Origin of the sequence: Actinomadura sp. CNU-125 (genome assembly GCF_001942465.1) — a bacterium.
In the GTDB taxonomy this organism is placed as follows: domain Bacteria; phylum Actinomycetota; class Actinomycetes; order Streptosporangiales; family Streptosporangiaceae; genus Spirillospora.
Window position 1 is genome coordinate 1 of sequence record NZ_MKJY01000499.1, and the last position, 44450, is coordinate 44450.

50 protein-coding genes and 4 pseudogenes are annotated in these 44450 nt (G+C 71.7%); 32 read left to right on the forward strand and 22 right to left on the reverse strand.

What is annotated here, in order from left to right; genetic code table 11:
* A partial coding sequence (locus BJF79_RS38695; protein ID WP_075904834.1) for an RDD family protein occupies positions 1–604 on the forward strand: 604 nt, incomplete at its 5' end.
* 99 nt (positions 605–703) lie between these two features.
* Here the strand turns inward: BJF79_RS38695 and BJF79_RS38700 are convergent.
* Entirely contained in the window at positions 704–1459 is a 756-nt protein-coding gene (locus tag BJF79_RS38700; protein ID WP_075904836.1) for a hypothetical protein, read from the reverse strand.
* 278 nt (positions 1460–1737) lie between these two features.
* Between BJF79_RS38700 and BJF79_RS38705 the strand changes: the two genes are divergently transcribed.
* From BJF79_RS38705 to BJF79_RS63685, 4 genes are all read left to right on the forward strand, one after another.
* Positions 1738–2241: a hypothetical protein gene (locus BJF79_RS38705; RefSeq protein ID WP_075904838.1), complete on the forward strand. Its 504-nt coding sequence runs from the start codon at positions 1738–1740 to the stop codon at positions 2239–2241.
* Positions 2242–2379: 138 nt separating this feature from the next.
* The gene (locus BJF79_RS38710; RefSeq protein ID WP_075904840.1) at positions 2380–3168 is read left to right on the forward strand and encodes an ABC transporter ATP-binding protein; all 789 of its coding nucleotides are present in this window, start codon (positions 2380–2382) and stop codon (positions 3166–3168) included.
* A 157-nt stretch (positions 3169–3325) separates the two neighbouring features.
* Positions 3326–4105, forward strand: a complete 780-nt coding sequence (locus BJF79_RS38715; RefSeq protein ID WP_075904842.1) for a sulfite exporter TauE/SafE family protein — start codon at positions 3326–3328, stop codon at positions 4103–4105.
* Between the two features lie 103 nt (positions 4106–4208).
* Positions 4209–4343 (forward strand): hypothetical protein, encoded by a 135-nt coding sequence (locus BJF79_RS63685; protein ID WP_262403211.1) that lies wholly within the window; start codon positions 4209–4211, stop codon positions 4341–4343.
* A gap of 185 nt (positions 4344–4528) precedes the next feature.
* Here the strand turns inward: BJF79_RS63685 and BJF79_RS54500 are convergent, their stop codons facing one another.
* Together BJF79_RS54500 and BJF79_RS38730 are read right to left on the reverse strand one after the other, a co-directional pair.
* On the reverse strand, positions 4529–6583 hold the full coding sequence (locus BJF79_RS54500; protein WP_143220781.1) for an ABC transporter substrate-binding protein: 2055 nt from the start codon (positions 6581–6583) through the stop codon (positions 4529–4531).
* 719 nt (positions 6584–7302) lie between these two features.
* Positions 7303–8223, reverse strand: a complete 921-nt coding sequence (locus tag BJF79_RS38730; protein ID WP_075904846.1) for a Rieske 2Fe-2S domain-containing protein — start codon at positions 8221–8223, stop codon at positions 7303–7305.
* Positions 8224–8392: 169 nt separating this feature from the next.
* Here BJF79_RS38730 and BJF79_RS38735 point away from each other — a divergent pair, with 169 nt between their 5' ends.
* Positions 8393–9487, forward strand: coding sequence for an NAD(P)/FAD-dependent oxidoreductase (locus BJF79_RS38735; RefSeq protein ID WP_143220782.1), 1095 nt, complete (start codon positions 8393–8395; stop codon positions 9485–9487).
* A 69-nt stretch (positions 9488–9556) separates the two neighbouring features.
* Here the strand turns inward: BJF79_RS38735 and BJF79_RS38740 are convergent, their stop codons facing one another.
* From BJF79_RS38740 to BJF79_RS38750, 3 genes are all read right to left on the reverse strand, one after another.
* Positions 9557–10015, reverse strand: coding sequence for a MarR family winged helix-turn-helix transcriptional regulator (locus tag BJF79_RS38740; RefSeq protein WP_262403212.1), 459 nt, complete (start codon positions 10013–10015; stop codon positions 9557–9559).
* A gap of 38 nt (positions 10016–10053) precedes the next feature.
* On the reverse strand, positions 10054–12270 hold the full coding sequence (locus BJF79_RS38745) for a molybdopterin oxidoreductase family protein (RefSeq protein ID WP_075904919.1): 2217 nt from the start codon (positions 12268–12270) through the stop codon (positions 10054–10056).
* Between the two features lie 212 nt (positions 12271–12482).
* Complete coding sequence (locus BJF79_RS38750; protein WP_075904849.1) at positions 12483–13928, reverse strand: catalase; 1446 nt, start codon at positions 13926–13928, stop codon at positions 12483–12485.
* A gap of 274 nt (positions 13929–14202) precedes the next feature.
* On the opposite strand from BJF79_RS38750, the gene BJF79_RS38755 reads away from it, so the two are divergent.
* On the forward strand, positions 14203–15342 hold the full coding sequence (locus BJF79_RS38755) for a CapA family protein (RefSeq protein WP_262403213.1): 1140 nt from the start codon (positions 14203–14205) through the stop codon (positions 15340–15342).
* Between the two features lie 159 nt (positions 15343–15501).
* Here the strand turns inward: BJF79_RS38755 and BJF79_RS38765 are convergent, their stop codons facing one another.
* Complete coding sequence (locus BJF79_RS38765; RefSeq protein WP_143220783.1) at positions 15502–16065, reverse strand: PadR family transcriptional regulator; 564 nt, start codon at positions 16063–16065, stop codon at positions 15502–15504.
* A 96-nt stretch (positions 16066–16161) separates the two neighbouring features.
* Between BJF79_RS38765 and BJF79_RS38770 the strand changes: the two genes are divergently transcribed.
* The gene (locus BJF79_RS38770) at positions 16162–16554 is read left to right on the forward strand and encodes a nuclear transport factor 2 family protein (RefSeq protein WP_075904851.1); all 393 of its coding nucleotides are present in this window, start codon (positions 16162–16164) and stop codon (positions 16552–16554) included.
* A gap of 123 nt (positions 16555–16677) precedes the next feature.
* On the forward strand, positions 16678–17238 hold the full coding sequence (locus BJF79_RS38775) for a hypothetical protein (protein WP_075904853.1): 561 nt from the start codon (positions 16678–16680) through the stop codon (positions 17236–17238).
* Here BJF79_RS38775 and BJF79_RS38780 read toward each other — a convergent pair.
* On the reverse strand, positions 17192–17458 hold the full coding sequence (locus BJF79_RS38780; protein ID WP_075904855.1) for a hypothetical protein: 267 nt from the start codon (positions 17456–17458) through the stop codon (positions 17192–17194). The genes BJF79_RS38775 and BJF79_RS38780 overlap by 47 nt on opposite strands.
* 410 nt (positions 17459–17868) lie before the next feature.
* Between BJF79_RS38780 and BJF79_RS54505 the strand changes: the two genes are divergently transcribed.
* From BJF79_RS54505 to hypE, 13 genes and pseudogenes are all read left to right on the forward strand, one after another.
* A complete protein-coding gene (locus tag BJF79_RS54505; RefSeq protein WP_075904857.1) occupies positions 17869–19260 on the forward strand; it encodes a hypothetical protein in 1392 nt (463 codons plus the stop codon).
* The gene (locus BJF79_RS54510; RefSeq protein ID WP_075904859.1) at positions 19257–19853 is read left to right on the forward strand and encodes a hydrogenase maturation protease; all 597 of its coding nucleotides are present in this window, start codon (positions 19257–19259) and stop codon (positions 19851–19853) included. The genes BJF79_RS54505 and BJF79_RS54510 overlap by 4 nt, the downstream gene beginning before the upstream one ends.
* A 1-nt stretch (position 19854) precedes the next feature.
* Positions 19855–20247: a hydrogenase maturation nickel metallochaperone HypA gene (locus BJF79_RS38795; RefSeq protein WP_262403217.1), complete on the forward strand. Its 393-nt coding sequence runs from the start codon at positions 19855–19857 to the stop codon at positions 20245–20247.
* Positions 20244–20819 carry a hemerythrin domain-containing protein gene (locus BJF79_RS38800; protein ID WP_262403214.1) on the forward strand — a complete coding sequence of 192 codons (576 nt, stop codon included), beginning with the start codon at positions 20244–20246 and terminating at the stop codon, positions 20817–20819. The genes BJF79_RS38795 and BJF79_RS38800 overlap by 4 nt, the downstream gene beginning before the upstream one ends.
* Positions 20816–21880 carry a hydrogenase expression protein HypE gene (locus BJF79_RS38805; protein WP_075904863.1) on the forward strand — a complete coding sequence of 355 codons (1065 nt, stop codon included), beginning with the start codon at positions 20816–20818 and terminating at the stop codon, positions 21878–21880. Before BJF79_RS38800 ends, BJF79_RS38805 begins: the two co-directional genes overlap by 4 nt.
* A 47-nt stretch (positions 21881–21927) precedes the next feature.
* On the forward strand, positions 21928–23733 hold the full coding sequence (locus tag BJF79_RS38810) for a nickel-dependent hydrogenase large subunit (protein WP_075904865.1): 1806 nt from the start codon (positions 21928–21930) through the stop codon (positions 23731–23733).
* Positions 23726–24355: a NifU family protein gene (locus BJF79_RS38815; RefSeq protein ID WP_075904867.1), complete on the forward strand. Its 630-nt coding sequence runs from the start codon at positions 23726–23728 to the stop codon at positions 24353–24355. The genes BJF79_RS38810 and BJF79_RS38815 overlap by 8 nt, the downstream gene beginning before the upstream one ends.
* A complete protein-coding gene (locus BJF79_RS38820) occupies positions 24352–25017 on the forward strand; it encodes a DUF5947 family protein (RefSeq protein WP_075904869.1) in 666 nt (221 codons plus the stop codon). Before BJF79_RS38815 ends, BJF79_RS38820 begins: the two co-directional genes overlap by 4 nt.
* 7 nt (positions 25018–25024) lie before the next feature.
* Positions 25025–25234, forward strand: a complete 210-nt coding sequence (locus BJF79_RS38825; protein WP_075904871.1) for a hypothetical protein — start codon at positions 25025–25027, stop codon at positions 25232–25234.
* A 40-nt stretch (positions 25235–25274) separates the two neighbouring features.
* Complete coding sequence (locus BJF79_RS67815) at positions 25275–25382, forward strand: DUF6893 family small protein (protein ID WP_410050200.1); 108 nt, start codon at positions 25275–25277, stop codon at positions 25380–25382.
* A 31-nt stretch (positions 25383–25413) separates the two neighbouring features.
* The gene (locus BJF79_RS38830) at positions 25414–25698 is read left to right on the forward strand and encodes a HypC/HybG/HupF family hydrogenase formation chaperone (RefSeq protein ID WP_075904873.1); all 285 of its coding nucleotides are present in this window, start codon (positions 25414–25416) and stop codon (positions 25696–25698) included.
* Positions 25699–25853: 155 nt separating this feature from the next.
* Positions 25854–26887: pseudogene (gene hypD, locus BJF79_RS38835) on the forward strand (hydrogenase formation protein HypD).
* 26 nt (positions 26888–26913) lie between these two features.
* A complete protein-coding gene (gene hypE / locus BJF79_RS38840) occupies positions 26914–28011 on the forward strand; it encodes a hydrogenase expression/formation protein HypE (RefSeq protein WP_075904931.1) in 1098 nt (365 codons plus the stop codon).
* A gap of 41 nt (positions 28012–28052) precedes the next feature.
* Here the strand turns inward: hypE and hypF are convergent.
* The 8 genes and pseudogenes from hypF to BJF79_RS38875 all read right to left on the reverse strand — a co-directional run bounded on the left by hypF (position 28053) and on the right by BJF79_RS38875 (position 33428).
* A pseudogene (hypF, locus tag BJF79_RS38845) lies at positions 28053–30393 on the reverse strand (carbamoyltransferase HypF).
* A 190-nt stretch (positions 30394–30583) separates the two neighbouring features.
* Positions 30584–30865, reverse strand: a complete 282-nt coding sequence (locus BJF79_RS63690; protein WP_262403218.1) for an SIS domain-containing protein — start codon at positions 30863–30865, stop codon at positions 30584–30586.
* Positions 30760–31065: a hypothetical protein gene (locus tag BJF79_RS63695; RefSeq protein WP_262403219.1), complete on the reverse strand. Its 306-nt coding sequence runs from the start codon at positions 31063–31065 to the stop codon at positions 30760–30762. Before BJF79_RS63695 ends, BJF79_RS63690 begins: the two co-directional genes overlap by 106 nt.
* On the reverse strand, positions 31062–31319 hold the full coding sequence (locus tag BJF79_RS38855) for a HypC/HybG/HupF family hydrogenase formation chaperone (RefSeq protein WP_075904936.1): 258 nt from the start codon (positions 31317–31319) through the stop codon (positions 31062–31064). Before BJF79_RS38855 ends, BJF79_RS63695 begins: the two co-directional genes overlap by 4 nt.
* A complete protein-coding gene (locus BJF79_RS38860; protein ID WP_143220784.1) occupies positions 31316–31921 on the reverse strand; it encodes an SIS domain-containing protein in 606 nt (201 codons plus the stop codon). Before BJF79_RS38860 ends, BJF79_RS38855 begins: the two co-directional genes overlap by 4 nt.
* 136 nt (positions 31922–32057) lie before the next feature.
* Positions 32058–32300 (reverse strand): annotated as a pseudogene (locus BJF79_RS52140) (helix-turn-helix transcriptional regulator); the annotation flags it as partial.
* Between the two features lie 94 nt (positions 32301–32394).
* Positions 32395–33126, reverse strand: a complete 732-nt coding sequence (locus BJF79_RS56495; protein ID WP_075904875.1) for a hypothetical protein — start codon at positions 33124–33126, stop codon at positions 32395–32397.
* Positions 33123–33428 carry a putative quinol monooxygenase gene (locus BJF79_RS38875; protein ID WP_075904877.1) on the reverse strand — a complete coding sequence of 102 codons (306 nt, stop codon included), beginning with the start codon at positions 33426–33428 and terminating at the stop codon, positions 33123–33125. Before BJF79_RS38875 ends, BJF79_RS56495 begins: the two co-directional genes overlap by 4 nt.
* Before the next feature lie 63 nt (positions 33429–33491).
* Here BJF79_RS38875 and BJF79_RS38880 point away from each other — a divergent pair, with 63 nt between their 5' ends.
* Positions 33492–33842 (forward strand): MerR family transcriptional regulator, encoded by a 351-nt coding sequence (locus tag BJF79_RS38880; protein WP_075904879.1) that lies wholly within the window; start codon positions 33492–33494, stop codon positions 33840–33842.
* On the opposite strand, the gene BJF79_RS38885 is transcribed toward BJF79_RS38880, so the two are convergent.
* Both BJF79_RS38885 and BJF79_RS38890 read right to left on the reverse strand, forming a co-directional pair.
* A complete protein-coding gene (locus BJF79_RS38885) occupies positions 33839–34129 on the reverse strand; it encodes a chorismate mutase (RefSeq protein ID WP_075904881.1) in 291 nt (96 codons plus the stop codon). The two genes, BJF79_RS38880 and BJF79_RS38885, sit on opposite strands and share 4 nt — an antisense overlap.
* Positions 34130–34148: 19 nt before the next feature.
* Entirely contained in the window at positions 34149–34862 is a 714-nt protein-coding gene (locus BJF79_RS38890) for an SDR family oxidoreductase (RefSeq protein WP_075904883.1), read from the reverse strand.
* Positions 34863–34943: 81 nt separating this feature from the next.
* Here BJF79_RS38890 and BJF79_RS38895 point away from each other — a divergent pair, with 81 nt between their 5' ends.
* The 6 genes from BJF79_RS38895 to BJF79_RS38920 all read left to right on the forward strand — a co-directional run bounded on the left by BJF79_RS38895 (position 34944) and on the right by BJF79_RS38920 (position 39619).
* Positions 34944–35378: a winged helix-turn-helix transcriptional regulator gene (locus tag BJF79_RS38895; RefSeq protein WP_075904886.1), complete on the forward strand. Its 435-nt coding sequence runs from the start codon at positions 34944–34946 to the stop codon at positions 35376–35378.
* Entirely contained in the window at positions 35375–35935 is a 561-nt protein-coding gene (locus tag BJF79_RS38900) for a TetR/AcrR family transcriptional regulator (protein WP_316043526.1), read from the forward strand. The genes BJF79_RS38895 and BJF79_RS38900 overlap by 4 nt, the downstream gene beginning before the upstream one ends.
* Before the next feature lie 115 nt (positions 35936–36050).
* Complete coding sequence (locus BJF79_RS38905) at positions 36051–36659, forward strand: hypothetical protein (RefSeq protein ID WP_262403215.1); 609 nt, start codon at positions 36051–36053, stop codon at positions 36657–36659.
* Between the two features lie 143 nt (positions 36660–36802).
* On the forward strand, positions 36803–37909 hold the full coding sequence (locus BJF79_RS38910; protein WP_075904889.1) for a ferritin-like domain-containing protein: 1107 nt from the start codon (positions 36803–36805) through the stop codon (positions 37907–37909).
* Between the two features lie 219 nt (positions 37910–38128).
* Positions 38129–38401: a hypothetical protein gene (locus BJF79_RS38915; protein ID WP_075904892.1), complete on the forward strand. Its 273-nt coding sequence runs from the start codon at positions 38129–38131 to the stop codon at positions 38399–38401.
* A 555-nt stretch (positions 38402–38956) separates the two neighbouring features.
* A complete protein-coding gene (locus BJF79_RS38920) occupies positions 38957–39619 on the forward strand; it encodes a septal ring lytic transglycosylase RlpA family protein (RefSeq protein ID WP_262403216.1) in 663 nt (220 codons plus the stop codon).
* 19 nt (positions 39620–39638) lie between these two features.
* Here BJF79_RS38920 and BJF79_RS57575 read toward each other — a convergent pair whose 3' ends face one another.
* Both BJF79_RS57575 and BJF79_RS38930 read right to left on the reverse strand, forming a co-directional pair.
* The gene (locus tag BJF79_RS57575) at positions 39639–39839 is read right to left on the reverse strand and encodes a hypothetical protein (protein ID WP_075904898.1); all 201 of its coding nucleotides are present in this window, start codon (positions 39837–39839) and stop codon (positions 39639–39641) included.
* A 59-nt stretch (positions 39840–39898) separates the two neighbouring features.
* Positions 39899–40549, reverse strand: a complete 651-nt coding sequence (locus BJF79_RS38930; protein WP_075904900.1) for a hypothetical protein — start codon at positions 40547–40549, stop codon at positions 39899–39901.
* 287 nt (positions 40550–40836) lie between these two features.
* Between BJF79_RS38930 and BJF79_RS38935 the strand changes: the two genes are divergently transcribed.
* Positions 40837–41199, forward strand: coding sequence for a YkvA family protein (locus tag BJF79_RS38935; RefSeq protein WP_075904903.1), 363 nt, complete (start codon positions 40837–40839; stop codon positions 41197–41199).
* 297 nt (positions 41200–41496) lie between these two features.
* Positions 41497–41898, forward strand: a complete 402-nt coding sequence (locus tag BJF79_RS38940; protein WP_143220787.1) for a hypothetical protein — start codon at positions 41497–41499, stop codon at positions 41896–41898.
* 61 nt (positions 41899–41959) lie between these two features.
* Here the strand turns inward: BJF79_RS38940 and BJF79_RS38945 are convergent, their stop codons facing one another.
* Together BJF79_RS38945 and BJF79_RS38950 are read right to left on the reverse strand one after the other, a co-directional pair.
* On the reverse strand, positions 41960–42154 hold the full coding sequence (locus BJF79_RS38945; RefSeq protein WP_075904908.1) for a hypothetical protein: 195 nt from the start codon (positions 42152–42154) through the stop codon (positions 41960–41962).
* Positions 42155–42193: 39 nt separating this feature from the next.
* Positions 42194–42940 (reverse strand): IclR family transcriptional regulator, encoded by a 747-nt coding sequence (locus BJF79_RS38950; protein ID WP_316043527.1) that lies wholly within the window; start codon positions 42938–42940, stop codon positions 42194–42196.
* A 170-nt stretch (positions 42941–43110) separates the two neighbouring features.
* Here BJF79_RS38950 and BJF79_RS54520 point away from each other — a divergent pair.
* Positions 43111–44450: pseudogene (locus tag BJF79_RS54520) on the forward strand (hypothetical protein); the annotation flags it as partial.

Below are 44450 nucleotides of genomic sequence, written 5' to 3' on the forward strand. Positions count from 1 at the left end.
GGGGTACGGCCAGCCGGCCCAACCCGCCGCTCAGCCCGCCGCCCAGCCCGGCTACGGCCAGCCCGCCGCCCAGCCGGGGTACGGCCAGCCGCAGCCCGGGTACGGCCAGCAGCCCGCCGCCCAGCCCGGCTACGGCCAGCCCGCCGGGGAAGTGCACCACCACCACTACGGCACCCCGGGCGGCGGCCAGCTCGCCGAGTGGGGTTCGCGTGCCGGCGCCACGATCATCGACGGCCTGGTCATCGCCGGTCCGCTGCTGGTGCTGTACCTGCTCGCCCTCGCGCTCGGCGCGACCGGTGAAGCCGGTGCGGTGATCGGCCTGATGCTGCTCGGTCTCGGCTACCTCGCCGCGTTCGGGGCGGGCCTGTGGCTCATCTACCAGGAGGGCACCACCGGGCAGACGATCGGCAAGCGGCAGATGAACATCCGGCTCGTCGGCGCGCAGACCGGGCAGCCGATCGGTTTCGGCGCGGCGTTCCTGCGCCGGATCTGCCACGCGGCCGACAGCTTCGCGTGCTACGTCGGCTACCTCTGGCCGCTGTGGGACGACCGCAAGCAGACCTTCGCGGACAAGATCTGCAACACCCTCGTCGTCCGGCACTGAGACGGCGGGGCCGAGGCTTCACGAACGGGACGTCCCCGCGGGGCGTCCCGTTTTCGTGTCCGGACGGTTCTGGGACGCTCCCGGGACCGTTCCGGGTCGCTAGGGCACGGGGTCGAACGCGCTGTTGCAGGCGGCGACCAGCGCCCGCCGGACGGCCCGGTCGAGCAGCCGGAGCGCGTCGCCGCGGCGGTGCATCTGGTCGGCGGTGAGGCCGCGCTCGTCCATCCGGCGGGCCAGGTCGACGACGAGGGACAGCCGGTCGGCGAGGGCGGCGACCCGGTGCGCGCGCTGCGGGTAGCCGGGGGCGAGCAGGTGGTCGCCGCCGACCGGGTCGAGCAGGTCGACGAGCGCGTCGGAGATCTCCGGCGGGACGCCCGCGAAGTCGTCCACGCTCAGCAGCGCCTCGGTCGCGTCGCGCATCGCGAGGGTGAGCCGGTGGTCGGCCTCGGCGAGGGACGGGACGTCGGGCAGGTTCGCCGACGCGTCCAGCGTCGTCCAGCGCACCCCGACGTAGGAGGAGCCGCGCCGGTCCTCGGCGGGGACGAGCCCGATCGCGCGGTCGCCGAGCACGGCGACGACCGCCGCCGCCGCGTCGATCGCGGCGCGGTTGAAGTCGGGCGGGCCGGTGAGGCCGAGCGGGTCGCCGGCTTCGGGGAGCGCCAGCCGGAACGCGGTCAGGCCGCCGATGCGCAGGTCGCCGAGGCCGCGGCGGAGCGTCACCTCGGCCGGTTCGCCGCCGAGGATCTGCGGCCCCGCGGTCTTCTCCACCGCGTCCACCGCCTCGTCGAGGCCGACGTTGCCGGTCAGCCAGGCGTTGCCCCACGCCACCAGTGCGGTCGATACGTCCTTGATCATTGCCGTTCCCAACACGTCCCAATGGGCATGCGATCCACCATAAGCGTTCGCCCGGCCGGTGCCACCGGACGTAAGGCAGGTCTCCCGTCGCGGCTGCCGTGGTTTCGGCCGTGCCCGGACGCGACCGGCCCGCGCGACCCGCCCGCGCCGCCGTCCGCGGCCGTCGGGTCAAGCCCATGGATGAAAACGGGCATTAATCCGTCTTGACGGCATTGTCGTGCACATCCGTCGGGGGGCCGCCGGGCAGACCCACCGCACATGATCGAAGGAGGTCGCCCATGCGGGCCCTGCTGAACTCGCTGAACGAGGACGAACTGGCGCTCGTCCGGGAGACCGACGGCGGTGAACTCGCGACACTGGACGAGGACGGGCTCGTCGACCTGCACGAGCGGATCCGGCGCGCGCGGAACAAGTACGCGAAGATGTACCGGCGCACGGCGAGCGCCCGGGTCGAGGAGTACGGCGGCCGCGGCGTCGCCCGGCCGAAGAACCAGCGCAACGCGCAGCGGGCGGAGGTCTTCGAGGACGCGCTCGCCCGGGTGAGCTGGCATCTGGCGCGGGCCGCGCGGCGCAGCGCCGGTGAGCTGAAGGCGCGGCGGATCGCGGACGCCAACCCCGACCGCGCGGCGGCCCCCGGGACCGCGCCCCCGGACGTGCGGCGGATGAGCGCGCAGACGACGCCGCGGCGCCGTCCGTCCGGTATGGACGCGGCGGGACGTCAGCAGGCCGCGGCGTCCCGGGGCAAGGGGGCCCGGCGGCAGGGCAGACGCGACAGCAGGTGATCGCGCGCGCGATGCCCAGAGGTGTTCCCAGAGGCGTTTCCAGAGGTTCCGTGCAAACCCGGGGCCACGCGGGGCCGGTGTATCGCATAGGTTCTTGTGCGGGAAACGGGATCACCGGATTGGGGACGAAGGCGCGCGATGACCGGCGAGGTACTTCAACTCCGAGGAGTCGGGGTCAAGCGCGAAGGGGCGACCCTCCTTCGCGATGTCACGTGGGATGTGGGCGAGGGCGAACGATGGGTGATCCTCGGCCCGAACGGTGCGGGCAAGACGACGTTGCTGCAGATCGCGGCCGCGCTGCTGCATCCGAGCGAGGGCGCGGTCGACATTCTCGAGGAGCGGCTCGGCCGCACCGACGTGTTCGAACTGCGCACCCGGATCGGGTTCGCGAGCACGGCGCTGGCGCAGAAGGTCCCGTCCGGTGAGACGGTAATCGACCTGGTGCTGACCGCGTCGTACGCGATCCTCGGGCGCTGGCAGGAGGAGTACGACTCCACCGACGTCAGCCGGGCCGTGGCGCTGCTGGAGGCGCTCGGCTGCGCCGGGCTGCTGCGGCGGCGGTTCGACACGCTGTCGGAGGGCGAGCGCAAGCGCGTGCAGATCGCCCGCGCGCTGATGCCCGACCCGGAGCTGCTGCTGCTGGACGAGCCCGCCGCGGGCCTCGACCTCGGCGGCCGCGAGGACCTCGTCGCGCGGCTCGGCGGCCTCGCCGACGACCCGGCGGCGCCCACGATGGCGATGGTGACGCACCACCTCGAAGAGGTCCCCGACGGGTTCACGCACGCGCTGCTGCTGCGGCGGGGCGAGATCGTCGCGCGCGGCAAGGTGGACGAGGTGTTCACGGCCGAGCACCTGTCGGACTGCTTCGGGTTGCCGCTCGCCGTGGAACGCCGTGACGCCCGGTGGTACGCGCGGGCCGCACGCTGACCGCGTCCCGTCCGACCGGGTCGCGTCCCGCCGGGTCGCGTCGCGTCTGTTTTGTGCGGGTCTGTCCCAGGACGGGGGACCCGGTGCGCGGCGCCGGGCAGGCGTGTCCCTACGATCGGGGCCTCGTGGTGTCGCCGAGCGCTGGGATGGGACGGACTTGAACCTGCTGGAGGCGGCCGCGGTGTTCGCGGCCGGAGTCGCCGCCGGAGGCATCAACACGGTCGTCGGGTCCGGCTCGCTGATCACCTTCCCGACGCTGGTGACGCTCGGGTTCCCGCCGGTGGTGGCGAACGTCTCCAACAACATCGGGCTCGTGCCGGGCTCGACGACGGGCGCCTACGGGTACCGCGCGGAACTGAAGGGCCAGCGCGGACGGCTGCTGCGGCTGGGCAGCGCGTCCCTGCTCGGCGCGCTGATCGGCGGGCTGCTGCTGCTCGGCCTGCCCGCCGAGGCGTTCCAGGTGATCGTGGTCGCGCTGATCGCGATCGCGCTGGTCCTGGTGGTGGTGCAGCCCCGGCTGCAGGCGTGGGTGAAGCGCCGCCGCGAGGCGGACGAGGGCGAGCAGAGCCCGCACGGCGGGCCGCTGCTGTGGGTCCTGGTGCTGTTCGCGGGCATGTACGGCGGCTACTTCGGCGCGGCGCAGGGCATCATCCTGATCGCGATCCTCGGTATCGCGCTGGCCGACGACCTGCAGCGCGTCAACGCGGCGAAGAACGTCCTGTCGGCGGTCGTGAACGGGTCGGCGGCGGTGCTGTTCATCACGCTGTCGATCGTCTCCGACACCGTCATCGACTGGTGGGCGGTGTTGATGATCGCGCTGGGGTCGACCGTCGGCGGGCTGCTGGGCGCGAAGGTCGGACGCCGCATCCCGCCGCCGGTGCTGCGCGGCGTCATCGTCGTCGTGGGACTCGTCGCGATCGTGAATCTCGTACGCTGACCTGCGCTTTTCTGTGCTTTCGGTGGCCTTGTGGAGGGTTCGCGGACGCCCGTCGCGGGTATAAGTCGAATATACGTTCGACGGTCGCGGAGGTGGGGCGCCGATGAAGGGCGACAGGGTGGAGATCGTGATCGACGCCGGGGGCGAGGGGACACGGACGTACGAGGTCGCGGCGACCCGCGCCGGGCGCGCGTCGAGATCGCGACGCGGCGCGGCGTCGTGGAGGTCAGCGAGGTGACGCGCACGGGCACGGCCGTCCGTACGGCCCGGTTCATGTCCAGCCGCGTGCTGGCCCTCGTCGAGTACCCGATCGCCGACGAGTCCCCGGCCGACGGCGAAGGCCCGACCTGAGCGGCCCCCGCCGGTTCCCGGCGGTCCCCGGCGCGGCCCGTCCAAGCGTCCGTCGGGGAACGGGCGGAGCCGTTAGGGAGCGCATGGTCCCTGAACTTCGGCTGGCTTACTTCCGTCGTACTTACCGCATACCAGGACGACCTTTCGGGTTTGCCCGACCTGGCGGAGCAGAACGAGGGTCTTGTCGGTGGGGGCGGCGTTGCCGCTCTCGTAGGAGACGTGGCCGGTGGCGCCGTTGAAGGCGACCTTGTCGAGTGCCCCCAGGACGTACTCGCGCTCCACGCCGCCGTGCGTGGTAGCGGACTCGTCCACGGCCCGCGACAGGACCTGGAAGGCGTCGTAGGAGACGGCGGCGTGACTGTCCTGTGCCCAGGGGGCGGTCCGCCAGGTGCTCTTGTACTCATCGACAAAATCTATGGTCTGGTTGCTGGCTAGGCCGTTACCTGGCAGTCGATGGGCCGAGTAGTACAGGCGAATCCGGTCCTTGTCTCTGAGACGACCAGTCTGGGCCACATTGGTGAGCTCGTTGCCACCGAGGATGGTGATGTCGTTTTCGATTTTGTTGCACTTGGGGGAGGTGTCCAACTCGTTGATGACGGAGACGAAGTCACTCGTCCGCGCGGACCAGTATACGACGGACTTTGGCTCTTTCTTGAGTTCAGTACACAATTTCTCCGCCATCTTTTTTGGAGTGGAGATTGGAGTGGCGTCTGAATTTCTCTTAAAGTTGGATTCTTTATTTTTCAAGGCGAACGATCGTTTGGTGCCATGGAATTCGTTTCTAAACTTCGCCGCGATGCTCTCGCTGTAGAGATCTCCGGAGCTTTCGACGATGATGGCTTGGCGGGCAGGGGTGCATCTGTCGCCAGCGTCAGAAATGGCCACGATATTACGCTTCTCTGCGAAATGCGCCATGATTCTTGCCTCGGTTCTATTTGTCGGGACGGAAAACCGATAACTGGAGCTCATGGTTTCGGGTACCATCTCGTCGGCGGTCGCCGTCGTACCGATCGTCGGAATCTTTGCATCGCTGAGCACCTTCAGTGCGGCGCGGGTTTCCTCACGGCTCTGTGCGAATCCGAGGACGCCGACGACCTTGCGGTAATCTTCCTGCGGGGGGTTTTCGATTTCTCGCTTCAGCCGCCTCACAAGATCCTTCGCTTTACCTTCGGCATTCATGAACCTTGGCCCGGTCTCCTGGACCTCGACTCGCAGAAGTATTCGCGATTTATCTACGGCGTTGTCGAGCAACTCCTTCTGCCACATCGCGATGCCCTGTAGTTCGGGGATTGCGCCGTCGTAGCGGATGTCGTTTTCGGCGCTCGGGTTGGACACGAATGCCACGACTGTTCGTACTTCGCTGCCATTATTGGCGATGGCTTTATTGGCCTCCTTATTCTGTTCTTCGATCTTATCCTTGGCCTTCTTGAACCAGGAATCTGGGGAAAACGAGGTGGGCTTGGTTTGTGTGCCATCCGCGACGGATCCCGTGCCGCCGACACAACTGTTGAAAAGTATGGTGTGGACGGTCAGGCCCGCAGCGACCATGACCAGAGTGGTCAGTCCGGCTGTGATTCCTATGGGGAGCGCCCGGCTGAACCGGTACTTCTTCGGCGAGACTTTGCGCAGGGTGAGACCCGGTTCGGCCATGGCCTGCTCGGTGAAGGGCACAAGGACGGGAGGGGTATTGTCCCGGCGGAGGTGCTGGCCAGCCTGCGAGAAGGTTATTTCTTCGGGATTGCCCAAGTCCGCCAGCAGGGACTGGGACGGCTGTCCGACCGCGATGATGAGCGGCCCTGGCGACCCGCTGGCGGTGCGTGCCTCGTGCACCGAGCGTAGGAAGCGCTCGGCTGCGCGGTTGCCCGGTGTGCCCGGCGGCGGCAGCTCCACGAGCACGACGGGACGGCCGGTTCGGCGCCGTCGGCCGGGCAGGAACCCGCCGGGTGGCGGGGTGTACAGGTCCTCCAGGAGGGCGCGCCACAGGAGCCGGTCGAGCCGCTGGAGAGCCTCCTCGTGGTTCGGGTCGCGCTCTAGTTGCGAGCGCCATACAGCGCCCGCGTTGTCCATCGCGCGGAAGAGCTTCCGGTCGCCGCCGGAGATGTCCTCGGCGCCCAGCCATCCCCGCATCACCTTGCGGGACGTCCAGTTCTCCCACAACCATCTGGGGAACCGGCCCAACGAGCGGACGCCAGACGAGACCCACCACGAAGGCCCAGAGCGAAGAACGGTCGGGCCCCCGCGTTTTGGTGAATCCCAGCACGCCGCCGCGCTGAGCGTTTTGTTCGCTGGCATGAAGTCGCAGAGCTCTGGTTTGCGGCCCCGCGTCCCATCCGTCCGGATTGTCCCGAATGTATCCGATTAGGTCGCGGATAACGTAAAAGTTCGGATACCGGTCGGGCGTCATGTGTTCCGGAGCGCCGGTCGTCAGTTCGACCCCGGCGACGCCGGAGAGCAGCGTGGAGTCGTCCTCGGCGGCCAGGCGGGCGTACGGCACGAGCTTGCCGTTGTCGTCGATCGATGCGCGCAGCGCCTCGATGACACGGTCGATGTCGGCGGCTTCCGCGCTGTCCGGGACACGCAGCACGAACAGTGGCGGGCTGGACGCCAGGCTCGATCGGTTCCGGTGTTCGGGGGCCACCGCCGTGGGGAAGTCGAAAACGAAGCTCATGGCCCGATCGTCGGGGAACCCCATAAAGACTCCTTTGTGGGAGGCGAACCGCGATAGACGCTAGCTCAGAGCCACCGGTGGCGATGGTCAATTCCCACTGAAGTCGATATTTTTTCGTGTATTGACCGTTTCGGTCAGGACAAAATATATTATCTGTTGCTTCGGAATTATTCCGAGGTCAGCCGATCGGGCGGACCTGCAGCGTCCCGTTGTCGGTGACGCGGGACTCGAACGCGGGCTGGCGGCCGGTGGCCGGGCCGTGCACGACCGAGCCGTCGCGGACGCGGAACGTGCTGCCGTGCCACGGGCAGACCACGCACATGTCGGAGTCGGCGTCGGTGACGATCCGGCCCTGGTGCAGCGGGCCCGCGAGGTGGTTGCAGCGGTCGGCGAGGACGTGCACGTCGTCGCCCGTGCGCAGCACGAACAGGCTGATGTAGCCGAGGCTGCGGTGGACGGGCCAGCCGTCGGGCAGTTCGTCGGCCTTGCACAGGTCGTGCCAGCCGAGCGGCACCAGGTGCGCGACCTGGTCGGCGTGGCTGGCCCCGGCGGCCTGCCGGAAGGCCAGGTGCCCGCCGAGGTAGCTTCCGGCGAGCAGTGCCGTGAGCCCCGCGAACCCGAGCACGCGGCCCGTGTCGTCCCGTCCCCGGTAGCGGGCCGCGAACGACGCGGAGTACAGCAGCGTCGCGGTGGCCATGCCGGCGGCGTGGACGAGCCCGACCCGCTGCTGCCCGCGGTGCAGCGCCGACCAGTCGGCGACGCCGGTGAGCACCGTCGGGATCGCGCCCGCCAGGCCCGCGGCGACGAGCGCCTCGGACGCGCGGCGGGTGCCGGGCAGCAGGTCCAGCACGGCCGCCGACATCCAGCAGCCCATCGGCACGTCGGTCAGCGGCGGGTGCGCGGGGTGTCCGAGCGGGACTCCGTGCAGGGCGTCCTTGACCGGGCCGGGCCGCAGGACCCGCTTCACGCCGATGGACAGCACGCGGATCGTCCGGTCGAGGCCGCGGGCGTGCTCCAGCCCGTCGGTGACCTCGGTCAACCTCCCCGCGGCCTGCTTCTGGGACGTGCGCCGGAAGATGTTTCCCGCCCGTCGGTTCATGTCCCTCCTCGCAGCCGTGATCGGGACGCTCGACCTGAGCCTACCTGCCCGGCGGTCGCCTAAACCGCGCCGGACTTCCCTCGCCCCCGGGTTGACGTTCGTAGTACGAACCAATTATCGTTCGCAACACGTACAGTTCGTATTACGAACCTATTGGGAGTTGATGATCATGGGACGCACTGTCGCGGTGGTCGGCGGCGGGTACGGCGGGTCCGCCGTCGCGAAGGCATTGGACGCCGACGCGGACGTCGTGCTGATCGAGCCGCGGGACGCGTTCGTGCACGCCGCGGGGGCGCTGCGCGCGCTCGTCCAGCCGGACTGGGCCGGGAACATCTTCTTCCCGTACGACCGGTTGCTGGCGCGCGGCCGGGTCGTCCGCGACCGCGCGGCCGCGGTGGACGAGCGCGGCGTGACGCTGGCCTCCGGCGCGCGGGTGGACGCCGACTACATCGTCGTCGCGTCCGGTTCGGGCTACCCGTACCCGGCGAAGATCGAGAGCGACGACGCGGCCGAAGCGCTCGAACGGCTGCGCCTCACGCACAAGGAGCTGGCGGGCGCGAACCGGGTGCTGATCGCGGGAGCCGGGCCGGTCGGGCTGGAACTTGCCGGGGAGATCAAGGCCGTCTGGCCGGAGAAGGCGGTGACGATCGTCGACCCGGCCGCCGAGCCGATGCCGGGGCTGCTCCCCGAGCTGCGCGCGGAACTGCTCCGGCAGCTCGCCGGACTGGGCGTCGACCTGCGGCTCGGGACGTCGCTCGCGGCCGAGCCGCCGGTCGGGCCCGCGGTCGCCGAGACCTTCACCGTCGCGGCGGGCGACGCGGAGATCACCGCCGACATCTGGTTCCGCGCCTACGGCGTCCGCCCGAACGGGGACTTCCTCGGCGACGGCCTGGGCGGCGGCGCGCGGACCGGGGACGGGCGGCTGCGGGTCACCGGGCGGCTCAACGTCCACGGGCACGACCACGTGTACGCGCTCGGCGACATCACCGACGTGCCCGAGGCGAAGATGGCCGGGCACGCGATGCGGCACGCGGACGTGATCGCCGCGAACATCGCCGCGCAGGTGCGGGGCGACGCGCCGGAGTCGGTCTACGAGCCGTCGCCCGTCCGGGGCATCCTGCTGCCGCTGGGCCCGGCGGGCGGCGTCGGCCAGTTCCCGGGCGAGGACGGGACGGCGTTCCTGCTGCCGACCGAGCAGGTCATCGAGTACAAGGGGCGCGCGTTGATGACGGAGATGTTCGCCGAGCTGTTCGGGACCGCCTGAACGCGGAACCCGCACGACCCCCGCCGGCGTCCGCCGGTGGGGGTCGTTCGCTTCGGGGGGGGGGGCGGTTCAGCCGCAGTCGTCCGGGGCCGGTGCGAGGGCCCGCGCCTCGTTGACCAGCACGGTGCTGCCGAGCAGGTCGAGCAGGCGGTCGCGGTCGTCGTGGCCGAGGTGCGCGGGGAGCTCCTCGACGCGGCGGATCGTCTCGCGGTGGAACGCGTCCGCGACCCGCTCGCCCGGCTCGGTGATCGCGACCTGCACCGCGCGCGCGTCCCGCGCGTCGGGTTCGCGGCGGACCAGGCCGTGCTGGGCGGTCCGGTCGACGAGGCCGGTGAGGCTCGACTTGGCCAGGCCGAGCACCTGGCCGAGCTCCCGCATTCCGTAGGGTCGTTCCAGCACCACGCAGAGCAGCTTGCCCTGCTGCGGGGTGAGCCCGTACTCCCGGCTCACCTCGGTGTAGAGCGAGTTCACCAGGAAGGTTATGCGTACCAGCGCGCCGCCGAGTCCGATCTGCTCCCCGGTGGCCATTTCCATGCCCTCAGAATACGCGGGCGCGCGGCCGATCGTCAGCCCACGCGTTCGAGGGTGACGGGCACGCCGTTCAGCACCGCGGTCCCCGACGGCGGGTCGATCTCCCGTTCGTCGGTGACGACGTTGACGTTCACGCCCGCGTGCCGCCGCGCGACGTCCGTCCGGGTGCCGGGACGGTCGTGGCCCCAGCCGTGCGGGAGGCTGACGACGCCCGGCATGATCGTGTCGGTCGGTTCGGCGACCGCCTCGACCGAACCCGCCCGCGACGTCACCCGGACGCCGTCGCCCGCCGCGACGCCGAGCCGCGCGGCGTCGTCCGGATGCAGGTGGAGCGTGCACGTGTTGGAGCCGCGCACCAGCTCGGGGAGGTTGTGCAGCCAGCTGTTGTTGGACCGCAGGTGGCGGCGGCCGATCAGCACCGTCCCGGTGCGCGGCCCGGCCGCGAGCGCGGCGCGGAGCCGGTCGACGTCGGGGACGAGCGCGGCCGGGCACAGCTCGACGCGTCCGGACGCCGTGCAGACCACCTCGTCGAGGCGGGGTTCGAGGGCGCCGAGATCGATCCCGTGCGGGTGGTCGGTGCGGAGCCGGTCGAGGGTGAGGCCCTCCGGGACGGTGCCGAACGCGTCGCCGTACGGGCCGAGCCGCAGCATCATGTCGAGCCGCTGTTCGGTGGGGGTGCCGGATCCGGCGAGCATCGCGCGCATCTCGCCCGGGTCGCGGCCGTGCACCGGGGATCCCTCGTGCGCGGCGGCCTTCGCGAGCGTCGACGCGATGATCATGTCGTCGAGGGCGGCGACGTCGCCGTCCGTCCCGGACGCCAGGAGGGCGAGCCGCGCGAGGATCTGCGCCTCGCTCGGCCGTCCGTCCAGCGGCACGGCGGGCGGCGAGAACCGGGCGTAGTTCCGGACGGCCAGGGCGTTGAGCGAGACGTCGTAGTGCGGCGTCTGGACGGGCCGCGGCGGGGGCAGCACGACGTTCGCGTGCCGGGTCGTCTCGTTCAGGTACGGGTCGACCGACGCCATGAACTCCAGCCCGGCGAACGCCGCGTCGAGCCGCGCGGAGTTCGGCGCCGACAGCGCCGGGTTCCCGCCGATGGTGATCAGCGCCCGGATCCGCCCGTCGCCCGGCGTCTCGATCTCGTCGGCGAGCGTGGCGACCGGGAACTCCCCGTTCACCTCGGGCAGCTCCTGGACGCGGCTGTGCCACCGGCCGGTCGTGAACGGCTTGCGCCGCCGGTACGCCGGGACGTGCGCGGCCTTCGGGAACATCGCGCCGCCGGGCCGGTCGAGGTTGCCGGTGAGGGCGTTGAGGACGTCGACGAACCAGCTGTTCAGCGTCCCGAACGCCTGCGTGGTGGTGCCCATGCGCCCGTAGACGGCGGCGCGCGGCGCGGCGGCCAGCTCGCGGGCCGTCCGGCGGATCTCCGCCGCGGGGACGCCGGTGACGTCCGCGACCCGTTCGGGGGCGAAGTCGGCGACGAGTGCGCGCAGCTCGTCGCGCCCGTTGGCGTCGGGCAGGTCGATCGCGAGGTCCTCGGCGAACAGGGTGTGGATCATCGCGGCGAGGAAGTACGCGTCGGTCCCGGGGCGGATGAACACGTGCTCGTCCGCGAGGGCGGCGGTTCGCGTTCGTCTTGGGTCGACCACGGTGACCTTGCCCCCGCGCGCCTGGATCGCTTTGAGCCGTCCAGGGAAATCGGGAGCCGAGCAGACGCTCCCGTTCGATTCGAGGGGGTTGGCGCCGAGCATCAGGAGATGGTCGGTGCGGTCGAGGTCGGGCACGGGGATGGCCAGCGGGTCACCGAACATGTGGCCGCACGAGACGTGCTTCGGCATCTGGTCGGCGGTGCTCGCCGTGTAAAGGTTGCGCGTGCCAAGCGCCTTGACGATCGCGCCCACGTACAGGGGTCCGGCGATGGAGTGCGCCGTGGGGTTGCCCACGTACACGGCGACCGCGTCCCGCCCGTACCGTTCGATCACCTGCGCGATCCCGGCCCGCACGGACTCGAAAGCCTCGTCCCAGCTCGCCGTGACGTGCTCGTCCCCCTTGCGGACGAGCGGTTCGGCGAGCCGGTCGGGGTCGCCGTCCAGGCTCCCGAGGGTCGCGCCCTTCGGGCAGATGAACCCTTTGCTGAACGGGTCGTGCACGTCGCCGCGCACGCGGGTGACGCGGTCCGAGTCGTCCAGGGTGAGCTCCAGGCCGCACATGGCCTCGCAGAGCGGACAGGTGCGGTACGCCGTGCGGTCGCCCATCGGGAACTCCAAACCGAACCGGAATCGGGTTCCCATGATGGCGCGTGATCGCCGCACGGTCCATGCCCTCGGAGGTAATCGACATTCCGGACGCGCGGATCGGTGCGCGGACACAAGGCGGTTATGAACCGCGCACAGCCGACCGGGCCCGAGGGCGGATGGAAAGGGGCGGCCCCGTCCGGGGCCGCCCCCGGCTCACGGGCGGGGAGGGATCAGGAGCCGTTGACGCCGAGGCCCTTGGCGACGCGGTCGCCCAGGTCCTTCTGGACGTTGCGCCAGTACTCGGCCACGCGCTTCTTCATGTCGCCCGTGACCTCGGGCGCGTTGGCGTGCAGCAGGATGTTGTGCACCATGCGGTCGCGTTCGGCCTCGCCGAGGACCTTCTCCCACAGGGCGCGGGGCTGCACGAAGTCGTCGTCCTCGCTGTGCAGCCGGTAGGCGCTGCGGACGATCTCGCCCGCGACCTCGTAGCCGTCGCCCGCCCACAGGTCCGGGTTCGCCTCCGGCCCGCCCGCCGAGTTCGGCGCGTACACCGGGTCGCCCGAGTTGTAGTACGCCATCGCGCCGTCCTTGTTGTAGGTGCGGACGGGCGAGTGCGGGCGGTTGACCGGTAGCTGCAGGTAGTTCGCGCCGATCCGGTACCGGTGGGCGTCCGGGTAGGAGAACAGGCGGCCCTGCAGCATCTTGTCCGGGGAGGCGCCGATGCCGGGGACGAGGTTGGCGGGCTCGAACGCGGCCTGCTCGATCTCCGCGAAGTAGTTCTCCGGGTTCCGGTTCAGCGTCCACTTGCCGATGGTGATCGGCGGGTAGTCGGCGTGCGGCCAGACCTTGGTCAGGTCGAACGGGTTGAACCGGTAGTCGGCCGCGTCCTCGAACGGCATGATCTGCACCTGCACGGTCCAGGACGGGTGGTCGCCCCGCTGGATCGCGGTGTAGAGGTCGCGGATGTGGACGTCCGGGTCCTGGGCGTCGGCCTCTTCGGCGGTGAAGTTCTTGATGCCCTGGTCGGTCTTGAAGTGGTACTTGACCCAGAACTTCTCACCGGCGGCGTTGTACCACAGGAACGTGTGCGAGCCGTACCCGTTCATGTGCCGCCACGACGCGGGGGTGCCGCGGTCGGTCATCAGCCAGGACACCTGGTGGGCCGACTCGGGCGAGAGCGTCCAGAAGTCCCACTGCATGTTGTTGTCGCGCAGGTGGTTGTCGGCGCGGCGCTTCTGCGAGTGGATGAAGTCGGAGAACTTCTGCGGGTCCCGGATGAAGAAGACCGGGGTGTTGTTGCCGACGAGGTCGTAGTTGCCCTCCTCGGTGTAGAACTTCATCGCGAAGCCGCGCGGGTCGCGGCCGGCGTCCGCCGAGCCGAGCTCGCCCGCGACGGAGCTGAACCGCACCAGCGACTCGGTGCGGGCGCCCTTCTGGAAGAGCTTCGCCCGGGTGAACCGGCTGACGTCCTCGGTGATCTCCAGGACGCCGTACGCGCCGCCGCCCTTGGCGTGGACGACCCGTTCCGGGACGCGTTCGCGGTTGAAGTGCGCCATCTTCTGGATGACGTAGTGGTCCTGCATCAGCAGGGGACCGTTCGGCCCGACGGACAGGGAGTGCGCGTCGCTGGCGGCGGGAATTCCGGCGTCGTCGGTGGTGGTCGGCCTCTCGGACATGGCGCGGTTCCTCTCTGTTCCACGGGGTCGACTGCTGGGGCTCCGGATGCGTGATCCGCTCCAACGTACCCCTATAAACACGAATGATTCAAGAAAACGAATCGTACAGGCTTAGCTCGATGGCCCGTCCGCCCCGGCCGGACGTGTGCGCGATGTCTCATCCGCATCACCTTTTGGACGAATCCGCAGGTCGCGGGGTGTCGCAGTGCTAGTCGCACGGCCCCGCGCATGGCATGCTCGTCCCGTCACGGGGAGCCCGAGCGGAGGCCGGTCCATGAGCGAGGTGCGCGGGAACATGCGGCGGAACAGGATCGCGAGCAGCAGGATCGCGGTGGCCTTCGCGGCGGGCGGGCTGCTCCTCGCCACGGCGGCGTGCGGGCTGGCGGGCGGCGACACGCCCCCGGCCGCGGGTGCCACCTCGCCGGCGGCGTCGACGCCCCCGCCCGCGCCGTCCACCCCGGCCGAACCGGCCAAGGAGCCGATCGTGCTGGCGTTCGGCGGCGACACGCACTTCCACGACTACCTGAAGGCGCGCCTGCAGAAGCCGGAGACGGCGCTCGGCCCGTCCGCGAAGATCCTGCGCCGGGCCGACCTCGCCATGGTGAACCTCGAGACGGCGATCACCGAGGGCGGGAAGAAGGCCCCGAAGACGTACGCGTTCCGCGCCCCGGCCTCGGCGTTCGCCGCACTGAAGGCGGCCGGGGTGGACGTGACGTCCATGGCCAACAACCACGGCATGGACTACGGCGTGTCCGGGCTGCGCGACTCCCTGGCGGCGATCAAGAAGACCAAGTTCCCGACCGTGGGGATCGGGATGAACGCCGCCGAGGCGTACAAGCCGTACCGGGTCACCGTGAAGGGCAACAAGATCGCGATCGTGGGCGCCACGCAGGTGCTCGACGACAACCTCATCCAGGAGTGGACGGCGACCGACGACAAGCCGGGGCTCGCGTCCGCCAAGGACGTCCCGCGGATGGTGCAGGCGGTGAAGGAAGCCGCGAAGGGCTCCGACCTCGTCATCGTCCACGTGCACTGGGGGCAGGAGCTCAACCCCTGCCCGCTGCCGCGCCAGAAGACGCTCGCCCAGGAGCTCACCGCCGCCGGGGCCGACATCATCGTCGGCGGCCACGCCCACATTCCCCTGGGCGGCGGCTACATGGACAACGGCGCCTACATCCACTACGGCATGGGCAACTTCGTGTTCTCCTCCGCACGAGGCCAGAGCGCGCGCTCCGGAATCCTGGCGCTGAAGGTGGAGAACGGCAAGGTCACCACCGACAAGTGGATGCCCGTCCGCATCGAGAGCGGCATCCCGGTCCCGCTCAAGGGGTCGGCCGCGAAGGCCGAGGTGAAACGCTGGAACGACCTGCGCGAGTGCACCGGCCTCAACGCCGAGCCGGTCGCCGCGCCCTGACGGCCGGACTCCCCACCGAGGGAGACGCCGGGCTGGTCCGGTGAGCAAGGACCTCCTGCCGATCGGCCGGTTCGCCCGGCTGTGCAGGCTCGGCGTCAAGCAGCTCCGGCACTACCACGACCTGGGCCTGCTCGCCGGCCCGGTGGGCGCGGGCGTGGGTCAGGCTCGGGTGGACGAGCGTTGCCGCAGGACGTCGAGGACCCGTTCGGCCCACCGGATGTTCTCCTCCTCGAACGCGATGCCGCCGAGGAGGGTCAGGTAGGGGCCGATCCGTTCGGCGTGCGCGAGGTGCTCGTCCTCGGTGCGTCCGTTCAGCAGGAGGGCGCGGAGCCGCTCGTAGCGAGCGAGCTTGGCCCGTGAACCGTCCGCCCGCTCGGCGACGGCGCGGCGCACGGCGGCGGCGTCGCCGACGTCGACGGCCTGCAGCTGGACGAGCAGTTCGTCGCGCATCGCGCCCGGACGGGGCGGCGCGGCGGTGAAGTCGTGCAGGGTGCGGCGCCCGGCATCGGTCAGCGTGAACAGCCGTTTGTCGGGCCTGCGTTCCTGCCGGACGACGCGGGCGGAGACCAGCCCGTCGCCCGCCATCCGGTCGAGTTCGCGGTAGAGCTGCTGCGGCGTGGCCATCCAGAAGTTCGCGACCGAGGAATCGAAGATCTTGGCGAGGTCGTAGCCGGACGCCTCGCCTTCCAGCAGCGCGGCCAGGATCGCGTGTCGCAGTGCCATGCCGTCAATGTACCAAGCACGTTGACTATGCAACGAGTTGAGTATTGAGCTACTGTCGGCCGCACCTAGTGGACGAGTTGACTATGGAGGTGCGCCATGCACGCGTTCCGGAAGGCGGTCGAGGCGGGGGACGTCGACGGCGCGATCGCACTGCTGGCCGACGACGTCGTGTTCGTCAGCCCGGTCGCGCACAAGCCGTACGGGGGCAAGGCGATCACGGCCGCGATCCTGCGCGGCGTCTTCAGGGTGTTCGAGGACTTCCGCTACGTCGGCGAGTTCGACGGCGCGGACGGCCGGGAGCACGCCCTGCTGTTCAAGACCCGCGTCGGCGACCGGGAGCTCGACGGCTGCGACTTCATCCGGCACGACGAGGACGGGAAGATCGCCGAGCTGATGGTGATGGTGCGGCCGCTGTCGGGCGCGAACGCGCTCGCCGAGGCGATGGGCGCCCAGTTCGAGCGGATCGAGCGCGAGGCCCGCGGCGGGTGACGTCCCGTCCCCGGGTTCCCCCGCGCGGGTGAGCGGGCGGGTACCCGCGAGGGACGTGCCGGGACCGGCGCGGCGGCCAGCATGAAGGCGTCCTGACCAGCGCATCCGCTACAGGAGGCCGCCATGACCACCGCCGCCCGTCCCGCCGCTCGCCGGGCGACCGAACGGCCCGTGCCCCGGTGGGCCGAACGGGTCGCGCATCTCGTCCCGCTGACCGTCCTGCCGTCCGGCCTCTGGCGGGTCGCCCTCGGCGTTGGCGTCCCGATGGGCTTCGCCGAGGGCAGCGACATGACGGACTTCCCGCACCCGATCGGCACCCCGTACGTCTTCGCGCTGAGCATCCTCAGCGAGTGCCTCGCGCTGCTGACGCTCGGGCTCGTCCGGCCGTGGGGCGAGGTCTTCCCGCACTGGCTGCCGCTGATCGGCGGACGCCGCGTGCCCGTCTCGTTCGCGGTCGGCGCGGCCTCGCTCGGTGCCGTCGCGGTGACGCTGATCGGCTTCGCGGCGGCCGCGAACTGGACGGACGCGATGGCCGCGCCGGAGGCCCCGACCGGTGCGGCGGGCGTCGTCATGACGCTCGCGTACGCGCCGTTCCTCGCGTGGGGGCCGCTGCTCGCGATCGTCACCGTCCACTACTTCATGCGCCGCGTCCGGGGAGCCGCGGAAACCGCCGCGGCCGCGTGACGGCGGTGGGCTCGGGGGCGAGGCGGCCCGCGACGACGGCACCGTAGAGCAGGTGGTCGAGCGCGACGGCCGCCCGCCACGTCGCCCGGCGGTGCGCGGAGTGCTCGACGCCGAGGGCGGGCCCGACGACCAGCTCGTAGCCGAGCCAGACCGTCAGCCCGTACGCCGGACCGGCCAGGCCGTGGCCCCGCACCCGGTCCGGCAGCAGGCCGAACAGCATGCCGCCGCACGACCCGTAAACCCAGTGAAAGACTTCGGTAAACGCCTCGCGTTGCCGTTTTGTCATTTTCCTTACCCGGGGCGGGGCATGTTCCTCGACAATGGCCGCGGGCGGGCTTTCCTGGCGGGGGACGGCGGCGGCCGTGACGGTGCGCAGGCCGGTCATCGCCATGGCCGCGAGGGCCCCGCGCGCGCCCGCGCGAACGAGCCTGCCGTACCGCCGCCGCCTGCGCTTCCGCATCTCGCTCCCCCGGACAACGGCATTCGCGTAGCGCGATTACAGCACGATGATCCGCCGAACCGGTAGGTGACGCCGTCACTTATCGGCAGGCGCCACTTACGTGGGCCGTCACCCCATTGCTATACCCGGAAAAGGGCGCGCGGGGCGTTCCGTGCAGTGGGAGAGAGGCGATGGCGGCGACCGGTTTCGAGAGCGTGCGGGCGGTGGCCGACGCGATCCTCTACGAGGGCTACCTGCTGTACCCGTACCGCCGCTCGTCCGGTAAGAACCGGGTCCGCTGGCAGTTCGGGGTGCTGACGCCGCGCTCCTGGGCCGACGCGCACGGGCTCGACGACACGAGCGTCGCCGGGTCCGCCGAGTCGTGGTGGCAGCAGACCGAATGCCTGCTGGAGGCCCCCGAGGACGCGACGGTCACCTGCCGGCTGCGGTTCCTGCAGTTGCAGCGCCGGACGGTCGAGCGCCGCGCCCCCGACGGGACGTTCGAGGAGGTCGGCGCCCTCGGGACGCACCTGCCGTTCGACGAGGCGGTCCCGCGCGAGTTCGACTTCGCGGCGCCGCTGGCCGAACTGCTCGCGGGCGGGCGGCGGTTCGCCGTCCGGGCCCCGGCGGGCGCGGAGCGCGAGCCCGCGGACGGCGGCCGGATCGCCCGCCGCCGCCTCGACGTCGACGCGGTCGTGACGGTGTCGGCGGCGCGCTGCGACACTCCGTCGCCCGCGTACCGGCTGCGGGTCCGGGTCGAGAACGGGCACGCCGCCGACCGCGCCGCCGCGTCCCGGGACGCGGTGCTGCACTGGTCGCTGCTCGCCGCGCACACGATGATCGCCGTCGTCGACGGGGCGTTCGTGTCGCTGCTGGACCCGCCGCGGTGGGCCGAGGACGCGGCCCGCGAGTGCGCCAACGTGCACACGTTCCCGGTGCTCGCGGGTCCCGAGGGCGCGCGCGAGATCGTCCTGTCGTCGCCGATCCTGCTGTACGACCACCCGCGGATCGCGCCCGAGAGCCCCGGCGACCTGCACGACGCGACGGAGATCGACGAGATCCTCTCGCTGCGGACGATGACGCTGACCGACGCGGAGAAGCGGGAGGCGCGGGCCACCGATCCGCGTGCCGCCGAGATCCTCGACCGGGTGGACGGGATGCCGCACGAGGTGTTCGAGCGGCTGCACGGCGCCGTCCGCTCCCTCGGCCCGCTCCCGAAACGCGAGCCGGACCCGGGCCCCGACCACGACCCCGAGCCCGACCGGACGCCCTGGTGGGACCCGGGCGCGGACGCGTCCGTGTCCCCGGACACCGACACGGTGACGGTGTCCGGTGTCGCGCTGTCGCGCGGCAGCCGCGTGCGGCTGCGCCCGCGCAGCCACGGCACCGACCCGCAGGACCGGTTCCTCGACGGCCGGACCGCCGTCGTGGAGGCCGTCCTCCTCGACGTCGACGACGCGTGCCACCTCGCCGTCTCGCTGGAGGAGGACCCGGCCGCGGAGCTGAACCGGTGGTACGGGCGGTACCGCTACTTCGCGCCCGACGAGGTGGAGCCGCTCGCCGACGAACGGAGCCCGCGGTGACCCGGACGGGACGGGTGCTCGTCGCGGGCATCGGCAACATCTTCCTGGGCGACGACGGCTTCGGCGTCGAGGTCGTCCGGCGGCTGCACGCGCCGTGCCTGCCGGACAACGTGGACGTGACCGACTACGGCATCCGCGGCGTCCACCTCGCCTACGAACTGCTGGACGGCCGGCACGACACGCTGATCATGGTCGACGCCGTCCCGCTGGACGGTGCGGCGCCCGGCGAGCTGGCGGTCCTCGACGCGACGGACGCGGCGCAGGACGCGGCCGCCGCCGACCCGTTCGGCGTTCCCCCGGTGAACGGCCACGGCATGCACCCGCTCGCGGTGCTGCAGCTCCTGCACAAGCTCGGCGGCCGGATGGGCCGCGTCCTGGTCGTCGGCTGCCGGCCCGCCGACGTCGACGAGCGGATGGGGCTGTCCGGGCCGGTGACCGCCGCGCTGGACGAGGCCGTCCGGCTGGTGGCGCGGCTCGCCCGCGAGGAGGCCGCACGACTTTCCGGGAGAACGGACCCCACGACCGACACCCGCACGACCGACACCCGCACGACCGACACCCGCAGGACGGACACGGAGGCGACCAGTGCATGAAATGGGAATGTGCGACGCGATCGTCGACGCCGCGCGCAAGCGCGCCAGGGGGCGCCCGGTGAGCGGCGTGAAGGTGCGCATCGGCGGCCATCCCGTCGACCCGGACGTCATCGACCAGGGGGTCCGGCTGGCGGCGGAGGGCACCGAGATCGAGGGCGCGCGCATCGACCTGGTGCTGGAGCCGCTGTCGGTGCACTGCCGCGACTGCGGCGGCACGACGCCGGTCGGATCCGCGGCGGCGCTGGCCGCGTGCCCCGTGTGCGGGGGCGTGGACGTCGAGACGCGGGGCCGCGACGACGTGGTGCTGGAGTCGATCACCGTCGCGGCCGGGCGGGAGGTCGTCCCGGACGGCGAGGCGGCGAGCGTCCCGGACGGCGAGGCGGGGAGCGCGTGAGCGGCCTGGACGCCATCGAACTGCTCAAGCACGACCACCGGATGGTCGAACAGCTCTTCCGCGACTTCACCGCGGCGGCGTCCGGCAGGCAGCGGCGCGGCGTGATCGACATCCTCGTCCGCGAGCTGTCCAAGCACGCCGCCGTCGAGGAGCTGATCTTCTACCCGTTCGCCGGGAAGGTGCTGCGGGACGAGGCGCTGGTGCAGCGGCATCTGGCCGAGCACATGGCGGTGAAGGAGGCGCTGGCCGAGCTGGACGCCCTGTCGCGGACGAACGGGCACGCGGCCGACGGGCCGGGCCCGCGTGCCGAGGAGCTCATCGAGGTGCTGCGCCGCGACGTCGAGGAGCACGTCCGGGAGGAGGAGGGCGAGCTGATGCCGCGGCTGCGCGAGAGCGCGGACGCGGAGTCGCTGCGAGACCTCGGGCGGGCGCTGGAGAAAGCGAAGGGGACGGCGCCGACCCGCCCGCACCCGCACGCGCCGGACCGTCCCCCGGCGCTCACGGTGGCGGCCCCGGTGGCCGCCGCCTACGACCGGATGCTCGACCGGCTGCAAGGGAGGCCCCGGACATGACGCAGACGCGCGAACGAGGCGAGACCGCGACCCCGCAGGGGTTCGACGAAATCCACATCCTGTGGATATCCGAAGGCATGAGCTGCGACGGCGACACGGTGTCGGTGACGGCGTCGTCTCAGCCGGCGATCGAGGACGTCGTGAACGGCCTGATCCCGGGCCTGCCGAAGGTGAACCTGCACAACAAGGTGCTGTCGCCGACGCTCGGCGGCGAGGAGTTCCTCGCCGCGTTCCGGTCGGCGGCGCGCGGCGAGCTGGAGCCGTTCATCCTCGTCATCGAGGGCTCGATCCCGAACGAGAAGATCAACGGGGACGGCTACTGGACGTCGTTCGGCAACGACCCGGAGACCGGCGAGCCGATGACGGTGAACCGGTGGATCGACATGCTCGCGCCGCGCGCGTGGGCGGTCGTCGCGATCGGGACGTGCGCGACGTACGGCGGCATCCACGCGATGGCGGGCAACCCGACGGGCTGCATGGGCCTCGCCGACTACCTCGGCTGGGACTTCAAGTCGGCGGGGGCGCTGCCGATCGTGAACGTTCCCGGCTGCCCGGTGCAGCCGGAGAACTTCATGGAGACGCTGACCTGGGTGCTGTACCACGCGGCGGGCGCCGCGCCGCCGCCCCCGCTGGACGAGATGCTGCGGCCGCAGTGGCTGTTCGGCCGGACCGTCCACGAGGGCTGCGACCGGGCCGCCTACTACGAGCAGGCCGACTTCGGCGGGGACTACAACTCGCCGAAATGCCAGGTGAAGATCGGCTGCTGGGGGCCGGTGGTGAACTGCAACGTCACCAAGCGCGGCTGGATGAACGGCGTCGGCGGCTGCCCGAACGTGGGCGGCATCTGCATCGCCTGCACGATGCCGGGCTTCCCCGACAAGTTCATGCCGTTCATGGACCAGCCGCCGGGCGGCAGCCTCTCCTCGATGATGATCAAGCCGTACGGGTCGTTCATCCGCCGGATGCGCGGGATCACCAACCACGCGGCGAACCGGGAACCGAGGTGGCGCCACAACAAGGAGGCGCTGACCAGCGGATACAACCCCCGCTACCGCCCGTAGGACCCCGCGACCCCGGCCCCGCACCGGAACGGAGAGAGGAACGACCCATGGCGCACACCGCGCAGACGAAACCGGCGCCGGCCGGGACGACCGGATCCGAGCAGCTCGTCGAGATGTCCTGGGACCCGATCACCCGGATCATCGGCAACCTCGGCATCTACACCAAGATCGACTTCGCGAACCGGCGGGTGGCCGAGTGCCACAGCACGTCCTCGCTGTTCCGCGGCTACTCGGTGTTCATGAAGGGCAAGGACCCGCGCGACGCCGGGTTCATCACCAGCCGCATCTGCGGCATCTGCGGCGACAACCACACGACCTGCTCGGTGTACGCGCAGAACATGGCGTACGGGATCAAGACGCCGCCGCTGGGCGAGCTGATCCTCAACCTCGGCGAGGCCGCCGAGTACATGTTCGACCACACGATCTTCCAGGACAACCTCGTCTTCGTCGACTACTGCGAGGCGATGGTCAAGGACACCAACCCGAGCGTGCTGAAGCGGGCGCGCGAGACCGAGGCGCCGAACGCCGGAATCCACGGATACCGGACGATCGGCGACATCATGGCCGCGTTCAACCCGTTCGAGGGCGCCCTCTACAAGGAGGCCCTCAAGGTCAGCCGCGTCACCCGCGAGATGTTCTGCCTGATGGAGGGACGGCACGTCCACCCGTCCACCGTCTATCCGGGCGGCGTCGGGACGATGCCGGAACCGACCCTGTTCACCGACTACCTGAGCCGGCTGATCGGCGTCGTCGACTTCGTCAAGCGGGCCGTCGCGATGAACGACGACGTGTTCGACTTCTTCTACGAGGCCCTGCCGGGATACGAGGAGGTCGGCCGCCGCCGCGTCCTGCTCGGCTGCTGGGGCGCGTTCCAGAACCCCGAGGTCGTCGACTACCGGTACGAGACGATGGAGCGCTGGGGCCGCTCGATGTACGTGACGCCCGGCGTCGTCGTGGACGGCGAACTGCTGACCACGAACCTCGTCGACATCAACCTCGGCATCCGCATCCTGCTCGGCAGCTCCTACTACGACGACTGGGTGAACGAGGACCCGTTCGTCACCCACGACCCGCTCGGCAACCCGGTCGACATGCGGCACCCGTGGAACCAGACGACGCTGCCCGCCCCGCAGAAGCGCGACTTCGACGACAAGTACAGCTGGGTGATGAGCCCCCGCTGGTTCGACAAGACCAGCGGCGAGCACCTCGCGCTCGACACCGGCGGCGGCCCGTACGCGCGGCTCTACACGACCGCGCTCGCCGGGCTCGTCGACGCCCCGTACGTGAAGTCGACCGGCCGCAGCGTGCAGATCTCCCTGCCGAAGGGCGAGTCGCTGCCGGAGACGACCCTCGAATGGAAGATCCCGCCGTGGTCGAACGCCATCGAGCGGAACCGGGCGCGCGTGTACTTCGTCGCGTACGCGGCCGCGATGGCCGTCCAGTTCGTGGAGGAGGCGCTGCAGCGCGTCCGGGCCGGGGACACGAAGGTGTTCGAGAACTTCGACGTCCCGGACGAGGCGATCGGCTGCGGCTTCCACGAGGCGGTCCGCGGCGTCCTGTCCCACCACATGGTGATCAAGGACGGGAAGATCGCGAACTACCACCCGTACCCGCCGACGCCGTGGAACGGCAGCCCGCGCGACAGTTTCGGCACGCCCGGCCCGTACGAGGACGCCGTCCAGGACATGCCGATCTTCGAGGAGAACGGCCCGGACGACTTCCGCGGCGTCGACATCATGCGGGCCGTCCGCAGCTTCGACCCGTGCCTGCCGTGCGGCGTCCACATGTACCTGGGCAAGGGCAAGAAGCTCGAGAAGCTGCACTCGCCGATGTTCGGCGCGACCCATGGCTGAGAACCGGCCGGACGACCGGCGCCTCGGCGAGGGGGACGTCGCCGAGCGGCTCACCCGCATCGAGGAGGCGCTCGCCGCGCTGGAGCGGACGCCCGGACGGACCGCCGAGAGCGCCCTCGACACGGTCGCGACGCTCGCCGAGGTCTACGGCGAGGCGCTGGCCCGCGTCATGGACCGCGCCGCGCACGACGCCCGGCTCGTCTCCGCGCTCACCGACGACGACCTCGTCGGGCATCTCCTCGCGCTCCACGACGTGCACCCCGCACCCGTCGAGGAGCGGGTGGCGCGCGCGCTGAACGACATCCGGGAGCAGCTCGGTTCGCACGGCGCGGACGTCGAACTCGACGGGATCGAGAACGGCGTCGCGCGCGTCCGGCTGCCGGACGGTGCGGGCGGCGGGGGCTGCGGGACGTGCGGGTCCGCGAACGCCGGGGGCGGCGCGGGCGTCGAGGAAGCGGTCCGCGACGCGGTGCTGGGCGTCGCGCCCGAACTGACGGCGATGGAGCCGGTGCGCGCACCGTCCGGACGCTCGGCGGGTGCGGGCGGTGCGGATGGTTCGGGTGGATCGGGTGGTTCGGGAGCGTTCGTCCCGGTCGAGTCGCTGTTCCGGGGCATGTCGTGACCGCGCTGGAGCGGCTCGTCGCCCGCGCCGCCGCGCGCGGCGCGGACGCCGTCGAACGCTGCGACCTGTGCGCCGAGCCCGTCCCGGACGACCACGGCGGCGGGCACGCGCACGTCCTCGACGAGCGCGGCACCGGCCTGCTGTGCGCGTGCCGCGCGTGCGCCCTGCTGTTCGAGCGCGACGCGGCGGGCCGCGACGCCGAAGGCCGCGGCCACTTCCGGCTGGTGCCGGGCCGCCGCCTCCGGCTCCCCGACCTGCCCGTGGACGACCTGGGCGTCCCGGTCGGGCTCGCGTTCTTCGTGCGGCACGAGGACGGCGAGGTGACCGCGCACTACCCGAGTCCCGGGGGCGCCACCCGCTGCGACGTCGACGCCGCCGCGTGGAAGACCGTCGCCGAACGGTGCGAGCCGCTGCGGACGATGGTGCCCGACGTCGAGGCGCTGCTCGTCCACACCGGCAGGTCCGCACCGGGCGAGGCCGCGGCGGGCGGGGTCGCCGACCAGCGGTGGATCGTGCCGATCGACGAGTGCTACCGGCTCGTCGCCGCCGTCCGGCTGTCGTGGAAGGGGCTGTCCGGCGGCAAGGACGTGTGGCCGGAGATCGAACGCTTCTTCGTGGAACTGGGCGCGCGCGCGGGGAACGCCCGGCCGAGAAGGGAGTGACCTGACCATGGCCGAGATCAAGGTGGGCAAGCCCCACGTGAAACCGGACACGCCGTCGCACACCAAGGGCGTGCGCCAGGGCAATGCGAAGGGCAACTACAAGAAGCAGCCCGGCCACCACGAGGACGGTACGGCGGACGCGCGGCGCTCGACCGGGATCAGCGCGAAGAAGCGCAACGCGATCCTGCCGATCATGCCGAACCTGCCGCCCGGCTGACCCGAAGCACCACCACAGAACCGACCGAAAGGGAATCGACATGCGCATTTGGAAGATCGCCGCCGCCGTTGCGGGCCTCGCCTTCTTCGCCCTCCTGGTGAAGGAGTACCCGGCGATGAAGCGCTACATCAAGATGGAGCGCATGTGAGCGCTGCCGCCCGGAGCGGAGGACGTCCCTGATGTGCCTGGGCATTCCCGGGGAGATCGTCGAGCTGCCGCAGGACGGGACGGACGTCGCGAAGGTCGAGGTCGTCGGGGTGCGCCGCGCCGTGAACGTCGGGTTGCTCGACGAGGAACGGCTGCACCTCGGCGACTGGGTGCTCGTGCACGTCGGCTTCGCCATGTCGAAGATCGACGAGGCGGAGGCCGCGGCGACCCTCGAACTCCTGCGCGGCCTGGGCGAGGCGTACGACGACGAACTGGACGCGCTCAGCCGCTCGGACATCGACCTGGACCGGAACTGACCCGGAACCGACCTCGGAACTGACCCCGGAACTGACCCCGGAACGGAAAGGCGCGACCATTGCGGTTCGTCGACGAGTACCGCGACGCGGAGCGGGCCCAGGCGCTGTCCGCGCGCATCGCCGCCCTGTGCGAGCCGGGGCGGCACTACAAGTTCATGGAGGTGTGCGGGGGGCACACCCACACGATCTACAAGCACGGGCTGGAGGACTACCTGCCCGAGACGGTGCAGCTCGTGCACGGGCCGGGGTGCCCGGTGTGCGTGATCCCGATGGGGCGGGTGGACGACGCCATCGCGATCGCCCGCGCGGACCCGGACGTCGTCCTGACCTCGTTCGGCGACATGATGCGCGTTCCGGGCGGCACCGGGTCGTTCCTGGACGCGAAGGCCGCGGGCGCGACGTCCGGATGGTGTACTCGCCGCTCGACGCGCTCAAGATCGCGAAGCGGAACCCGGACCGCCGGGTCGTGTTCATGGCGATCGGGTTCGAGACGACCGCGCCGTCGACCGCGATGACCGTGCTGCGCGCGGCGGCCGAGGGCATCGGCAACTTCTCCGTCTTCTGCAACCACGTGACGATCATTCCGGGCATCAAGGCGATCCTGGACTCGCCCGACCTGCGGCTCGACGGGTTCCTCGGCCCCGGTCACGTCTCGACGGTGATCGGCTGCCGTCCGTACGAGTTCATCGCCGCCGACTACGGGAAGCCGCTGGTGTGCGCGGGGTTCGAGCCGCTCGACGTCCTGCAGTCGGTCCACATGCTCCTGGAGCAACTGGACGAGGGACGCAGCGAGGTCGAGAACCAGTACGCCCGGGTCGTCCCGTGGGACGGCAACCCGCGCGCGCTTGAGGCGATCGGGAAGGTCATGGAGCTGCGGCCGTACTTCGAGTGGCGCGGCCTCGGTTTCATCTCGCACTCGGCGCTGCGGATGCGCGACGAGTACGCGGCCTTCGACGCGGAGCGGATCTTCGACCTGCCGGGCGTGCGCGTCGCCGACCCGAAGGCGTGCCAGTGCGGCGAGGTGCTGAAGGGCGTCCTGAAGCCGTGGGAGTGCAAGGTCTTCGGGACGGCCTGCACGCCGGAGACGCCGATCGGGACGTGCATGGTGTCGTCCGAGGGGGCGTGCGCCGCGTACTACAACTTCGGCCGGTTCACGCGGGAGCGCGTGAGGGAGGCGACGCGCGCATGAAGACGGACGACGCGACGACCGAACCGATGACTCCGCACCAGACGCGGGAGGAGCAGGTCCTAGAGCGCATCGAGCGCGCGCGCCGGCGGAAGCCGCGCGTGAAAGAGGAACGGGTGACGCTGGCCCACGGGGCTGGGGGCAAGGCCACGCAGACGCTCGTCGAGGCCCTGTTCGTGGAGGCGTTCCGTAACCCTGCACTGGAGACGCTCGATGACGGTGCCGTCCTGTCCGTCGACGGGGGACGGCTGGTCTTCACCACCGACTCGCACGTGGTCTCGCCCCTGTTCTTCCCGGGCGGCGACATCGGTGAGCTGGCGGTGAACGGGACGGTCAACGACCTCGCCGTGTGCGGGGCGCGGCCCCTGTACCTTTCGGCCGGGTTCGTCCTCGAAGAGGGCTTCCCGGTGGACGATCTGCGCCGCATCGTCGCGTCCATGGCGGACGCGGCGGCACGCGCGGGCGTCTCGGTCGTCACCGGGGACACGAAGGTCGTGGAGCGGGGCAAGGCCGACGGGTGCTTCATCACGACGTCCGGTATCGGCGTCCTCGACGGCGCGGCGCTCGACGGCGCGGCGCTCGGTGCGTCGGCCGTCCGTCCGGGTGACGCGGTCCTGGTGTCGGGCCCGATCGGGGACCACGGCGTCACCGTCATGCTGGCGCGCGGAGAACTCGACTTCGAAGCCGACCTGACGTCCGACACGGCAGCCCTGCACGGGATCACCGCAGCACTGCTCGACGCGGTGCCCGGCGGTGTCCGGATGATGCGGGACGCGACGCGCGGCGGGGTCGCGACGGTGCTGAACGAGATCGCGCAGGCGTCCGGGCTCGGCGTCGTGCTGGACGAGGCGGCGGTACCGGTGCGCCCGGCGGTCGCGGGCGCGTGCGAACTGCTCGGCATCGAGCCGCTGTACGTGGCGTGCGAGGGACGGTTCGTCGCGGTCGTGGCCGGGGACCGGGCGGACGCGGCGCTCGCCGCGCTGCGCGGCCACCCGCTCGGCGCGGACGCCGCGATCGTCGGGACCGTCCGGGACGATCCGCCCGGTCTGGTGCTGCTCCGGACGGCGTTCGGCGGCACCCGCATCGCCGACATGCTCGTGGGCGACCCGCTGCCCCGCATCTGCTGAGCCGCCGCCCCGCCCCCGCCGGATACTCGCCCGGGACACGGTCAGGAAGCGGCCGCGTCCCGGGCGGACCTGTCCCGCGCGGCGGCGACGACCGCCTGGCCGAGCGCGACGCCGCCGTCGTTCGGCGGGACGTGCGAGTGCGTCAGCACCCGGAACCCGGAGTCCTCCAGCCCGGACACGACGCGTTCCAGCAGCAGGACGTTCTGGAAGACGCCGCCCGACAGCGCGACGGTCTCCAGGCCGGTGCGGTCGCGCAGCAGCCGGACCGCGCGGACGACCGCCCACGCCAGCCCGTTGTGGAAGCGGGCGGAGATCGTGCCCGCGCCGCGTCCCGCGACGGCGTCCTCGGCCGCCGCCCGCACCAGGTCCGCGCCCCGGATCACGAGGTCGCCGGTCACGGTCGCGCGGTAGGCGGCGCGCTCGTGCGGTCGCGGCCTGCTGCAGCCCGATCGCCGCCTGCCCCTCGTACCCGGCCGTGTCGCGGACGTCCGCGATCGCCGCGACCGCGTCGAACAGCCGTCCCGCGCTGGAGGTGAGCGGCGCGTTCGTGCTCGAACCGGCCGCCGCGGAACGGGCCATCGCGGACCGGGCCATCGCGGCGACCGCCGGCCAGCGTTCGCGGTTGCGCCGGACGACGCCGAGCCACGGCGCGTTCTCGCCGAACGCCGCCGTCAGGTAGGCCGCCGCCATCCGCCACGGCTCCCGGACGGCCGCCGCGCCGCCCGGCATCGGCACCGCCTCCAGGTGCCCGGCGCGCCGGTACCCGGCGAGGTCCGCGACCAGCAGTTCGCCGCCCCACAGCGTCCCGTCGTCGCCGTAGCCGAGCCCGTCGAACGCGACGCCGATGACCGGGCCGTCCGTCCCGTTGTCGGCGAGGCACGACGCGATGTGCGCGTGGTGGTGCTGGACGCCTACGAGTTCGACACCGTCGTCGCGTTCGAGCGCGTACTTGGTCGACAGGTACTCCGGGTGGAGGTCGTGCACCACGACCTCTGGCCGCACCCCGAACAACCGGCAGAAATGCTCGATGCCGTCCTGGTACGACCGCAAGGTCTCGTAGTTCTCCAGGTCGCCGATGTGGTGCGAAAGGAAAGCGTGGTGCGCGCGCGCCACACAGAAGGTGTTCTTCAACTCCGCGCCGCACGCGAGGACGGGACGCGGGAACTCCCACGGCGTCCGCAGCGGCGACGGGACGAACCCGCGCGAGCGCCGCACCGGCAGCGCCCGTCCGCGGAAGGACCGGACGACCGAGTCGTCGGCCCGCGTCTCGATGCGGCGATCGTGCCCCACGAACCCGTCGGCGATCCCGGCGAGCCGCGCCAGGGCCTCGTCGTCGCCCGTCACGATCGGCTCGTCCGACACGTTCCCGCTGGTCAGCACGATCGGACGGGCGAGCCGTGCGGCGAGCAGATGGTGCAGGGGCGTGTACGGAAGCAGCACGCCCAGCTCGCGGTTCCCGGGCGCGACGGCGGCGGCGACGCGCGCGCCGTGCCGCCGCTCGGCGAGCACGATCGGCGGCGCCGGGGAGGCGAGCAGCGCCTCGGCGGCCGCGACGGCGTGGACGAGCCGCGCGGGCCGCGGCCGGATCGGCGCCATGACCGCGAACGGCTTGTGCTCGCGGTGCTTGCGGGCGCGCAGCCGCGCCACCGCGTCCTCGTGGTCGGCGAGCGCCGCCAGGTGGTACCCGCCGAGGCCCTTGACCGCGACGATCCGGCCGTCCAGCAGCCACCGCGCGGCCGTCTCGACCGGATCGCCGGGCACCCGCCGCCCGTCCGCGCCGACCGCCCGCAGCTCGGGCCCGCACTCCGGGCAGCACACGGGCTGGGCGTGGAACCGGCGGTCGCGCTCGTCCGTGTACTCGCGGGCGCACGCGCCGCACATCGCGAACGGGGCCATCGTCGTGTTGCACCGGTCGTACGGGACGTTCCGGACGATCGTGAACCGCGGCCCGCAGCGCGTGCAGTTCGTGAACGCGTACCCGTGCCGCCGCCCGTCCGGGTCGCGCAGCTCCGCGAGGCAGTCGGCGCAGGTCGCGGTGTCGGGCGAGACGAGCGCGGCGGGCGTCGCGGCCGCGTCGCTCGGCACGATCCGGAACCCCCGCTCGCCGAGCGGCGGCAGCGACTCGGTGACGACCCGCTCCACGACCGCCGCCGCCGGCGCCCGTCCCCCGAGGTCGCCGACGAACCGGGCCAGCGCCGACGCGTTCCCCTCGACCTCCGCGAACACCCCGGACGCGTCATTGCCCACGAACCCCGACAACCCGTACGTCCCGGCCAGCTCGTGCACGAACGGCCGGAACCCGACCCCCTGCACGATCCCCTCGACGCGGATCCGGACCCGCTCGCGTTCCCGCTCCCGCTCCCGTTCGCCGTCCACGCTCACGCGTTCACCTCACACTCGACCGCCCTGCAATCGTCCGGACAGGGCCATCTGCAGCAGCTCCCACAACACGTGATAGACGGTCGTCTGCGCCTCCTGGATACGGTGCACGACGCCGACGGCACCGTGAACAGGTGGTCCACCAAGCCCGGCTCGGCCATCCCGCCGCCGCCGTACCCGGCGAACCCGACCGTCACCATCCCCGCCCGGGACGCCTCCTCGACGCCCGCAGCACGTTCGCCGAACCGCCGCTCGTCGAGAACCCCACCGCGACGTCCCCCCGGCGGCCGAACGCCGCGACCTGCCGCGCGAACACCACCTCGAACCCGACGTCGTTCGACAGCGCCGTCAGCGCGGCGACGTCCCCGGTCAGGCAGGTCGCCGGGACGGTACGGGCACCGTGCGGCGGCCGCATGCACAACTGCGCGAGGTCCTGCGCGTCCGTGCAGCTCCCGCCGTTGCCGAACGCGAACAGCCGTCCCCCGCCGTGACGGACGCCGCGATCCGCCGCGCGCACGTCACCAGCCCGTCCGCCGTCCCCTCGGCCAGCGACTCCCGCAGCCCGACGATCTCGCCCGCCTTCTCCTCGGTGGACCGGCGGACCTCCGTCAGCACAGCGTCGAGGTCCGACCCGCCCTCGTACAGGAACGGGTACAGCGTCTCGATCCCGCTCACGGCGTCCCCCCGTACGGCGTTCCCCCGGGCGTTCCCTCGCTCCGCTCCACCGCGATGGCCTCCTTGGCGTGCACCAGCACGACGTCGCCGACCCGCGCGTCGACCAGCGCCACGCTCACCTCCTCCTGCCCCGCCCCGGTGTCGACGAGCGCGAGCCCGTCGCCGAGCAGTTCGCGCACCCGCACCGGCACGGCGGCGTCCGAGCAGGTGACGCAGACGTCGTCATGGCACTCCGGCACGTCCCCCGCGCTCACCGGGCCGTCTCCCGCCGCAACGTCCCCGGATGCTCGAAGAAGACGTGCACCAGCTCCCACAGCACGTGGTAGACGGTCACGTGCACCTCCTTGGCGACGAGCGGATCGGCCGTCCGCGCCCGCAGCACGTGGTCGGCGTCCCGGCCGACGTCGCCGTCCGCGCCGGTCAGCGCGACCGTCAGCAGCCCCATCTCGGCGGCAGCCGCCAGCCCCCGCCGCACGCTCGCGCACGGCCCGCCGGCCGACAGGCCGAGCGCGATGTCGTCCGGCCCGGCCAGCGTCCGCAGCTGCGCCGCGTACACCTCGTCGAACCCCTCCGCGCGCGCGATCGCCGTCAGCGTCGCGACGTCCCCGGTCAGCGCGAACGCGGGCAGCGCCCGCTTGCCGACCACCACCGGATGCACGAACTCGACCGCCACGTGCTGCGCGTCCGTGCACGCGGCGCCGTCGCCGAACACGATCAGCCGCCCGCCCGCGTGGAACCGCACCGCCATCGCGTGGCAGGCCCGCGCGATCGCCTCCGCGTCGCCCGCGACGGCCCGGCCCGGCTCCGTCCGCCGGTCGAACGCCTCCCGGACGGCCGCCCGCGCCGTCACGTCCACGACACGGCCCGCGGCTCGCGTGGGCGCCCGGCGCCGGGGCCGCCGTCGCCCGCGCGGCCGAACTCCAGCGGGCCAGGAACGAGGCGATCACCTCGCCGAGGTGCGCGAGCTTCGGCGCCCACGCCTCCAGGTCGGCGACGCCCTTGTCGGTCAGTTCGTAGCGGCGGCGCGCGGGTCCCGCCTCCGAGGGCACCCACGTCGACACGACGAGCCGCGCGCGTTCCATTCCGCGCAGCACCCGGTAGGCGTGGCCCGGCTCCACGTCCGACACTCCGAGGCAGGACAACCGGTCGATGAGGTCGTATCCGTGTCCGGGCCGTTCGTAGATCAGGAGCAGCAGATAGGGATGGAGGAGGCTGCGCGCCTCACAACCGTTCATGGCGCACTCCTCACCGATGCCACGCGGATGATCTTGCCTGCGCCTGGTCCGGTACCCGGGGCCCGGTACGGAAAACCCCAGTGTAATCACACGATCACATGAGGTGACCGGGGTTGAGGAGGCCGTCGGTCTCGGCCAGGAGTCCCAGCGGTTCCTCGTCGTCCGTCCGCTCGAACGCGGTCCGGACGGCGGCGGCCGCGGGGCCGCCGGTCAGCCACCCGACGACGACCGCGGCGCCGTCCTCCGCGAATCCGCCGCCGAGCCGTGGACGGCCGTTCGGCCGGTGCAGCTCGTTCGTCGCGAACTCGTGCAGGTGCCGCACGGCCGGTTCGTCCGCGCGCGCCGTCGCGTTCCCCCATTCCCGCAGGTACGGGGCGAGGTCGATGCCGGTGGCGGCGAGCGCGCGCAGCGCCGCCCCGATGCCCGGACGCGCCGGGAACCGCGCGAGCGTCCGCGTCCAGAACCCCGCGAGGAACGCCGCGACCGCGTCCGCCTCCGGCCAGTCGCGCCACCCGGCCCGGGCGAGTTTGCCGAACACGATCTCGGTGTCCGGCCAGACGAACGCGTCCGCGGCGGCCAGTTCGAGCAGGCGCGGCGCGAAGTACCGGACGTCCTCCGGCCCGCCCCACGTGTTCAGCGCCTTCGCCGCGAACCGGGACAGGTCGTCGGCGCCGAGCGAGCGCGGCGGCCGGGACAGCAGCCGCCGCCCCTCGTCCGGTTCGACGCAGCACGGGCACCCCTCCACCGCACCCGGACGCGGCACCCCGGCGAACGCCGCGTACAGCTCCGCGTACGGGTCCGGGTCCGGGGCCGGGTCTGGGCTCATGCGGGATAGGGGCTGATCATCGTGTCGAAGTGGCCGTCCACGGGCTCTGCCAGGTAGTCGTCGATGTTCGCCAGGAACTCGCGCAGCGGCGGGTACTCGTTGTGCCGGTCGAGATCCTCCTGCGACCGCCACACCTCGTAGAGGAAGAGCCGCCCGTCCTCGTGCTCGTGCAGGTGGTATTGGAGGTTGCCCTCTTCCCGCCGCGTAGGCTCCACGAGCGACGACAGTAGCCGCTTGACGTCGTCCGCGCGCTCGGGCTTGGGTCGGAGGAAGCCGTACAGGGAGATCGGTGTTGTGTTCATGGCACGAACGTAAAAGGTGCCATCCATGTGAGGTTCAAGTCGTTTCCGTGTGGGGTGGGACACATGAAGATCGGTGAGCTGTCACGTCGGACGGGCGTGAGCGTGCGCTTGCTGCGCTACTACGAGGAGCAGGGCCTCCTGACGTCCCGCCGCTCGCCCGGCGGCCACCGCGGCTACGCCGACGACGCGCCCGACACCGTCGGGCGCATCCGCTCGCTCCTCGCCGCGGGCCTGCCCACCCGGACGATCCGCGACCTCATGCCCTGCTGGGACGGCGCCGCGCTGCAGTCCTGCGTCACCGGGCACCTCCAGGACCACCTGGACGACCTCGACACGCGCATCGCCGAACTGCAGCGCGCGCGCACGTCCCTGCACGGTTTCCTCACGGACTCCGCGGGGACGCCCGCCGGCTAAGCGCCGTCGAGCCCGGCCTCGCCGAGTTCGAGCTCGATGAACGCGCCGACCATCGCGCGCCACACCGCCTCGGCGACGTCGGGCGACAGGCCCGCGTCCGCCGCGCGCGACCGGGCCAGCGCGACGACCCGCTCGACGCGGTCGGGCGCGCGCACCGACCGTTCGTCCGTCTTGAACGCGGCGGCGGCCCGCACCAGCGCCTGCCGGTCGGCGAGCAGCCGGACGAGCGCGCCGTCGATGCCGTCGATGCGGGCCCGCACGTCGGCGAGCGATTCGGGGGCGTCCATCCGACGAGCATCCCACCCGTCAGGGCGCCGCGAGGACGCGGAAACCGGCGTCGACCGGGATGCGGACGCCGGTCACGGCGGGCAGCCCGCCGTCCACCACCGACGCGATCACCTTCGCGACGTCGTCCGGCTCGATCATGCGGCCGAGGACGGACCGGTCGGCGAGCGCCGCCTCGATCTCGGGCGTGCGCGCGGCGGCCGACCCGTCGGTGCGGACCCCGGCCGGTGCGACCACGTTGACCGTGACCGGGCTCGCCTCGGCCGCGACATGCCGGGCGAACGTGTCCAGCGCGGCCTTCGCGGTGGCGTGCGCGGCGGCCCCCGGGCGGGTGACCTCGGCGCTCAGGCTGGACACGTAGACGATCCGCCCGTGCGGGGGCATCTCCCGCAGCACGGCCTGCGTCAGGTGGTAGACGGCGGCGAGTTCGCCCTCCACCTTGCCGATGAACGTCTCCCACGGCATCGACGCGAGCGGCCCGAACGGCGGGGCGATGTTGGCGTTGCAGACCAGGACGTCCACCGGGCCGCACGCCGCGAGCAGCTCCGCGACCCGCGCCGGATCGCGGACGTCGGCGCGCAGCGCCGTCCCGCCGGTGTCGGCGGCGACGGCCTCGGCCGCGGCGGCGTCGCGGTGGTAGTTGACGGCGATCCGGTATCCGCGGCGGGCGAGTTCCCTGGCGGTGGCGGCGCCGATGCCGCGTCCGGCGCCGGTGATGAGCGCGAGTGGTTCCATGGCGGTAACGGTAGGAAACAAGCTAACTTTGGGGAAGTACGTACCTTCACGTAAGCCCATGACGGAACGGTAGGAGACCAGGTGGACGACGTCTTCCGGCGGGACTGTCCCGCACGGGTGGTCCTCGACCACGTGACGGGCCGCTGGGGCGTGCTCGTCCTGACCGCGCTCCACGGCGGTGACCTGCGATTCTTCGAGTTGCGGAACCGGATCGAAGGGATCAGCGAGAAGATGCTGTCCCAGACGCTGCGCACGCTCGTCCGGGACGGCCTGGTCCGGCGGACCGTCGAGCCGACCGTGCCGCCCCGGGTGACGTACGGGCTGACGGATCTCGGCCGCGGCATCGGCGGACCGCTGCGCGGACTGACCGGCTGGATCAAGGGGCACGCGGCCGAGATCGTCGCGGCGCAGGACGCCCACGATCGCGCGGCCGCGAACACCGGTGGGGACGCCGGCGCGAATCCGCAGGCCGCTTCGGCTCCGGGGCGGCGGAATGGGGGGACAATGGCAGGGTGACCGAGATCCGCACACCGCTCCGCCGCCGTCCCGCCCAGCGCCGCAGTGCCGAACGCGTACAGCGGATGCTGGACGCCTGTGCGGAGATCCTCGACGAGGACGGCTACGACGGGCTGACCACCACGCGGATCGCGCAGCGCGCCGAGGTGGCGATCGGCTCGGTGTACCAGTTCTTCCCCGACAAACGGGCCGTCGCGCAGGCCCTCGCGCAACGCAACCTGGAGGAGTTCGGGCGGCGGATCTCCGCGCGGCTCACCACGGGCGGCTTCGCCGACTGGTCCGACACGGTCGGCGCGATCATCGACATCTTCGTGGAGATGCACCGGACCGTCCCGGGGTTCCGGGTGCTGCGGTTCGGGGACGTCGCCGACGTGCATCTGCTCGACTCCGACGCCGACAACAACGCGGTGGTCGCCGACCGGATCCGCGAGCTGATCGTGGACACCTTCGGCGTGCGCGACACCCCGGAGCTGGCGACCGCGCTGGCCATCGCGGTCGAGGCCGGGGACGCGGTGCTGAAGCTGGCGTTCCGGCGCGCCCGGACGGCGACCCGATGATCGTCGCGGAGGCCGAGCGGCTCATCCACGGGTACCTCGCCGCGCACATCCGGGAGTCCTGAAGCGGGGCGGCGGGCTATGGCAGACTCCCGGGCCTAACGTTGAAAAGGGACGGGTGGTTCCGGTGGACGACGAGCGGTTCCAGGCGCAGACGCGGCTGCTGATCCGGCAGCGGATCCGGCTGATGGTGAACCAGTACGAGGTGCACGCCGAGGCACCGGACGGTTCCGAGGGCGAACTGCTCGCGTTCGCCCAGCAGAAGCGCATGGCGTTCAAGGAGCAGGTCACGCTCTACTCGGACGACTCCAAGACCACGCCGATCCTCGGGTTCAAGGCGCGCAAGCGCATCGACCTGGCCTCGGCGTACGACATCACCGACGGGCACGGACGCCCGATCGGGATGTTCCGCAAGGACTTCAAGAAGTCGCTGCTCGCCTCCACCTGGCACCTGGAGCAGCCGGGGCTCGGCGTGGCGACCGGCAGCGAGCGCAACAAGGCGGTCGCGCTGGTGCGGCGGGTGTGGCAGTTCGTCCCGTTCGTGGACGCGATCCCGTTCGCGTGGCCGTACCACTTCGACTTCCACGCGGGCGACCAGGTCGTTTTCTCGGTGGAGAAGAAGATCGGGATCCGCGACCGGTACGTGGTCGACATCAAGGACCCGCGCCTAGACCGCCGCCTGGTCATCGCCCAGGCCGTCGCGCTCGACGCCCTCCAGTCGCGGTAACGGGGGCTCGCCCGGGCGGCTCGCTTTGGGCCGGGGGTATAGATCTCCCCCCGCTTTACATGTTACGAAGGCATGTAAAGCGGTGGGCGGAACAGACCCCAGCGCCGCGACGGTGCGGCGCGTCCCCCTAGGAGGATCCCCCGGTGACTTCCCACGACTTCTACACCGAGCCCGTCTCCACGGACACGTGGAACGTACCTATGGCGGGCGACACCCGGTTCACCTGGGAGTACGACGAAGGCCGCGACCGGCTGCTGAACCTGTACCAGAAGGGCAAGGACAAGCAGTGGGACGCGCAGAAGCGCATCGACTGGGACCTCGAAGTCGATCCCATCAACGTCGCGGGCCTGCCGGAGAACTTCAACCCCCTGTTCGGCTCCGACATCTGGGACAAGATGACCCAGAAGGAGAAGGACGAGTTCGGCCGGCACCAGAGCTCGTGGCTGTTCAGCCAGTTCCTGCACGGTGAGCAGGGCGCGCTGAACGTGTCCGCGCGGATCGTCCAGTCCGTCCCGGACCTCGACTCCAAGTTCTACGCCGCGACCCAGACGATGGACGAGGCGCGGCACGTCGAGCTGTACGGCAAGTTCGTGCACGAGAAGATCGGGATGTACTACCCGATCAACCAGGACCTCGCGAAACTGCTAGCGGAGTCGCTCGAAGACAGCCGCTGGGACCTGCCCTACCTCGGCATGCAGGTGCTCATCGAGGGCCTCGCCCTGGCCGCGTTCGGGCTGTACCGCGACATGTCGACCAACCCGCTCGTCAAGCAGCTGCTCGCGTACGTCATGCAGGACGAGGCGCGGCACGTCGCGTTCGGGCGGCTCGCGCTCAAGGACTACTACGCCGAGCTCACCGAGAAGGAGCGGGCCGAGCGCGAGGAATTCGTCGTCGAGGGCTGCTACCTGATGCGCGACCGGTTCAAGGCGCGCGAGGTGTTCGAACAGCTCGACCTGCCGATGGACAAATGCATGGAGTACGTCGACAACTCCGACATGTACACGCTGTACCAGTCGCTGCTGTTCAGCCGGATCGTCCCGTGCGTCCGGGACGTCGGCCTGTGGGGCGACAAGGTGCAGAAGGCGTACGCGGACATGGGCGTCCTCGACAATGCCAAGGCCGATCTCGAAGCGCTGATGAAGCAGGACGAGGAGATCGCCGAGCAGGTCGACGAGCAGCGCTACGCCACCGAACTGGCCGGGCGCAAGCAGGAGGTGGACGACGCCATCACGCTCGGCGCGACGGACTGAGCGGACGCCCGAAAAGGCGGGGGCGGCGCGCAACGCCCCCGCTTAGGGCGGAATGTCGATGATCCCTTTCGTGGATCATTATGGTCTTCCTAAACTCACCGCGCGATTCCCCCGTGATTTCCTTCCCGGTGTACTAGCGTGCCCGTTCGACGGTGCGCCGCATCGGCGGACGCACGAACGTCAAAGGGTCGAACATCCGACAATTCCCGGGGGGAAACAATGAAGCGGTCCGCCAACCGGCTGTCCCGTGCCTTCGTCATCGCGGCGTCCGCCGCCGTCGCCGTGTCGGCGGCGGCCCTGCCCGCCCGCGCGGCCGGGGCCGTCGTGCCTCCGGTGCCGCCCGCGCCCGTCCACGGCAAGGCCCCGACGACCGAGCAGGCGCTCGTCGGGCACGTGAGCGAGACGCTCACCGGCCTCGGCGACAAGCTCTCCGAGGGCCGGGTCGCCGAGGTGCTGAAGGCGGAGGAAGCGCCGTCCGGCAAGACGAACTGAAGCGGCGGCACCCGGCGTCCCGCGGGCCCCGCGAACCTCCGCGGGACGCTGCCGTCCGCCCGTTATATGCCCGAGATCATCTTCTCTATGCGGAGTAAAGACGATCTTGAAATGGGGTCACCCGCTGAAGTCGATCGACTTCCGACGGGCAAAGTAGTGGTGACAAAGAACACAAACATCGGCGTACGGTCTTGATCAGGGCGAGACGCCACGTACGGTCATGGACTTGTGCGGCAACAGCGAGATCCAAAGTGAAAAAAGTACTCCGCCGGACCTGCGCGATGATGATCGGGAACCTGCCCGGCACGACGTCGCGAGGCCGGTGAACTCGCACCGCCGCACCTGCCGGACGCCACTTCCGCATTGACGCGGACGCGCCGTGGAACGCGCGGGCACGGGCGTGCAGACGCCCGTAGAAGGCGCGGACATCGGGGACGCACACGTCGCCTGAACGCGCCACAGCACGGCGGCGCGAACCGCCGGGCGTCCGGGGTCCTGTCCCCGAACAAAGGATTGCCCGTGCGTGGCAAGCGTGCTCGTGTACGCATACCTGAGGTGCGCATCCGCACCCTTCTGATCATTTCCGGGGCGGCCATGGCCGTCCTCACGGCGGGCGCGTTCGCGTTCGTCAAGGCCGGCGCCCCGGCGGGCGCGGCAACGGCGGCGCAAGGACTGCCGCAGACCGAACCGTCCGAACCGTCTGCACCGCCCGGCGGGCAGCGTCCCGCTCCGAGCGGGACGCCGGAGAAGTCACCGCAGCCGAAGAAGGCGCCACCGAAGCACGACGACGAGCCGGACGCCGTGGCGGCGCGGATCGCACCGCCGGAACCGAAGAAGACCGAGAAGCCCCGTTCGAGCGGCTCGGGCGGCTCGAACGAGTCGGGCGGTTCGGGAGAATCCGGCGAGTCGGGCGGTTCGGAGAAGGTCCTCGACTCGGGCTCCTGCAAGGCGTCCTTCTACGGCGAGGGCCAGATGACGGCAAGCGGCGAGTCGTTCGACCCGAGCGAGCTGACGGCGGCGCACAAGACGCTGCCGTTCGACTCCAAGGTCCGCGTCACCAACAAGAGCAACGGCGAGTCGGTCGTCGTGCGCATCAACGACCGCGGCCCGTACTCGGGCGGCCGCTGCCTGGACCTGTCCGAAGCGGCGATGGAGGACATCGGCGGCACCTCCGCCGGCGTCGTCTCCGTCCGCTACGAGGTCCTCTCGCGCGGCTGACTCCGGCCGCTCGCGACGGTCAGCTCAAACCGCTCGCGGCCTTGTCGCGTTCCACCACGTCGCCCCGGGCGTCGTCGGGCCGTGCGCCCGCCGCGTCCGCGTCGTCGGTCACGGCGAGCCGGTCCCGGAACCAGTCCGACAGGACGCCGTCCACCCGGACGGCCTCGGTGATCGGCGGGCGCGCCTCGGTGCCGGGTTCGGCGGCGAGCGCGTGGCCCATCCGGAACGTGACGGTCTCGGCCGCGGCGCCGTGCCGCCGCAGCGCGTCGCGCAGCGCGGTCAGCTCGCGGGACGGGACGACGCGGTCCTTCCCGCCGCCGACCAGTAGCAGTTCGCCCGCCCCGGCCGCGATGTCGGCGCGCGGGCGCCGAGGGCGAGCCGGTCGGCGAGCGCCACCGACGCGTCCGTCCAGGCCCGGTCGCGGCCCGCGCGCTTCTCCACGGCCCGCGCCGCCCGGACGGCGCGACGACCGGCGCGAACGCGCGGCCGCACCGACCGGAACGTCCCCTGCGCGCCGCCGCCGAGCAGCGCAGCCGCACCGCCCGTACTGAACCCCGCGAGCGCGACGGGCCCCTCCGGCACGTCCAGGTCGCGCCGCAGCACCTCGACGACCTCCGGGAGCGCCGCGGCGGCCCGTTCGACCGCGGCCCCGTAGAGTTCGATGCCGGCGTCGTCCAGGATCGACCCGCTGCCCAGCCCGCCGGGGAGCTGCGCGGGCAGGTCGAGGTAGACGCGCCACACCGGCACGCCCGTCAGCGGGACCGATGCCGCCATCGCCTCCGCCGTCCGCGGCGGGTCGAACCCCGGCCAGATCACCATCAACCGGGTCGGACCGGACGCGACCGCGTCGACGGCGGTCGGGGGCAGTGCGAGGTACGGACCGCCTGCGGCGGTGCCGTGCACGGGCCGGTTCGGACGATCGCCGCTCATGTGCGTCAGCTCCCTGCGGTGCTCTGCGGGCGGTGCCGGTCGCGTCGATGGGGAGCGGGCGCACCTCCCGTGACCCCATGCTCGCAGCGCGTGGCCGGACGTGCGGCCGAATTACCCGACTTTGACTTTCGGAGTGACGAACACCTCACCCGCGGTCACAGAATCTCCGGTGAGGCCCGGGTCACAGCGGATCCGGGGGAACAAAACCGTCAGACACCACGTCATAGGTAAACGCGGGCGCCGCGGGGGCGCGCCCGCACCGCACATCCCACCCGAGGAGAGCGCCAGTGGACGGAAAGCGCCGCGCGGCCGCCGCCGGTCAAGCCTGGCAGATCTACAGCGAGACGCTCGACCCCCAGACCCCGGGGCTCTGGGAACGCACCCGCGCCGTACCGCGGATGATCAAGGCCGTGCTCCGCGGCGACTACAAGGGCATGTCCTACAAGACGCTCGGCCTGCTCGGCCTCGGCCTCATCTACATCGTCTCCCCGATCGACGCCATCCCCGAGATCCTGCTCGGGATCGGCCTCATCGACGACGCGGGCGTCGCGCTCTGGCTCGGCGCGTCGCTCGTCAAGGCCGCGGGCGACTACGTCGCCTGGGAACGCGGCGGCCGCCCCCACGTCGTCGTCGGCGAACCCGTCGACTGACCCTCCCCGCCACGGGCCCGCCGCCGGACGTCCCGTTCACCGGGAGTCCCCGAACGGTGCCACCTCGACCACCCCTGCGGCGGGCCGCCGGGCCCGCGCGGCGCCGGTACTTCGAGATCGCCGAGGGTTGTGCTTGGAGCAGCCGACGATCGCGCGGCTGCTGACCCGCTAGCGCGGTCGCAGCTACGCTGGCCGCCGTACGGTGTGCACGGACGTTCCGTTTGTCCGGGTAGGTGAGTGCTGGTGCCAGGTTCATCGGCGGATACGGCCGACCAGACGCCTTATATCGAGGAGGCGGTGCGAGGGCTGGTGCGGGTGGCGCCGGAACACTGGTCACAGCTGACGTTCACGGTCAGGTCGACCGTCGACCGCGGCTCCCAGTTCCTGGAGGTGCGGCTCGCCGACGGGAGCACCACGACCGCGTTCGCGCCGATCAGCGTCGCCGACGCCATGGACGACCTGCGCCATGCGATGTACGTGCCGGGTGCGGGAACGTGGTTCACCGCCACCCTCACGGTAGAGCGGTCGTTGTCGCGTTCGATCGAGTTCGACTACGACTCCGAGCCAGAGTTCGTGCCGCCGGTTTCTCCGGGCAGTTTCGCGCTCGACCAGGAGTACTTTCCCCGCGATCAGGACCACCTTCCCGGGTGGCTCCAAGCGAAGCTGGCCGAGGCCGGTGCCACCGGACAGGCCGAGTGAGAGGAAGCACACCGACCGGTACCAGGGCCTGGGCGCGCCCGGGGGTCTCCCGACACGGCACTCACGCCTCGACCGGTCCCTCACCGACCGCCGCGAGCAGCATGACCTCGAACTCCGCGTCGGCCTGCCCGATCGCGACGGCGAGCCACCGCCCGTCCGGACACCGCCACACGAGCATGCCGCCGACGACGCCGCACAGGAAACCCTGCGGATCCGGGACCGGTGTCTCCGCCATGAGGAAGGGCGTCAGGTCCACCTCGCGGGGATCGCCCCAGCGCTCGATGTTCTCGCCCGGTCAATCGACCGGGCCCAGTTCGCGTGTGAAGCGCTCGGCGGCGTCCAGCATGATCGGCACGACGTCCGGGACGATCTCGCGCGTCAGCCGCCCGGACGGGCCCGACACCGACAGCGCGGTCAACGTGGGCGCGCCCTTCAACGGCACCGCCACGCACCGGACGCCCACCTCCTGCTCCTCCTCGTCCAGCGCGTAACCCCGCTCCCGGACGCGCCCCAGTTCGGCGACCAGGGACTCCGCGTCGGTGAACGTGTTCGGCGTGTGCGCCGCCATGCCCGTCCGGCCGAGGATCTCCCGCACCTTCGGCTCCGGCAACTGCGACAGCAGCGCCTTCCCCACGCCCGTGCAGTGCGGCTGCACCCGCCGCCCCACCTCGGTGAACATCCGCATCGAATGCCGCGACGGGACCTGCGCGACGTACACGGCCTCGTCCCCCTCCAGGACCGCCATGTTCGCCGTCTCGCCGACCTCGTCCACCAGCCGCGACAGCACCGGACCCGCCCACGAGCCCAGCAGCCGGCCCGCGCCCTCGCCCAGCCGGATCAGCCGCGGCCCCAGCGCGTACCGCTTCGACGGCTCCTGGCGCACGTACCCTCGGTTGACGAGCGTCCGCATCAGCCGGTAGATCGTCGGCATCGGCAGCCCGGACACCTCCGTCAGCTCCGACAGCGCCATCTCGCCGCCCGCGTCCGCGAGATGCTCCAGCAACTCGAACGCGCGCTCCAGCGACCGCACGGCCTCCGCCACCCGGCGTCTCCTCTCCTCGCGAACCCCGCCCATTCTACGGAAACTTCATTTCGCCTTGCGAAAGATGATCGCGGCGGGAGTGAAGCACGTTACTCCTGGCAATAACCCTCTACGTCCGGCGCCGTGCCGCCGACCCCCCGAAGGCCGAGAAGGAGCAAGAAGGGGGATCGGTGGGGAAGACGCGCTGGATCGCGCTCGTGGCGGCCACCGCGCTGCCGCTGGCACTCGCCGTCCCGAGCGCGCGCGCGGGCTCGGACGTCCGCCTGCACACCGAGGTCACCGCCCGCGGCGGCGAGATCTACGGCGACCAGCACGCGATGACGTACACGGTGCGCGTCCACGCCACCGGCGGCACCGCGACGGGCACCGCCCTCCGGCTCACCGCCGACCGCCCCGCGTTCTGGTCCCCCCTCGACTGGAAGTGCGCCACCGCCGGCCTGCAGGAACTCCGCTGCGACCTGGGCGACGTCGGCGAACGGCCCCGGACCCGGAGCGCGAGCCTGCAGATCCCCGTCGCGTCCGCCCGGGACCGCCTCACCGTCGAGGTCGTCGCCACCGCGGAGAACACCCCACCCGAAACCACCCGAGCCGTCATCGACCCGACGGGCCGCTGCACCGCCGCGCCCCCGTCCGGCCGGACGCCCGCCCCCGGCCCCACCGGCACCTCGGCATCGGCCCCGTGCCCCAAGGGGCCGCCGCCGTGGTGCGACGAAGCCTCACCCTCGCCCCGACCCGAAGCCCCAGGCCCCGGGGCGCCGAGCGGCTCCGGAGCGTCGAGCAACGTCGGCTCGGAAGCGTCGGACGGCGCCGATGCACCGGGACCCGGGTCGACGAGCGGCTCTAAGACGTCCGGCGGGGGCGATGGGCACGACGGCGCTGGGGGCGACACGCCGGGTTCCGGAGCTTCGAGTGGTTCTGAGGCGTCCGGCGCGGGTGGCGAGCATGACGGCGCGGCCAGCCCGAGTGGCGGAGGCTCGGACGGCGTCGGCGCTCCGGGACCCGAGGCGTCCGGCGCGGGAGGTTCGGGTGACGAGTCGCCCGCTGGTGCCGGGACGACGGACGGCGCCGGAGGCCCGGAGAGCGAGTGCGACCCCGGCGACGGCCACGACGGCGGGGCCTCGGGCGGTGCCGGTGAAGGCGGAACGCCGACCGGCGATTCGTCCGGGCACGGCGGGACGAATGGTGGTTCGTCCGGCGCGGGCGGGGAGGGGGCGCCGTCCGGGAACGGGGAGGCGACGCCGAGCGGTGGTTCCACTGGAAATGGTGGGGCGAACAGCGGCAGTGGCCCGTCCGGCGGCGGCTCGGGGTCGAGCCCGACGCCGGGCGGCGGCTCGTCCGGACATAGCGGGACGAATGGCGGTTCCCCTGGTGGGGGTGGCAATGGGACGCCGTCCGGGGGGGCGTCCGGTGGTGGGGAGGCGACGCCGGGCGGTGGTCCCACTGGGCATGGTGGGGCGAGTGGTGGCAGTGGCCCGTCCGGTGGTGGCCCGTCCGGTGGTGGTGGGACGAC

Coding starts and splice junctions, on each gene's coding strand:
- BJF79_RS38700 (WP_075904836.1), bottom strand. CDS start 1,459: ATGATCAAGGACGTATCGACCGCACTGGTGGCGTGGGGCAACGCCTGG.
- BJF79_RS38705 (WP_075904838.1), top strand. CDS start 1,738: ATGCGGGCCCTGCTGAACTCGCTGAACGAGGACGAACTGGCGCTCGTC.
- BJF79_RS38710 (WP_075904840.1), top strand. CDS start 2,380: ATGACCGGCGAGGTACTTCAACTCCGAGGAGTCGGGGTCAAGCGCGAA.
- BJF79_RS63685 (WP_262403211.1), top strand. CDS start 4,209: ATGAAGGGCGACAGGGTGGAGATCGTGATCGACGCCGGGGGCGAGGGG.
- BJF79_RS54500 (WP_143220781.1), bottom strand. CDS start 6,583: ATGCGGGGATGGCTGGGCGCCGAGGACATCTCCGGCGGCGACCGGAAG.
- BJF79_RS38730 (WP_075904846.1), bottom strand. CDS start 8,223: ATGAACCGACGGGCGGGAAACATCTTCCGGCGCACGTCCCAGAAGCAG.
- BJF79_RS38735 (WP_143220782.1), top strand. CDS start 8,393: ATGGGACGCACTGTCGCGGTGGTCGGCGGCGGGTACGGCGGGTCCGCC.
- BJF79_RS38740 (WP_262403212.1), bottom strand. CDS start 10,015: ATGGCCACCGGGGAGCAGATCGGACTCGGCGGCGCGCTGGTACGCATA.
- BJF79_RS38745 (WP_075904919.1), bottom strand. CDS start 12,270: ATGGGCGACCGCACGGCGTACCGCACCTGTCCGCTCTGCGAGGCCATG.
- BJF79_RS38750 (WP_075904849.1), bottom strand. CDS start 13,928: ATGTCCGAGAGGCCGACCACCACCGACGACGCCGGAATTCCCGCCGCC.
- BJF79_RS38755 (WP_262403213.1), top strand. CDS start 14,203: ATGAGCGAGGTGCGCGGGAACATGCGGCGGAACAGGATCGCGAGCAGC.
- BJF79_RS38765 (WP_143220783.1), bottom strand. CDS start 16,065: ATGGCACTGCGACACGCGATCCTGGCCGCGCTGCTGGAAGGCGAGGCG.
- BJF79_RS38770 (WP_075904851.1), top strand. CDS start 16,162: ATGCACGCGTTCCGGAAGGCGGTCGAGGCGGGGGACGTCGACGGCGCG.
- BJF79_RS38775 (WP_075904853.1), top strand. CDS start 16,678: ATGACCACCGCCGCCCGTCCCGCCGCTCGCCGGGCGACCGAACGGCCC.
- BJF79_RS38780 (WP_075904855.1), bottom strand. CDS start 17,458: ATGCTGTTCGGCCTGCTGCCGGACCGGGTGCGGGGCCACGGCCTGGCC.
- BJF79_RS54505 (WP_075904857.1), top strand. CDS start 17,869: ATGGCGGCGACCGGTTTCGAGAGCGTGCGGGCGGTGGCCGACGCGATC.
- BJF79_RS38795 (WP_262403217.1), top strand. CDS start 19,855: ATGGGAATGTGCGACGCGATCGTCGACGCCGCGCGCAAGCGCGCCAGG.
- BJF79_RS38805 (WP_075904863.1), top strand. CDS start 20,816: ATGACGCAGACGCGCGAACGAGGCGAGACCGCGACCCCGCAGGGGTTC.
- BJF79_RS38810 (WP_075904865.1), top strand. CDS start 21,928: ATGGCGCACACCGCGCAGACGAAACCGGCGCCGGCCGGGACGACCGGA.
- BJF79_RS38815 (WP_075904867.1), top strand. CDS start 23,726: ATGGCTGAGAACCGGCCGGACGACCGGCGCCTCGGCGAGGGGGACGTC.
- BJF79_RS38825 (WP_075904871.1), top strand. CDS start 25,025: ATGGCCGAGATCAAGGTGGGCAAGCCCCACGTGAAACCGGACACGCCG.
- BJF79_RS67815 (WP_410050200.1), top strand. CDS start 25,275: ATGCGCATTTGGAAGATCGCCGCCGCCGTTGCGGGCCTCGCCTTCTTC.
- BJF79_RS38830 (WP_075904873.1), top strand. CDS start 25,414: ATGTGCCTGGGCATTCCCGGGGAGATCGTCGAGCTGCCGCAGGACGGG.
- hypE (WP_075904931.1), top strand. CDS start 26,914: ATGACTCCGCACCAGACGCGGGAGGAGCAGGTCCTAGAGCGCATCGAG.
- BJF79_RS56495 (WP_075904875.1), bottom strand. CDS start 33,126: ATGAGCCCAGACCCGGCCCCGGACCCGGACCCGTACGCGGAGCTGTAC.
- BJF79_RS38875 (WP_075904877.1), bottom strand. CDS start 33,428: ATGAACACAACACCGATCTCCCTGTACGGCTTCCTCCGACCCAAGCCC.
- BJF79_RS38880 (WP_075904879.1), top strand. CDS start 33,492: ATGAAGATCGGTGAGCTGTCACGTCGGACGGGCGTGAGCGTGCGCTTG.
- BJF79_RS38885 (WP_075904881.1), bottom strand. CDS start 34,129: ATGGACGCCCCCGAATCGCTCGCCGACGTGCGGGCCCGCATCGACGGC.
- BJF79_RS38890 (WP_075904883.1), bottom strand. CDS start 34,862: ATGGAACCACTCGCGCTCATCACCGGCGCCGGACGCGGCATCGGCGCC.
- BJF79_RS38915 (WP_075904892.1), top strand. CDS start 38,129: ATGAAGCGGTCCGCCAACCGGCTGTCCCGTGCCTTCGTCATCGCGGCG.
- BJF79_RS57575 (WP_075904898.1), bottom strand. CDS start 39,839: ATGGGCCACGCGCTCGCCGCCGAACCCGGCACCGAGGCGCGCCCGCCG.
- BJF79_RS38930 (WP_075904900.1), bottom strand. CDS start 40,549: ATGAGCGGCGATCGTCCGAACCGGCCCGTGCACGGCACCGCCGCAGGC.